Origin of the sequence: Streptomyces fulvoviolaceus (genome assembly GCF_000718165.1) — a bacterium.
GTDB classification, from domain to species: domain Bacteria; phylum Actinomycetota; class Actinomycetes; order Streptomycetales; family Streptomycetaceae; genus Streptomyces; species Streptomyces fulvoviolaceus.
In genome coordinates this window covers 55,064-112,100 of sequence record NZ_JOEY01000037.1, presented here as the reverse complement: position 1 = coordinate 112,100, position 57,037 = coordinate 55,064, and the positions used below count along the sequence as shown (strand labels likewise).

General features: G+C 70.8%; 49 protein-coding genes and 1 pseudogene (2 of these 50 cut by a window edge). 28 read left to right on the top strand and 22 right to left on the bottom strand.

What is annotated here, in order from left to right; all coding sequences use genetic code 11:
* The 4 genes from IG08_RS0134955 to IG08_RS0134940 all read left to right on the top strand — a co-directional run.
* Positions 1-594 carry the 3' end of a type I polyketide synthase gene (locus tag IG08_RS0134955; protein ID WP_030612092.1) on the top strand. Its footprint begins 3,387 nt before the window's first position, so only the last 594 of its 3,981 coding nucleotides appear in the window; its start codon lies off the left edge, out of view; its stop codon occupies positions 592-594.
* Between the two features lie 16 nt (positions 595-610).
* Positions 611-1,543 carry an alpha/beta hydrolase gene (locus IG08_RS0134950; RefSeq protein ID WP_030612089.1) on the top strand — a complete coding sequence of 311 codons (933 nt, stop codon included), beginning with the start codon at positions 611-613 and terminating at the stop codon, positions 1,541-1,543.
* A 122-nt stretch (positions 1,544-1,665) separates the two neighbouring features.
* On the top strand, positions 1,666-2,895 hold the full coding sequence (locus tag IG08_RS0134945; RefSeq protein ID WP_043455975.1) for a PucR family transcriptional regulator: 1,230 nt from the start codon (positions 1,666-1,668) through the stop codon (positions 2,893-2,895).
* A gap of 140 nt (positions 2,896-3,035) precedes the next feature.
* Positions 3,036-3,677: a cutinase family protein gene (locus IG08_RS0134940; protein WP_030612082.1), complete on the top strand. Its 642-nt coding sequence runs from the start codon at positions 3,036-3,038 to the stop codon at positions 3,675-3,677.
* 72 nt (positions 3,678-3,749) lie between these two features.
* Here the strand turns inward: IG08_RS0134940 and IG08_RS0134935 are convergent, their stop codons facing one another.
* From IG08_RS0134935 to IG08_RS0134915, 5 genes are all read right to left on the bottom strand, one after another.
* Positions 3,750-5,462: a hypothetical protein gene (locus IG08_RS0134935; protein WP_043455972.1), complete on the bottom strand. Its 1,713-nt coding sequence runs from the start codon at positions 5,460-5,462 to the stop codon at positions 3,750-3,752.
* A 100-nt stretch (positions 5,463-5,562) separates the two neighbouring features.
* Positions 5,563-6,198 carry a hypothetical protein gene (locus IG08_RS0134930; RefSeq protein ID WP_030612075.1) on the bottom strand — a complete coding sequence of 212 codons (636 nt, stop codon included), beginning with the start codon at positions 6,196-6,198 and terminating at the stop codon, positions 5,563-5,565.
* Positions 6,199-6,567: 369 nt separating this feature from the next.
* A complete protein-coding gene (locus tag IG08_RS62575; RefSeq protein ID WP_261723063.1) occupies positions 6,568-6,696 on the bottom strand; it encodes a hypothetical protein in 129 nt (42 codons plus the stop codon).
* Positions 6,697-6,958: 262 nt separating this feature from the next.
* On the bottom strand, positions 6,959-8,599 hold the full coding sequence (pgm, locus tag IG08_RS0134920) for a phosphoglucomutase (alpha-D-glucose-1,6-bisphosphate-dependent) (RefSeq protein ID WP_030612069.1): 1,641 nt from the start codon (positions 8,597-8,599) through the stop codon (positions 6,959-6,961).
* Positions 8,600-8,887: 288 nt separating this feature from the next.
* Positions 8,888-10,705, bottom strand: coding sequence for an FAD-binding dehydrogenase (locus IG08_RS0134915; RefSeq protein WP_030612065.1), 1,818 nt, complete (start codon positions 10,703-10,705; stop codon positions 8,888-8,890).
* A gap of 356 nt (positions 10,706-11,061) precedes the next feature.
* Here IG08_RS0134915 and IG08_RS0134910 point away from each other — a divergent pair, with 356 nt between their 5' ends.
* Positions 11,062-12,237 (top strand): alanine--tRNA ligase-related protein, encoded by a 1,176-nt coding sequence (locus IG08_RS0134910; RefSeq protein ID WP_030612062.1) that lies wholly within the window; start codon positions 11,062-11,064, stop codon positions 12,235-12,237.
* A gap of 47 nt (positions 12,238-12,284) precedes the next feature.
* On the opposite strand, the gene IG08_RS0134905 is transcribed toward IG08_RS0134910, so the two are convergent.
* Positions 12,285-14,654, bottom strand: a complete 2,370-nt coding sequence (locus IG08_RS0134905) for an ABC transporter permease (RefSeq protein WP_030612060.1) — start codon at positions 14,652-14,654, stop codon at positions 12,285-12,287.
* Complete coding sequence (locus tag IG08_RS0134900) at positions 14,651-15,343, bottom strand: ABC transporter ATP-binding protein (protein WP_030612057.1); 693 nt, start codon at positions 15,341-15,343, stop codon at positions 14,651-14,653. Before IG08_RS0134900 ends, IG08_RS0134905 begins: the two co-directional genes overlap by 4 nt.
* A 220-nt stretch (positions 15,344-15,563) precedes the next feature.
* On the opposite strand from IG08_RS0134900, the gene IG08_RS0134895 reads away from it, so the two are divergent.
* Both IG08_RS0134895 and IG08_RS0134890 read left to right on the top strand, forming a co-directional pair.
* Entirely contained in the window at positions 15,564-16,868 is a 1,305-nt protein-coding gene (locus IG08_RS0134895) for a sensor histidine kinase (protein WP_030612055.1), read from the top strand.
* A complete protein-coding gene (locus IG08_RS0134890; protein WP_030612053.1) occupies positions 16,865-17,554 on the top strand; it encodes a response regulator in 690 nt (229 codons plus the stop codon). The genes IG08_RS0134895 and IG08_RS0134890 overlap by 4 nt, the downstream gene beginning before the upstream one ends.
* A gap of 27 nt (positions 17,555-17,581) precedes the next feature.
* Here IG08_RS0134890 and IG08_RS0134885 read toward each other — a convergent pair whose 3' ends face one another.
* On the bottom strand, positions 17,582-18,034 hold the full coding sequence (locus IG08_RS0134885) for a flavodoxin family protein (RefSeq protein WP_030612049.1): 453 nt from the start codon (positions 18,032-18,034) through the stop codon (positions 17,582-17,584).
* An 82-nt stretch (positions 18,035-18,116) separates the two neighbouring features.
* Between IG08_RS0134885 and IG08_RS0134880 the strand changes: the two genes are divergently transcribed.
* The 6 genes from IG08_RS0134880 to IG08_RS0134855 all read left to right on the top strand — a co-directional run bounded on the left by IG08_RS0134880 (position 18,117) and on the right by IG08_RS0134855 (position 22,621).
* Positions 18,117-18,815, top strand: coding sequence for a class I SAM-dependent methyltransferase (locus tag IG08_RS0134880; RefSeq protein WP_078655865.1), 699 nt, complete (start codon positions 18,117-18,119; stop codon positions 18,813-18,815).
* 95 nt (positions 18,816-18,910) lie between these two features.
* Positions 18,911-20,089, top strand: coding sequence for an FAD-dependent oxidoreductase (locus IG08_RS0134875; RefSeq protein WP_030612043.1), 1,179 nt, complete (start codon positions 18,911-18,913; stop codon positions 20,087-20,089).
* A gap of 8 nt (positions 20,090-20,097) precedes the next feature.
* Positions 20,098-20,904 (top strand): hypothetical protein, encoded by an 807-nt coding sequence (locus IG08_RS0134870; protein ID WP_030612040.1) that lies wholly within the window; start codon positions 20,098-20,100, stop codon positions 20,902-20,904.
* The gene (locus IG08_RS0134865; protein WP_030612037.1) at positions 20,901-21,704 is read left to right on the top strand and encodes a maleylpyruvate isomerase family mycothiol-dependent enzyme; all 804 of its coding nucleotides are present in this window, start codon (positions 20,901-20,903) and stop codon (positions 21,702-21,704) included. The genes IG08_RS0134870 and IG08_RS0134865 overlap by 4 nt, the downstream gene beginning before the upstream one ends.
* A gap of 138 nt (positions 21,705-21,842) precedes the next feature.
* A complete protein-coding gene (locus IG08_RS0134860) occupies positions 21,843-22,217 on the top strand; it encodes an SH3 domain-containing protein (RefSeq protein WP_030612034.1) in 375 nt (124 codons plus the stop codon).
* Positions 22,218-22,246: 29 nt separating this feature from the next.
* Positions 22,247-22,621: a hypothetical protein gene (locus tag IG08_RS0134855; protein ID WP_030612031.1), complete on the top strand. Its 375-nt coding sequence runs from the start codon at positions 22,247-22,249 to the stop codon at positions 22,619-22,621.
* A 25-nt stretch (positions 22,622-22,646) separates the two neighbouring features.
* Here IG08_RS0134855 and IG08_RS0134850 read toward each other — a convergent pair whose 3' ends face one another.
* The gene (locus IG08_RS0134850; RefSeq protein ID WP_030612028.1) at positions 22,647-24,509 is read right to left on the bottom strand and encodes a leucine-rich repeat domain-containing protein; all 1,863 of its coding nucleotides are present in this window, start codon (positions 24,507-24,509) and stop codon (positions 22,647-22,649) included.
* Positions 24,510-24,560: 51 nt separating this feature from the next.
* Positions 24,561-26,540, bottom strand: a complete 1,980-nt coding sequence (locus tag IG08_RS0134845; protein ID WP_030612025.1) for an AfsR/SARP family transcriptional regulator — start codon at positions 26,538-26,540, stop codon at positions 24,561-24,563.
* Between the two features lie 156 nt (positions 26,541-26,696).
* Between IG08_RS0134845 and IG08_RS0134840 the strand changes: the two genes are divergently transcribed.
* Entirely contained in the window at positions 26,697-27,599 is a 903-nt protein-coding gene (locus tag IG08_RS0134840; protein WP_030612022.1) for an alpha/beta fold hydrolase, read from the top strand.
* 19 nt (positions 27,600-27,618) lie between these two features.
* Here the strand turns inward: IG08_RS0134840 and IG08_RS54710 are convergent, their stop codons facing one another.
* Together IG08_RS54710 and IG08_RS0134830 are read right to left on the bottom strand one after the other, a co-directional pair.
* A complete protein-coding gene (locus tag IG08_RS54710; RefSeq protein WP_030612017.1) occupies positions 27,619-28,098 on the bottom strand; it encodes a hypothetical protein in 480 nt (159 codons plus the stop codon).
* A 71-nt stretch (positions 28,099-28,169) separates the two neighbouring features.
* Positions 28,170-28,967, bottom strand: a complete 798-nt coding sequence (locus IG08_RS0134830; protein WP_030612014.1) for an alpha/beta fold hydrolase — start codon at positions 28,965-28,967, stop codon at positions 28,170-28,172.
* Between the two features lie 292 nt (positions 28,968-29,259).
* On the opposite strand from IG08_RS0134830, the gene IG08_RS0134825 reads away from it, so the two are divergent.
* Positions 29,260-30,486 carry a cytochrome P450 family protein gene (locus IG08_RS0134825; RefSeq protein ID WP_030612012.1) on the top strand — a complete coding sequence of 409 codons (1,227 nt, stop codon included), beginning with the start codon at positions 29,260-29,262 and terminating at the stop codon, positions 30,484-30,486.
* Positions 30,487-30,612: 126 nt separating this feature from the next.
* Here the strand turns inward: IG08_RS0134825 and IG08_RS0134820 are convergent, their stop codons facing one another.
* From IG08_RS0134820 to IG08_RS0134810, 3 genes are all read right to left on the bottom strand, one after another.
* The gene (locus tag IG08_RS0134820) at positions 30,613-32,121 is read right to left on the bottom strand and encodes a helix-turn-helix domain-containing protein (protein WP_030612009.1); all 1,509 of its coding nucleotides are present in this window, start codon (positions 32,119-32,121) and stop codon (positions 30,613-30,615) included.
* A gap of 92 nt (positions 32,122-32,213) precedes the next feature.
* Complete coding sequence (locus IG08_RS0134815) at positions 32,214-32,771, bottom strand: GNAT family N-acetyltransferase (protein ID WP_030612006.1); 558 nt, start codon at positions 32,769-32,771, stop codon at positions 32,214-32,216.
* 59 nt (positions 32,772-32,830) lie between these two features.
* Complete coding sequence (locus tag IG08_RS0134810; protein ID WP_030612003.1) at positions 32,831-33,775, bottom strand: MerR family transcriptional regulator; 945 nt, start codon at positions 33,773-33,775, stop codon at positions 32,831-32,833.
* A gap of 110 nt (positions 33,776-33,885) precedes the next feature.
* Here IG08_RS0134810 and IG08_RS0134805 point away from each other — a divergent pair, with 110 nt between their 5' ends.
* Positions 33,886-34,506 (top strand): L-threonylcarbamoyladenylate synthase, encoded by a 621-nt coding sequence (locus IG08_RS0134805; protein WP_030612000.1) that lies wholly within the window; start codon positions 33,886-33,888, stop codon positions 34,504-34,506.
* Between the two features lie 124 nt (positions 34,507-34,630).
* Entirely contained in the window at positions 34,631-35,386 is a 756-nt protein-coding gene (locus IG08_RS0134800) for a dienelactone hydrolase family protein (protein WP_030611997.1), read from the top strand.
* Positions 35,387-35,397: 11 nt separating this feature from the next.
* Here the strand turns inward: IG08_RS0134800 and IG08_RS0134795 are convergent, their stop codons facing one another.
* The 3 genes from IG08_RS0134795 to IG08_RS0134785 all read right to left on the bottom strand — a co-directional run bounded on the left by IG08_RS0134795 (position 35,398) and on the right by IG08_RS0134785 (position 40,175).
* On the bottom strand, positions 35,398-37,500 hold the full coding sequence (locus IG08_RS0134795; RefSeq protein WP_052424987.1) for a S9 family peptidase: 2,103 nt from the start codon (positions 37,498-37,500) through the stop codon (positions 35,398-35,400).
* A 62-nt stretch (positions 37,501-37,562) separates the two neighbouring features.
* Complete coding sequence (gene rox, locus IG08_RS0134790; protein ID WP_030611991.1) at positions 37,563-39,002, bottom strand: rifampin monooxygenase; 1,440 nt, start codon at positions 39,000-39,002, stop codon at positions 37,563-37,565.
* Between the two features lie 303 nt (positions 39,003-39,305).
* Positions 39,306-40,175, bottom strand: coding sequence for an endonuclease/exonuclease/phosphatase family protein (locus IG08_RS0134785; protein ID WP_052424986.1), 870 nt, complete (start codon positions 40,173-40,175; stop codon positions 39,306-39,308).
* Between the two features lie 1,000 nt (positions 40,176-41,175).
* Between IG08_RS0134785 and IG08_RS0134780 the strand changes: the two genes are divergently transcribed.
* Both IG08_RS0134780 and IG08_RS0134775 read left to right on the top strand, forming a co-directional pair.
* On the top strand, positions 41,176-41,784 hold the full coding sequence (locus IG08_RS0134780; RefSeq protein WP_030611986.1) for a DJ-1/PfpI family protein: 609 nt from the start codon (positions 41,176-41,178) through the stop codon (positions 41,782-41,784).
* Between the two features lie 99 nt (positions 41,785-41,883).
* Positions 41,884-42,296 (top strand): annotated as a pseudogene (locus tag IG08_RS0134775) (transposase); the annotation flags it as partial.
* A gap of 74 nt (positions 42,297-42,370) precedes the next feature.
* On the opposite strand, the gene IG08_RS0134770 reads toward IG08_RS0134775, so the two are convergent.
* Positions 42,371-43,117: a phosphotransferase family protein gene (locus IG08_RS0134770; protein WP_030611982.1), complete on the bottom strand. Its 747-nt coding sequence runs from the start codon at positions 43,115-43,117 to the stop codon at positions 42,371-42,373.
* A gap of 202 nt (positions 43,118-43,319) precedes the next feature.
* On the opposite strand from IG08_RS0134770, the gene IG08_RS0134765 reads away from it, so the two are divergent.
* Positions 43,320-43,832 carry a GNAT family N-acetyltransferase gene (locus tag IG08_RS0134765; RefSeq protein ID WP_234343040.1) on the top strand — a complete coding sequence of 171 codons (513 nt, stop codon included), beginning with the start codon at positions 43,320-43,322 and terminating at the stop codon, positions 43,830-43,832.
* A gap of 600 nt (positions 43,833-44,432) precedes the next feature.
* A complete protein-coding gene (locus IG08_RS0134755) occupies positions 44,433-45,440 on the top strand; it encodes an aminoglycoside phosphotransferase family protein (RefSeq protein ID WP_030611978.1) in 1,008 nt (335 codons plus the stop codon).
* Here the strand turns inward: IG08_RS0134755 and IG08_RS0134750 are convergent, their stop codons facing one another.
* Positions 45,441-46,223: an SDR family oxidoreductase gene (locus IG08_RS0134750; RefSeq protein WP_030611976.1), complete on the bottom strand. Its 783-nt coding sequence runs from the start codon at positions 46,221-46,223 to the stop codon at positions 45,441-45,443.
* A 322-nt stretch (positions 46,224-46,545) separates the two neighbouring features.
* Between IG08_RS0134750 and IG08_RS0134745 the strand changes: the two genes are divergently transcribed.
* The 3 genes from IG08_RS0134745 (at position 46,546) to IG08_RS0134735 (ending at position 50,213) form a co-directional block, all read left to right on the top strand.
* Positions 46,546-47,472 (top strand): MHYT domain-containing protein, encoded by a 927-nt coding sequence (locus IG08_RS0134745; protein WP_030611975.1) that lies wholly within the window; start codon positions 46,546-46,548, stop codon positions 47,470-47,472.
* 111 nt (positions 47,473-47,583) lie between these two features.
* Positions 47,584-49,086, top strand: a complete 1,503-nt coding sequence (locus IG08_RS0134740; protein ID WP_030611973.1) for a metallophosphoesterase family protein — start codon at positions 47,584-47,586, stop codon at positions 49,084-49,086.
* 98 nt (positions 49,087-49,184) lie between these two features.
* Positions 49,185-50,213: an LLM class flavin-dependent oxidoreductase gene (locus IG08_RS0134735; RefSeq protein ID WP_030611970.1), complete on the top strand. Its 1,029-nt coding sequence runs from the start codon at positions 49,185-49,187 to the stop codon at positions 50,211-50,213.
* Between the two features lie 6 nt (positions 50,214-50,219).
* Here IG08_RS0134735 and IG08_RS0134730 read toward each other — a convergent pair whose 3' ends face one another.
* Entirely contained in the window at positions 50,220-51,173 is a 954-nt protein-coding gene (locus IG08_RS0134730; RefSeq protein ID WP_030611968.1) for a TauD/TfdA dioxygenase family protein, read from the bottom strand.
* 80 nt (positions 51,174-51,253) lie between these two features.
* Entirely contained in the window at positions 51,254-52,801 is a 1,548-nt protein-coding gene (locus IG08_RS0134725; RefSeq protein WP_030611967.1) for a glycoside hydrolase family 32 protein, read from the bottom strand.
* Between the two features lie 160 nt (positions 52,802-52,961).
* On the opposite strand from IG08_RS0134725, the gene IG08_RS0134720 reads away from it, so the two are divergent.
* The 4 genes in view from IG08_RS0134720 to IG08_RS0134705 are tightly spaced (at most 14 nt apart) and all read left to right on the top strand, a layout consistent with a single transcriptional unit that may run on beyond the window.
* Positions 52,962-54,371 (top strand): extracellular solute-binding protein, encoded by a 1,410-nt coding sequence (locus IG08_RS0134720; RefSeq protein ID WP_030611964.1) that lies wholly within the window; start codon positions 52,962-52,964, stop codon positions 54,369-54,371.
* Entirely contained in the window at positions 54,368-55,321 is a 954-nt protein-coding gene (locus IG08_RS0134715) for a carbohydrate ABC transporter permease (protein ID WP_030611960.1), read from the top strand. The genes IG08_RS0134720 and IG08_RS0134715 overlap by 4 nt, the downstream gene beginning before the upstream one ends.
* A gap of 14 nt (positions 55,322-55,335) precedes the next feature.
* A complete protein-coding gene (locus tag IG08_RS0134710; protein ID WP_030611958.1) occupies positions 55,336-56,190 on the top strand; it encodes a carbohydrate ABC transporter permease in 855 nt (284 codons plus the stop codon).
* Positions 56,187-57,037: the 5' portion of a glycoside hydrolase family 32 protein gene (locus tag IG08_RS0134705; RefSeq protein WP_030611955.1), read on the top strand. The gene runs 535 nt beyond the window's last position; the window shows 851 of its 1,386 coding nt (coding positions 1-851); the start codon lies at positions 56,187-56,189; the stop codon falls past the right edge of the window. The genes IG08_RS0134710 and IG08_RS0134705 overlap by 4 nt, the downstream gene beginning before the upstream one ends.

Below are 57,037 nucleotides of genomic sequence, written 5' to 3'. Positions count from 1 at the left end.
CTGGCCGGTTGGTCCTTCGGCGGGTTCGTCGCCCAAGAGGCCGCACGGCAGCTCACCGCCGCGGGACGGGACGTGGAGCTGGTGGTGCTCATCGACTCCGTACGGCCCCTCCCCCAGCCCGATCACACACCGGCCGACCGGATCCGCGCCCACTTCACAGGCTTCGCCCGCCATGTCGCCGACGCCTACGGAGTCCGGCTGGAACTGCCGTACGACGAACTGGTCGCGATGGACGACGACGGCGAGCGCATCGACACCGTGCTGCGGATCCTGCGCTCGTCCGGCGCCGTGCCGTCGGCCGCACTGGAACACCAGCGCGCCTCCTACCTGGACCTGCGGACCGGCGAGGCCCACCGCCCCCGCCGCCACGGCGGGCGTGTGGTGCTGTACCGGGCCACCGAGCCCGCTCCGCACACCGTGCGCGACCCCGCGTACGAACGGGACGACGAGGCGCTCGGGTGGGACGAGGTATGCCCGCGCCTGACGGTCGTACCGGTCGCGGGGCACCATCTGTCGCTGCTCGACCCGCCGCACGTCGACGAGATCGCCGCCCATCTGCGGCGGGAGCTCGCCGAGGGCACCCACCGCACGTGATCCGAGGAGAGCCGCCATGCCCCACCGCACCACCGGAGTGTCCCGACGCACCGTCACCAAGGCCGCGGCGGCCGCCGGTCTGGCCGTCCTGTTCGGCGCCCGGCCTGCCACCGCCGCCACGCGACTCGGGCCGCGCACACTCGACGTGTCCTTGTCCTCCGCCGCCCTGGGCGGCAGTGCGCCGGTACGGCTGATCCTGCCGTCGGGCTTCGACACGCAGCCCGGCCGGACCTACCCCGTCCTGTATCTGCTGCACGGCGCCCACGACGACTACACGTCCTGGACCCGGGAGACGGACATCGAGGCCTTCACCGAGGGCCGGGACCTGATCGTGGCGATGCCGGACGCGGGCCCCACCGGCATTCCCACCGCCTGGCGCAGCGGCCCCGACTACGAGACCTTCCAGGTCGAGGAGGTCCCCGCGCTGCTCGCCCGCGACTACCGGGCGTCCGGTGTACGGGTCGTGGCAGGGGTGTCCACCGGTGGCTACGGGGCGATGGCGCACACGGCACGTCATCCGGGGGCGTTCGCCGCGGCGGCCTCCTACAGCGGAATCCTCGACACCACCGCACCCGGTGTGCCCACCTTGATGGACGCCATCGTGGCCCGCGAGAACCTGGCAGCCCACTCCCTCTGGGGCAGTCCGCTCCTGAATCTCCTCACCTGGCGCGACTTCAACCCGCGGGCCCGCGCCAAGGGGCTGCGCGGCACCGCCCTGTACGTCTCCAACGGCAGCGGGCTTGCCGGCGGCACCGGGGACTGGCTGCCCGAGGCGCTGGAGAGCGCCCTGTGGCCCTCCGCCCACGCCTTCACCGACACGCTGGCGCTGCTCGGCATCCCGGTCACGACCCACTTCTACGCAGGAGGAGGACACAGCTGGGCCTACTGGAAACAGGAGTTCACCGCGTCGTGGCCGATGCTCGCCGGTGCGCTGGGGGTGGCGGAGTGATGTCGGTGCCGTCGGGGCACGGAACGCAGCGCAGGGGACGTCCGTCCAACACAGGACTTGCCCCTCGCCCCACGGGCATCAGCCCGTGGGTGAACCGCTTCCGGGTGAAAGGAGGGCCTGCCGTGGCGTCCCCCACCCCGCACGGCGTGCCGGACGGTCTCGGTGCCGCCCTTGTGCCGCCCGACCTGGCCGAGTTGCTGCGTGCCCAACTGGAGGCCGTGGCCGACGAGGTGGAGGAGGAGGTGCGCGGACAGGTTCCGGAGTACGCCCGGCCGGCCGACGGGACGCACCGGGCCCACCTCAGAGCCGGGGTCGTGCAGGCGCTCACCCTGTTCGTGGACCACATCGCCGACCCGCGCGGCCGGTGGGACGCGATCGCCGCGACGTACTACGAGCTCGGGCGTGGCGAGGCGCAGGAGGGCCGCAGCCTGGACGCCTTGCAGTCCGCGTTGCGGGTCGGCGGGCTGCACGCCTGGCGGCTGATGGGCCGTACGGCGGAGGAACTCGGCCTCGACTCCGCGGTCGTGGCCGCGCTGGGCGAGCTCGCGTTCCGCACCGTGCACGAGGTCGCGGAGGCGGCCGCGGCCGGGTACGCGGAGGCTCAGCTGAGCAGCACGGACGAGCTGGAACGGCGCCGGCGGCGCCTGCTCGACCTGTTGCTGGGCGAGGGACCGGTCTCCGTGGAGGCGGTGCAGGACCTGGCGCACGGCGCCCGGTGGTCGGTCCCGAGGCACGTCGCGGTCGTCGCGCTCGCGGCCACCCCGGACCATCGGGAGGAGGACCGGCCCCTGGCGGCCGCGGGGGCGCTGGTGGACATGGAGTCCCGGCCGCCGCGCATGCTGGTGCCCGATCCCGACGGCTCCGGACGGTTCGCCAGCCGGGCGTTCGTCCTCGCGCTGCGCGGCCGGCCCGCCGCGATCGGCCCGACGGTCCCGCTCGCCGAGGCCGCCCGGTCCCTGGGCTGGGCCACCCGGGCCCTGGGCCTGATGGGGCGCGGGATCCTCCCCCGGCAGGGCGTGGTGCGCTGTGCCGACCACTTGTCGACCTTTCTGCTGCACAGCGACGAACCGATGCTCGCCCAGCTCCGGTCACGGGTCCTCCATCCCCTCGACGCGGCGTCCGAGGGGCAGCGCGGCCGTCTCGCCGAGACATTGCTGGCCTGGCTGCTCAGCGGCAGCAACGTGCCCGACGTGGCCGCCCGCCTCCACGTCCACCCGCAGACGGTCCGCTATCGCCTGCGCCAGCTGGAGAAGCTCTTCGGTGACGCCCTGCACGATCCCGACACCCGCCTCGACCTCATTCTGGCCCTGCGCTCCGAGGCCCTGCAGGACAATGACACATTCACCACGTGAGAAGTTCTCCTCACTCACGTCGACACAAAAGGGCGAGGAATTTCTGAATTCCCGTCCATAACCATCGAATCGGTCATGCGAATACGTTCGGGGTGCCCTTTCAGAAGGCGCTTCACGCGCCCCACCCGCAAAGGATCCCCATGCGTATTCGCTTGTTCCTCGCCGCGCTCTCGCTGGCCGGCGGGGCCGGACTGGTCACCCTCTCGGCTCCCACGGCATCGGGTGCCGCCTGCTCGGACATCGACGTCGTCGCAGCCCGCGGCACGTTCGAGCCGGGCACGCTCGGCCTGATCGTCGGTGACCCCGTGTATTCCGCCCTGCAGAAGAAACTGACGGGCCGGAATCTCTCCAGCTACGCGGTGAACTATCCCGCGGACCTTTCCCTCACCTCGGCCGCACAGGGCAACACGGACCTGGTGAACCACGTCAACAGCCAGGCATCCGCCTGCCCGAATCAGCGTTTCATCCTCGTCGGGTACTCGCAGGGGGCGAACGTCGTCGACAATTCCATCGGCATCAGCAGTGCCGGCGCGGTGGTCGGCAGTCCCATCGTGGCCACCATTCCCGCCGCGCTGGAACCGAGGGTCGCGGCGGTGCTCCTGTTCGGCAACCCGATCCGGGCGCTCGGCAAGAGCGTTACCGGCGTCTACCAGAGCCGCACGATCGACTTCTGCGCCGAGGGCGACCCCGTCTGCGAGAGCGGCGGGGACGACACCCTGGCGCACCTCGGCTACTCCGCCGACGCCGACGCGGCGGCCGCGTTCGCCGCCGGCAAGGTCTGATCTGCGCGACACGCACCAGCAGGGCCCGGGAGGCGAGATCCTCCCGGGCCCTTCACCGTGGGGGGGGGACGGCTACTGCGGGGACCGGGCGAACCTGGCGAGGCTGGTGGAGACGGGCTCAGGCCGGCCGTTGTTCTGCACCGGCGCCGCGGTCAGCACGTCGAGGTGCTGGTAGCCGTCGGCGACGACGGGGTGCAGGTCGGACGGGACACGGCCCGCCAGCAGCCCGTCGCCCGCGAGGACGGTGAGCGTCGGGTTGGCGGTGAGCCCCTCCGGGTGCACGATCAGCTGCTTCACCTGCGGGGAGGTGGCCAGTTGGAGGTCGGTGACCAGCTTGGTCGGGAAGTACTGCTCGGTGAAGTCCAGTGGCTGCTCGGCCAGGCTGCGGGCCAGCTCCTGGATGTCGGTGACCTCCTTGCCCGCGTCGGTGAAGGGGGTCCCGTCGGCCGACCGGTACCCGGGGTCGTCCGCGTCGCCGACGCGGTCGTAATTGCGCCATGTGTACAGCGGTCCGTGGGGCTGGTCCGGGATGGCCTTGTACTCGATGCCGAACAGGCCCGGCTGCTGCGAACTGCCGTTGCCGACGGGGAAGTTCTTGTCGGCGATCGGTCCGCCGTCGAAGAAGCCGACGCTGCTCTGCAGGAACGCCAGTGGTACGGAGTGGTCGTCCATGAGCGAGCCGAGTACGGCCTCGTTGGTGAGCCGGAAGTCCTTCACCGCGGGTGAGCCGGTGAGGAAGGTGGCGGTGTCCTCGGAGAAGAGGAAGCGGTTGGTGGCCTCGATGTTGGTGTTGGCGGGCAGATAGCTCGGCAGGTCGGCCTCGCCTCCCGGATCCTGTACGGCACCCACTCCGGCGATGGCCAGCAGGGTCATGGTCTCGGGATTGAGCAGGACCGGCGCGGACAGCGAGCGCGGCAGGACTCCGCTGTCGAGCCCGGCCTGCACGACGCCGTAACCGAGGCCCACGTCGGGCAGGTTGGTGTCGTCCGGGATGCTGCCGCTCAGGTCGGCGAGGGAGGTGGAGACGGTGGTGTCGAGGGCGAAGTAGCCGGCGCACTGGTTGTGTCCGGCGTCGGCGGTGGTGGCGGGGTTCCCGTCGAAGTCGGCGGTCGCGAAGTAGCCGGTGATGACGCCGCCGAGCGAGTGGCCGCCGCACAGCACCTTCTCCTTGCGCAGCGCCTGGTCGGGCAACTCAGCGGTGAGCAGGTCGTATTCGTCCCGTACGGTCTGCTCGATACCCAGCTTCGCCATCCACCCCAGTCGGTCGTTGCCGACGAAGCCCGCGAAGGTGCGGCCGTCGACCTGTTCGCCGCGGTAGTAGTAGTCGACGGCCGTGTGCTGGTCGCCGGAGGCGATTCCGGTGCGGTCCTCCAGGCAGTTGGAGCGCCGGTCCAGTGCCCAGAACTCGAGGTGCAGGCCCTGCTCCGCGGCGCGCGCCACGGTGTTGCGCGCGACGCTGTCGAAGGCTCCGGCACCCTCCAGGATGCCCGGCTGGGCGACCAGGATCCGGTCGGCGTCGGCCGACGCCGCGGGGCCTTCGGAGGACCGGTAGCGCAGGTACGACAGCCAGTCGCATGCCGCCGGCCGGGCCCCGAAGGAGGCCGGCAGCGGCGCCTTCACCCGCACCACCGACTCGGTCACTCCGGCGCTCGATGCCACGGGCGATTCGGTTCGCGCACTCTCTCCCTGGGCGTCCGAGGACGCCGCGGTGAACGCCCCCGTGGTCAGCAGCGCCGCCAGCGCGGCACTGCGCCACATGCTTCCTCTGCTGCGACTCGTGTTCATGGTCGGACGGTAGGACCGCGAGGACCGCCCGCCCGACCGATGCTCACAACAACGCAGCTCCCTGTGGTGCCTTTGTCATCAGGCACCAACTCCCGGGGTACTACAGCCCGTCGCGCACCATGGCGGCGACGATCTGTACGTGGCGGTCGGCCGCGGTACTGGAGAACTCGCTCTCGTAGTTCAGGCCGTAGGGCCAGAAGTGGCCGCCGCCGGTGGAGATTTTGGCGCTCGAACCGTCGTACTGCCTGACCAGCGCCGTGGCCTGCGCGCCGGTCCAGGTTCCGCTGCCGCCGAGCGAGGACCAGCCCGAGCTCGTACCCACGCCGATGGTGTGGGCGATCTCGTGCAGTGCGGTCCGCTCGGTCATGTAGCTGCGGTTGCCGAAGCGAATGGTTCCGTTGATGTTGCCGTCGGCGGTGGGCACGCTCGGGTCGTAGCGGACGGTGATGGTCTTGCCCAGGTCGCTGAGGTTGTTGTAGCGGGCGACCGCGGCGTTCATGGCCGCCGTGATGAGGTTGTACGCCGTCTGCTGGTCCTCGGTGGGGTTGCTCGCGCGTTCGAGGGTCCAGGTGATGCTGGCGGCCGCCTGTTCCTGGGACGCCGGTGCGGCCTGGGGGGCGACCTGGGGTGCGGCCTGGGCGATGCCGGGCGCGGTCAGCAGCGCGGCTGCCAGTGCGGCTACGACCGCTTGGTTGCGCCAAGGTGAGGTCGGCTTCGGTGCTCGCCGTGAGCTCATGGGGGTCCTCCTGTGGGGGGTGAGCCGTCGCGTGTGGGGACGACGGCGGAGGCACAGAAATCGGGAAAGCGCTTTCTCCCGAGTTTCACGGATGCTAAGCATATGTTTTGAGCATGTCAATGCGGCCGCCGAATCTCGTGGTCGCACCCGCGGCGAGCGCTGACTCGGCGGCGCAGAGCGCGGTCACCGTGCGGATCGACCCGTCCTACCAGCAGCAGGAGTGGCTGCGGTCGCGTTGCCGTATCCGGGCTGCGGCGTCCGCTCCCGGCGGATCTCGGGGCCGCCGCGCCCCGTGGTTCGGGTGTGGCAGCGGTTACGAGAGCCTGACGGGCAGTGCGGGGCCGGCGGATAGCGGATTGGGGCCGCCGTTCAGATGCCGAAGGGACCGCGTCGTCGGGTGTGGGTGTCGGGGGCGGTGACGTGGTAGCGGCCGCATTCGCGGCTCCAGTCGTAGTTGCCCCTGATCCACAGCTCCAGGCCGGTGAGGTAGCGGTCCACGGCCGGGGCGCCTTGGCGGCGCAGGGCGATGGTGAGCTGCTGGTTCCGGCAAGGACAGCCCCGTCCGGCAGCGGTGACCGTGGTTCCCGCAAGCAGCGGGCGCCCGCTCTCGCAGTTCAGCAAAGCAGCGGGCGCTCGCTCTCACAGTTCAGCAGCGGTTGGGCCAAGCCCAGAAGGTTTCGACGGGTCCGAGTCCCTTGCCGTGTCCGCCGCGATCGCGGCCCCGGCGGCGATCAGTGCCGTCGCCACCGCCTCGTCTAGATCAGGCGCCCAGCGCCGTCAGTACCACGGACCTGGCTTCCTCCTGGACCTGCCGCAGATGGTCCGGGCCGAGGAAGGACTCCCCGTAGATCTTGTAGACGTCCTCGGTGCCCGAAGGACGGGCCGCGAACCAGGCGTTGGCGGTGGCGACCTTGATCCCGCCGAGGGCGGCGCCGTTGCCGGGGGCCTCGGTGAGCACCGTGGTGACCGGCTCGCCGGCGAGGGTGTCGGCGGTGACCTGGCGCGGGGACAACTTGGCGAGCAGCGCCTTCTCTTCGCGGGAGGCCGGGGCGTCGACGCGTGCGTAGGCGGGGGCGCCGAAGCGGTCGGTGAGCTGCGCGTAGTGCTCCGAGGGCGTCTTGCCGGTGACGGCCGCGATCTCGGAGGCGAGCAGCGCCAGGGTGATGCCGTCCTTGTCGGTGGTCCACACCGAGCCGTCGCGGCGCAGGAAGGACGCGCCCGCCGACTCCTCGCCGCCGAAGCCGAGCGTTCCGTCGGACAGACCGTCCACGAACCACTTGAATCCGACCGGGACTTCGACCAGTTGCCGGCCGACGTCCGCCGCGACCCGGTCGATCATGCTGGACGACACCAGGGTCTTGCCGATGCCGGCGCCCGCGGGCCACTGCTCCCGGTGCGAGAACAGGTACGAGATCGCCACGGCCAGATAGTGGTTGGGGTTCAACAGGCCCCCGTCCGGCGTGACGATGCCGTGCCGGTCGGCGTCGGCGTCGTTGCCGGTGGCGATGTCGAACCGTTCGCGCTGCTCGATGAGCGAGGCCATGGCGTACGGCGAGGAGCAGTCCATGCGGATCTTGCCGTCCCAGTCCAGCGTCATGAAGCGCCAGGTGGGGTCGGTGAGCGGGTTCACCACCGTCAGGTCGAGCCGGTGCTGTTCGGCGATCCGGCCCCAGTAGGCGACCGATGCCCCGCCGAGTGGGTCGGCGCCGATGCGCACTCCGGCGGACCGGATCGCGTCCAGGTCCAGCACGTTCGGCAGGTCGGCCACATAGGTGCCGAGGAAGTCGTGGCGGCCGGTGCCGGGTGCGGCCAGGGCGCGGGTGTACGGGATGCGCCGTACGTCCTTCAGGCCGCCGGTGATGATCTCGTTGGCGCGGTCCTGGATCCAGGAGGTCGCCTCGGAACCGGCGGGGCCGCCGCTCGGCGGGTTGTACTTGAAGCCGCCGTCGGCGGGCGGGTTGTGCGAGGGGGTGACCACCACGCCGTCGGCGAGGCCGGATGTGCGGTTCCGGTTGTGGGCGAGGATGGCGTGCGAGACCGCCGGGGTGGGCGTGTAACCGTCGGCCTGGTCGATGAGGACGGTCACGTCGTTGGCGGCGAACACCTCCAGGGCCGTGATCCGCGCGGGCTCGGACAGGGCGTGGGTGTCGGCGCCGAGGAAGAGAGGGCCGTTGGTGCCCTGGGCGGCGCGGTACTCGCAGATGGCCTGGCTGGTGGCCGCGATGTGGTCCTCGTTGAACGCCGCCGCGAGGGACGAGCCGCGGTGTCCCGAGGTGCCGAACGCCACCCGTTGCCCGGGCTCGGCCGGATCGGGGTGCAGCGCGTAGTACGCCGTGACCAGGCGGGCCACATCGATGAGGTCCTCGGGCCCGGCGACCTGCCCCGCTCGCGCGTTCTGCATTTGCCCGCTCCTCCGCAAAAGTCGACCGTTGGGTACGGCCCTCATTCTCCCCTGCCCGGCCCGCCGGGACGCGCACCGGGGCGGCCGTTTGAGCCTCGCAGGTCTACGACCCCACTCGCCGCACACCCGGCATCGAACTCCCCGACGACCCGGTCCTCGCCGTCCGCAGCCACACCTGTGCCGTGTCCTACGAGCGCCGCGCGGAAGGACGGTGACCGCATGCGTCGAGAGCGGTCGGTCAGCACGTGCTCGCGCTGACCGACCGCCCGGGGAGGCGCCGACGCGGCGTCAGGTCGCCGTCGCCTCCGCCGCCGCACGTCCCGCCGTGCGGCCCGAGAAGAGGCAGCCGCCGAGGAAGGTGCCTTCCAGGGCGCGGTAGCCGTGCACTCCCCCGCCGCCGAAACCGGCGACCTCGCCGGCCGCGTAGAGTCCGGAGATCGGTGTGCCGGAGGCATCCAGGACGCGGCCGGAGAGGTCGGTCTGGAGGCCGCCGAGGGTCTTGCGGGTGAGGATGTTGAGGCGTACGGCGATCATCGGGCCGGCGCTCGAATCGGTGATCTTGTGGATCGACGCCGTACGACTCAGTGAGTCCCCGGGGTAGTTGAGGGCGTTGCGGATGCCCATGACCTGGGCGTCCTTGGTGTACGGGTTGTCGATCTCGCGGTCGCGGGCGTCGATCTGGCGCTTGAGGTCGGCGAGTTCGATGAGGTTGTCGCCGGTCAACTTGTTCATTTTGCCGACGAGTTCGGTGAGGGTGTCGGCGACGACGAAGTCGACCCCGTTGTTCTTGAACCGCTCGATCGGCTCCGGCGTCTGCCAGATGCGGGACAGCAGCTGCCAGATGTCCTTGTTGGTCAGGTCCGGGTTCTGCTCCGAGCCCGACAGCGCGAACTCCTTGGCCATGATCTTCTGGGTGGTGACGAACCAGGAGTAGTCATAGCCGGTGTCGGTGATGGACTTGAGGGTGTGGAGGGTGTCGTAGCCCGGGATGTCGGGGCTGGAGAAGCGCTTGCCCGTGGCGTCGAACCACATGGACGAGGGGCCGGGCAGGATGCGGATGCCGTGGTCCGGCCAGATCGGGTCGTAGTTGCGCAGGCCCTCGGTGTAGTGCCACATGCGGTCGGGGTTGACGATGCGGCCGCCGGCCTTCTCGGTGATCGCCAGCATCCGGCCGTCCACGTGCGCGGGCACGCCGGTGATCATGGACTTGGGGGCGGTGCCGAGGCGGGCGGGCCAATTCGCGCGTACGAGGTCGTGGTTGGCGCCGATGCCGCCTGAGGTGACGACCACGACCGGGGCGTGCAGCTCGAACTCGCCAACCACCGTGCGGGAACTGGGCTTTCCGCGGGCCACGTCGCTGGGCTCCAGGATCGCGCCGCGTACGCCGGTGACGGCGCCGCCGGTGGTGACGAGCCCGTCCACGCGGTGCCGGAACTTGAAGGAAACGTTGCCGGAGCTCACCGCGGCGCGCACCTTCTTCTCGAAGGGTTCCACCACCGCAGGGCCGGTACCCCAGGTGACGTGGAAGCGGGGCACCGAGTTGCCGTGTCCGTCCGCGAGGCCGCCGCCGCGCTCGGCCCATCCGACGATCGGGAACCACTGCACGCCCAGGCCGGCGAGCCAGGACCGCTTCTCGCCGCACGCGAAGTCGACGTACGCCTCGGCCCACTTGTAGGCCCAGTGGTCCTGGCCGGCGGGGTCGTCGATGCCTCGGTCGAAGCCGGCCGTGCCCAGCCAGTCCTGCCAGGCGAGTTCCTGGGAGTCCTTGATGCCCATCAGGCGCTGCTCGTCGGAGTCGACGAAGAAGAGTCCGCCGAAGGACCAGAACGCCTGTCCGCCGAGACCGGCCTCCGGCTCCTGGTCGAGGAGCAGGACCTTGCGTCCCGCGGCGGCGAGTTCGGCGGTGGCGACCAGTCCGGCGAGCCCGTGGCCGATGACGATCGCGTCCGCGTCCTGCGACTCGGCCGTCCCCGCGGCGAAGGCCGGTACGGCCTGGCTCAGGGCGGTCGCGGCGAGCACACCGCCCGCGACCGTGAGCGCGTGGCGGCGCGTGATCGCGTTGGTGGGCGCCGAGTTGCCACCGGGGAACTGGTCGGGCTTCTCCATGGGCTGCCTTCCGGGTGCGGGGACGGAGGATGCAGGAAACAGAGGATGCGGGAGGGGTGAAAGCGGTTGCAGGGCCACGTGTTACCGACGGTAGCCCAAGCGCCCCTTGGCCACCAGGGCTTGGTAAAAAACCCAGGTGACGTCGCGGGGTGACCTCGTCTACCGTCGATGCCATGGAGGTCATCACCCGCACCCACGCCGCAGCCGCGCGAGCGACCAGCTCGCCGGCTGCCGCTGCCTGACCTCCCCAACCTCTCCCCCGGCGGCCGGAAACGGATCGCCGGTGCACTGTCTCGACGCCTGTCGCTGCCTGTTCCCGCGGTCCCTTCCGGTCCCACGATCCGAAGGAACCCGTCATGAACACGGACCAGACCGTGCGCGTCTTCACCGACTTCTACCGCGAGCGCGGACACCGGCTCGTCACCGGAAGCACCTTGCTGCCACCGCCCTCGGACCCGGTGCTGTTCACGACCTCGGGCATGCACCCGCTCACGCCGTATCTGGAGGGCCGCCCTCATCCTCAGGGCCGGCGGCTGGTGAACGTCCAGCGCTGTCTGCGGACCACCGATCTCGAAGAGGTCGGTGACTCCAGCCACCTCACCGTGTTCGAGATGCTCGGCTCATGGTCGCTGGGCGACTACAGCCACTCCCAAAGCCTGCGCTGGGGCTACGAGTTGCTCCGTGACGGCTTCGGGATCCCTGACCAGCGGCTCCACGTCACGGTCTTCGGCGGGGACGAGCAGGTCGGCCCCGATCTCGAATCACTGCGCACCTGGGAGGAGTTGGGCGTACCCGTGGAACCCACCCGGGAGGAGAACTGGTGGTCCAACGGTCCCGTCGGACCGTGCGGCCCCGATTCGGAGATCTTCGTGTGGACCGGCGGCACCGGCACCCCGCCCCGCGGCACGCCCACAACCGATCCGCGCTGGGTGGAGATCTGGAACCACGTCGTCATGCGGTACCGCCGCCTGGACGACGGCAGCCTGCGCCCCCTGGACCGTCCCGGCATCGACACCGGCATGGGACTGGAGCGCCTCGTGACCGTGCTGCAGGGCCGGGACTCGGTCTACGACACCGACCTGTTCGAACCGTGGATGCGGTGCCTGCCGCCGCTGTGGGACCTGGACGAACCGTCACTGCGTCTGGTCTGCGACCACCTGCGCTCCGGCATCGTCGTCATCGGTGACGGAGTACGGCCGTCCAACACCGGTCGCGGATACGTACTGCGCCGGCTGGTCCGCCGCGTCCTGACCTCCCTGCGGCGCGACGAGCCCTCCCGCACGCTGTCCGACCTGCCCCTGGAGCTCGTGCAGCACACGCTGGACCACTTCCGGCTGTCCTGCGGAACGGACTCCGTCGTCGAGGTTCTCCTGGAAGAGGAGGAGCGGTTCGACAGGCTGCTGGAGCGGGGGCGTCGGCTGCTGTCCCGGACGGAGTACCGGGGGCCGCTGAGCGAGCGGGACTACGAGTACCTGCACGACACGTACGGTCTGCCCCGCGAACTGGTCGTCAGTCTGCACGGCTCCCGATGACCCACACCACGGCGGCTGCCCTGGCCGGGGCAGCCGCCGCATGGTCGTTACTCCGTGCGCAGCGCCGTGGCCGTGCGGGCCTTGGCCGCCCAACCCGCCGGGAGCATCGCACCCAGCAGGGCGATGACGACTCCGGCCAGGCCCAGCAGGAGCAGCTGCGGGGTGCCGTACACGTCGAGGACGGACGAGGGCAGATCGGTGCCTGCCGCGTGTCCCATCACCGGGAGTACGTAGGCGTGCAGCGCGTATCCGGCGGGGACGCCGACGAGGCCGCCGAGTACGCCGATGCCGGCCACCGAGGCGAGGACGAGGCTCACGGTCTGCCGCGGGGACATCCCGAGCGCCTTGCACACACCCAGGTCGTGGACGCGCTCCCGGGTGTCGAGGACGACGGAGTTGAGGACGCCGAGACCGGCCACGGAGACCAGCATGAGGGTGAGGAGGGCCGCCATCGCGTTCAGGATGAGGATGAAGTTGTCTTGTTCCGAAGGGGAGTTGGCGCTCGCGTCACCGCCCAGGGGCTGTATGGTCGCCGCGAGTTTCTGGGCGTACTCGGTGGCGGAGACGCCCGACTCCACGTCGACGAGGTACACCGAGGGTTCGGCTCCCGGGAAGTCGGCCATGTCGGCGTAGATCTCGAGTTCGTCGTCCGAGCCGGCGAAGGCCTCGCCGACGATCCGCAGGGTCGCCATGTGCTTCTCATAGGTCACCCGTACCGTGTCGCCGATCTCGGTGCCGGTCTTCTCCAGGAAGTTCGAGGGCACCACGACCTGTCCGGCGCCGGTGAGCCAGTGGCCGGAGATCATCTCGTAGGCGCCGGAGCGTGAGTCGCCCTGGTAGAGAGTGGCCTGGGCGATGCCGGAGACGCCGCCGACGGTGACCTCCGCCTGGGTCCTGCCGTAGTACGAGGCCGTGCCGGACTGCGCGGCGATCGCGGCGCGCACGCGTGCCGGGTCGGCCTTCTCGGGCTCGGCCGTACCTGGCGCGGGGCCGGGTCCGTTGCGTGAGACGTGCGGTCCGGCGCCCGTGAACACGCTGACCGCCGCCCGGTTCTCGGGATCCTGTGCCGCGCCCACCGCGTTCAGGGACGAGGTCAGGCCCACCGCGAAGGTCGCCGCGACGGTGCCGAAGGCGACCGCGAGCAGCAGTGCGGCCGTACGGACCGGGTGGGCGAAGGGCGAGGCGAGGCCGTAGGTCACCGCGCGTGGCAGTGGCAGCCGGCCCGCCGCGCGGTGCGCCCACTGGCCGCGGCCGGTGCGTGGCGCCCGGCCGACCGCGATGGCCTCGATGGTGCTCAGCCGCCCGGCCCGCAGCGCGGGGATCAGGGCCGCGATCCCCACGACGAGCAGGGCGGCGGCCGGTACGACGACGTCCACCCACCAGGCCACGGTCAGCGAGGCGGTGCCGTACGCCTGCTCGGTGTCCTCCAGGAGCGGTACGGCCAGCAGGTTTCCGAGGACGACGCCCAGGGCGATGCCGGCGCCCGCGGGGATGAGTGCCTGGGCGACGTAGGCGCGGACGACCTCGCGCGGGGTGAAGCCGATGGCCTTGAGGATGCCGATCCTGCGCAGGCTGGTGCCGACCGCGCCGCTGACCACGCTGCCGACGATGATCACCGACATCGCGATGCCGAGCACACCGAACGCGATGAGGAACGGGATGGTCGGCGCCGCGCCGGAGTCGGCGGCGCGCTTGGTGTCCAGGTAGGACGTGGTGCCCAGGAGCGCTCCGGTCGGCAGGGCGGCAATGAGCTTCTTGCGGTCGGCGGCGATCTGGCCGTTCGTGTCCGCGGAGTCGAAGCGGTAGAGCATCTGGCTGGTGACCGGGGTGTCCTTCGAGGCGAGCGCCCGCACCTGGGCGGGGGTCGCCCAGGCGTCGGCGGTCCTGCTGGCCGAGGTCGCCATGCCGACGACCGTGAGGGTCCGGGCGTCGGCGGCGTCCGAAGTCTTCAGCGTGGTCCCGAGCTTGAAGGCGGGGCCGGCGAACTGCGGGGTGAGCACGACCTCGCCCGGCTTCGTCGCCCAGCGGCCGGACGTCAGGTCGAGATCGTCGACGTCGGCGTGCGGGGTGGGGCGTCCGACCAGGGTCATGGCCGGTGGTTTCATGCCCTCCGCGTCCACCGGGCTGATCGTCGTGATGGGGTACGGCCCGGCGGTCGCGGTGACGCCCTCCAGTTGGCCGGTGGCCCGGAGTTGGGCCGTGGTCGCCTTCGCCGGGTCGTACTCGGCGGTGATGTGGGCCCCTTTCTGTTGGGCGAAGGCGTGGTCGAAGGGCGCGTTCGCGGCGACCATCAGCGAACCGGCCACCACGGCCGCCGCCACAGCCATCATCACGGCTACGGCGATCACCACGGTCTGCACCCGTCGTCGGCCCACGCCGGAGCGGACGACCCTGCCGAGCGCACCGGCCCTGCTCATCGGACCGCCTCCGCGGGCGAGTCGAGGGCGAGGTGGCCGTCGACCAGGTGGATCGTGCGGCTCGCGCACGCCTCGGCCAGTGCCAGGTCGTGGGTGACCAGCACGATGGTCTGCCCTCCCCGGTGCAGGTCGACCAGGAGTTCCCTGACGTCCTGGCCCGAGGCGCTGTCGAGCGCGCCGGTCGGCTCGTCGGCGAGCAGCAGCGCGGGCCGGTTGACCAACGCCCGGGCGACCGCGACCCGTTGGCGTTCGCCGCCGGAGAGCCGGCCCGGGTAGGCGCGGGCGTGCTTCTGGATGCCCAGCACTTCCATGAGCTCCCCGGCGCGGGCCGCCGCCTTGCGCCGCGCGGTGCCGGTCAGCTGGGCGGGCAGCTGGATGTTGTCGGCGACGGTGAGGTCGTCGAGAAGGTTGAAGAACTGGAAGACCATGCCGATCCGTTCGCGACGGAACCGTGCCAGCGCGTGCTCGCTCAGCCGGTCGATCCCCTGGCCGGCGACGGTCACGGTGCCTTCGGTCGGCTTGTCGAGGCCGGCGACGAGGTTCAGCAGTGTGGACTTGCCGCTGCCGGAGGGGCCGGTCACGGCGAGGGCCTCGCCCTGGGCGACAGAGAGGTCGATCGGTCCGAGCGCGGGCGCGTCGGCGCTGTCGTAGCGCTTGGCCACGCCTTTCAGTTCGATCACTTGGGTCATGGGAGGGGTCCGTCCTCGCGGTCGTCGGGGTCAGTTCCTGTGTGGGCCCGGTGAACGTACGGGCGGGGGCACTTCGGGCGCGTCGCCCGCGGCACCGACATGCGGCCCTTCGCACGGAGGACCCGTCCGCGGGGTCATCCCTGCGAAGTACGCCCGGAGGACGGGGCGTCGGCCGTTCAGGCGGACGCGCGGCCGGGTGGTGGGACCGCACAATGTGCGGATGGAGACGGAGGACCGGCGCGGATGGCGTCAGCAGCTGCGCTACGCGTTGCAGCCGGAGGCGAAGGGCGCCCCGCTGTCGCGGCGGTCGGTGCGGGTCGATGTGGTGCTGGCGGTCCTGCTGACGGCCGTCGCGCTGATCGTGGCGGCGCGTTACCCGGGCGACGGGCCGGTCCGGGTCAGCCCGAAGGTCGAGTACGTGAACGGAGTGCCGGTCCCGCCTCGGCCCCCCGAGCCGGGTATGTGGGTCGAGGAGGAGCCGTCCTCCCCCGCCTGGCCACTCGTCGTGCTGTCGGCGCTGCCGCTGGTGGCCCGGCGCCGGTATCCGCTGGCCGTCTTCGGGGTGGTACTCGTCGCGGCGCTGGCCATCGGCGACGACGCCTCCTGGATCAACGTGCTGACCATCGTCATCGGCGCCTACAGCGCCGTCATGTACAGCCGTCACCGGGTGGGGGCGATGGCCGGCCTGGTCGTCGGCGCCGTACTGGCCGGTCTCGCCTTCCGGGAGACGGACCCCGTGCTGCCGGGGTGGTCGAGCCCCGCGTTCGTGCTGCTGGTGGCCGGGGTGCTGGCCAGCGTCGTCCGCTTCGGGCAGCGAAGACTGGCGGCCAGCCGGGACCGCTTCGCCGAGTTGGAGCGGGCCCAGGAGGAGGCGATGCGCCGGGCCGTGGAGGAGGAACGGGCGCGGATCGCGGCCGAGTTGCACGACGTCGTGACCCACAATGTGAGCGTGATGGTCATCCAGGCGGGGGCGGCCCGCAAGGTGATGGACGCGGCGCCGGAGCGGTCGAAGGAGGCGCTGTTGGCGGTCGAGGCCGGGGGCCGGGCCGCGATGGCCGAACTGCGGCATGTGATGGGCCTGTTGGCCGCTCCGGACCTCGGCCTCCTCGACGCACCCGTCGACGGCCTGGAGCCGCAGCCGGGTCTGGCCCAGCTCGACTCCCTGGTCGAGCGGGTGCGCGCCGCCGGGACAGCGGTCGGCGTCACGGTGTCGCTGCCCCCGGACCCGCTGCCACCCGGGGTCGACCTCGCGGCGTACCGCGTCGTCCAGGAGGCCCTCACCAACACGATCAAACACGCGCCCGGCGCCGACGCCGCCGTCGTGATCGGCTACTCCGGTGACCTGCTGCAGATCGAGGTCACCGACACCGGCGCCGTCCGCGAAGCCCCGCCGACGGACGGCAACGGCCGCGGGCTGATCGGGCTGCGCGAACGGCTCGCGGTCTACGGCGGAGAACTGACGGCCGGTCCGACCCTGGCCGGCGGCTACCGGATCAGGGCCGAAGTCCCGCGGCGGCTGCCGTGAACCGGGACGCGCTGCGCGCCGTCATCGCCGACGACCAGGCCCTCGTACGGACCGGGTTCTCGATGATCCTCGCCGCGGACGGCATCGAGGTGACGGCCGAGGCCGCCGACGGGGCCGAGGCGGTCGCCGCGGTGCGGCGCACCCGGCCCGACGTCGTCCTCATGGACATCCGGATGCCGACGATGGACGGCATCGAGGCCACCAGACGGATCCTCGCCGACGACCGGGCGGACGGCACCCGCGTCATCATCCTCACCACGTACGACCTCGACCACTACGTCTACGCCGCGCTCACCGCCGGAGCCAGCGGCTTCCTGCTCAAGGACGTCACCCCCGAGCATCTGGTGGCCGCCGTACGGCTGGTGCAGTCCGGGGACGCCCTGCTCGCGCCCACGATCACCCGCCGGCTCATTGAGCGCTTCGCCCACCGCGAGGAGGCACGGACGGCCGCCCTGCCCCGCGATCTGTCCGGGCTGACCCCGCGCGAACTCGAAGTGCTCCGGCTGCTCGCGACGGGACTGAGCAACGCCGAACTCGCGGACCGTTTGTTCCTCAGCCCGACCACGGTCAAGACGCACATCGGCCGCATTCTGTCGAAGCTGGAGCTCCGCGACCGCGTCCAGGCGGTCGTTCTCGCCTACGAGACCGGGCTGATCACCCCGGGAGGGCCGACGGAGGCCGGCTGAGGCTGCGGTGGGACGTCAGGTGAGGCGTCAGTCCGTCAGCCCTGCCGCGACCGTCGCGCCCAGCTCCCAGCACGCCTCGATGTCGGCCTTGCCGGGCTCGCCGGTGACGGTCACCGGCTCGGCCGTACGGCGCCAGCCGAGGCCCGTGGTGATCGACTCGATGCCGCGCACGGCGCCCGTCACGTCGTTGCCGCCGTGCACGTAGAAGCCGAACGGGCGGCCGCGTGTCGCGTCGAGGCAGGGGTAGTAGACCTGGTCGAAGAAGTGCTTGAGGGCACCGGACATGTAGCCGAGGTTCGCCGGAGTGCCCAGCAGGAATCCGTCCGCGGCGAGCACGTCCGACGCCGTCGCGGACAAGGCCGCCCGCCGTACGACCCGGACGTCCTCGATCTCCGGCGCCGTCGCACCGGAGACGACGGCTTCGAACATCGCCTGGCAGTTGGGCGAGGGCGTGTGATGCACGATCAGCAAAGTGGCCACCTGCCGAACCCTGCCCTGCCTCGGCTTTCACCCGCAAGCGACGCCGCCGTCGGGCATACGCCGTTGTGGGCCGCGCACCGGGATGCGACGATGCCGGGCACCACACCACCACAGGGGGAGGCGCGTCGTGGCCGAGGGAGATCACGGGCAGCGGGCGGCAGCGGTGTTCGACGCGCTGGGGCTCACCTACGAGAAGGCGTTCGCCCGCTCCGAGGCGCACCGGGCGTCGCTGGACTGGCTCCTCGGACGGCTCGCGCCCGGCAGCCGGATCCTGGACGTCGGCAGCGGAACGGGCCGGCCCACGGCCTCGACGCTCACCGCGGCGGGCCATGAGGTGCTGGGGGTCGACGTCTCCCCCGTCATGGTGGAACTCGCCACCCGGCAGGTGCCCGACGCCACCTTCCGCTGTGCCGACATCCGTGAAGTACCACTGGAGGAAGGCTCGTTCGACACCGTCTGCGCGTACTTCTCCTTCCTGCAGATGTCCCGCGCGGACCAGTCGGGGCTGCTGCGGCGGCTGGCGCGGGCCCTGCGGCCGGGAGGGAGCCTGGTGTTCGCCACCGTGCCCCTCGACGTGGAGGACTTCGAGGCCGTCTTCATGGGGCAGCCCGTGCGGGCGACCAGCTTCGCGGCCGAGGATCTCGTGGCCGTCGCGAACGGGGCGGGTCTCGAGGTCGTGTCCGAACAGAGCGTGGTCTTCAGGCCGGACCATCCGGACGGCTTCGCCGAGCCCCACCTCTTCCTGTACTGCCGACGTGAGATCGCGTCCCTGCCCGGCTGAAACGCCTCGTACGGCACCGGAGTTCCGTTGGATACCCTGCCCGGGCCGATGGTCGGGTACTTGGGCGCGCGACTCCGTCGAAGTGAGGTCTTGCCATGAGAGCGATCGTCGTGGGAGCGGGCATCGGAGGACTGGCCGCAGCACTGAGCCTGCGCCGCGCCGGCCATGAGGTCACGCTCCTCGAGCAGACGCCACGGTTCACCGAGGTCGGTGCCGGGATCCAGCTCGCGCCCAACGCGACACGCGTGCTGCGCCGACTCGACCTGCTGGACGCGGTCGCCGCGCAGGCCGCCCGCCCCGACCATCTGAGCTTCCGCACCTGGTCCGACGGGAGCGAGATCTGCCGCTACGCCATGGGCCGCGAGGTCGAGGAGGAGTTCGGGGCGCCCTATCTGCTGCTCCACCGGGCCGATCTGCGTCAGGTCCTGACCGCTGCGGTACCGCCCGAGTCGGTGCGCCTCGACACCGTTGTCGTGGGCATCGACCAGGACGAGGAGACCGCGTCCGTGACGACGGCGAGCGGCGAACGCCTGAGTGCGGAGCTGGTCGTCGCCGCCGACGGGATTCGGTCCGCGGCCCGCCAGTGGCTCTTCGGTGCGGACGAGGCGGTCTTCTCGAGAACCGCGGCCTACCGGGCGCTGCTCCCGGCCGACGAGGTGGCCGACCTGGACCTGCCGGATGTGGCCCTCTGGCTCGGACCTGGCCGGCACTTCGTGCACTACTGGGTGCGGCGTCGGGAACTGCTCAACGTCGTGGGCGTGGTCGAGGCGGAGGCGGCACAGGAGTCCTGGACCGCTCTGGCGGAACCGGGAGAGCAACTGCGCGAGTTCGACGGGTGGGACTCCCGGGTGCTCAAGGTCCTCGAACGAGCAGGACAGATGCTCCGCTACGGCATGTACACCCGAGCCCCGCTCGCGCGGTGGAACGTCGGCCGGGTGACGCTGCTGGGCGACAGTGCCCATGCGATGGTGCCGTTCCTGGCCCAGGGTGCGGCGCAGGCGATCATGGACGCGGCCGTGCTCGGCGACGTCCTCGCCGGGGCGACGTCGGCCGGGGTACCGGACGCGCTCGACCGGTACGCGCGCCGACGGCTCTCGACCGCCACGAGCGTGCAGGCCGGTTCCACCCGGCAGGGCGAGGTGAACCACCTGCCGGACGGGCCCGAGGCCCGGGCGCGGAACGCCCGCATGGCGGCACACGCCGACAAGAACAGGTTCCCTCCTTTCGCGACCGCGTGGACGGTCGACGTCCTCGACGAGCAGACGGGATCGTGAAGGCGGTCATGGACACGGTGATCGTGCAGTTGCCCGACGATGCGAGCTCGCGTCTCGGCGCAAGTCACCGCAAGCCCCGGCTCCTTCACATGGGGCCTGGTGAGACCAGGGACTTCGGCCGGGGAACACCGGGCAGTGCGCTGCCCATCACGCTGCCCGATCCAGGCGTGTCACGGCACGCCGGACGCATCGAGGCGGCCGGGGACTTCTGGCGGCTGTCGAACTTCAGCGTGACCTCGACCTATGTCGTGGAGAACCTCGAAGGAGCGGGCGAACACGTCAAGGTCGCCCCGGGACGTCTGGGCGCACCCATTCCGTTCGAGTTCTCCAGGGTCGTGCTTCCCGCTCTGGACGGCACCGTGGGTTTCAAGGTCTTCGCGCCGCAGCACGCCTACGCGCAGGGCGGCGCGGGTCCCGACCACGGGGAGCGGACGGTCAGCCCCTTCTCGCTCGATGTGACGTCCAAGTACTTCCTGGTCCTGGTCGCCCTGTGCGAGCCGAGGCTCCGCACCTCCTCCGGCGTGGCCCTTCCCGGCGCCGGGGAGATCGTCGAGCGTCTGCGTCCTCTGGAGTCGTGCCGCGACCTGACCCGCTCCGCGGTGAACTACCACATCGACTACCTGACGACCACGAAGCTCCGGCTGCGCACCACAGACGAGGACGGGACGGAGGGCGCACGGGTGGGTGCCAAGCGCGAGGACCTGGTCACGATCGCCCTGCGGTTCGATCTCGTACGCGAGGAACACCTGGCCCTCCTGCCCTCGCGCACCGCGCGCCCGTCACGGTCGGCGGCCGGGTCTACGGTGTCCCGGTGAACGACGTGAGCCACGACGCCTACTGCACCGAAATCAGCTCCCGGGCCGACGAGTTGCGCGCAGCCGTGCGATCCGCCGCGGCGGGCCCGGCAGGCACCCCCGTCCCCACCTGCCCCGGCTGGACCCTCACCCAACTCGCCCGGCACGTCGGCGGCACCCATCGCTGGGCGGCGCGGATCGTCCGCACCCGGGCCACCGGGCCGGTCCCCCACGACCTGGTCGACGACGTCTTCTCGCCCGGCCCCGAGACCCCCGCCGCCCTGGACGCCTGGCTCGCCGAGGGCGCCGCGGAGCTGACCGGCGCCCTGCGCGAGGCCGGCCCCGACGCTCCGCTGTGGACGGTCGCACCGGGCGGCACCGCACGCTTCTGGGCCCGGCGGATGACCCACGAGACGACGCTGCACGCCGCCGACGCGGCCTTCGCCACCGGCGCCCCGTTCGCCGTACGCGAGGACCTGGCCCGGGACGCCCTGGACGAGTGGATGGGCTTCGGCTCGCTGCCCCGGGTCCTGGAGGCCGCCGGGCCGGACGCCCCACCGCTCACCGGCCCGGGCCGCACGCTGCACCTGCACGCCACCGACGCGGACCATGCCGAGTGGCTGGTGGACCTCACCGGCGAGCCGATCACCTGGAGCCACGCCCACGAGAAGGCCGCGGTGGCGGTGCGCGCCCCGCTCACCGACCTGGTCCTGCTCCTCTACGTCCGCCGCACCCCGGCCGACGCGTCCGTCGAGGTGTACGGGGACGGGGACCTGCTGGCCCTGTGGCTGGAACGCTCCGGCTTCTGGCTGCGCAAGTAGACCGCGGCACAACGTCGGAGGAACGGCCTCGCCCGCTCCCTGACATCTGTCAGGGACCCCGTGACACCGCCTCTCCCTAGAGTGCTGAGTGCCGGCCAGGTGCCGTGCAGACCACTTCAGTACAGGGGGAATCACGTCATGCCCACTCGTGCCTTCACCAGGGCCGCACTCGTCGGCGCCGGAGCGCTGGCTCTGCTCGGCCCGCTCACCGCCGCGACCGCCGTCGCCGCCTCCGACACCGACCGGGGCGCCGACCGCGTCCTGGCGGCGCCGTACGCGGTCGTGCCGTACGAGAACGTCAACGTCCGCCAGGGCCCGTCCAGTCAGACGGCCAGGGTCGGCGGCGTCGCGGCGAACCAGCCGCGCGGCGCCTACTGCTGGACCCGCGGCGAGACCATCACCGACAACGGCCACACCAACAACGTCTGGGTGAAGCTCGTCGAGGGCTACGTCAGCGCCGTCTACCTCAAGGGCAACGAGTACGGCGACCTGCCCGCGTCCGCGACCTGCTGAAGACCTACGACCTCATGGGGGACCCACACATGAACAGGCTGATACGCCGCTCCGCCACCGCACTTGCCGCGGCCGCGCTCGCCGCCGGTGCCCTCGCCACGACCGCCCAGGCAGCCCCGGCCGCCGCGAACAGCGGCGACCCGACCCTCACCGACGTCTACATCTGGGCGACCGACGTCAACCTGCGCGAACAGCCCACCAGGAATTCCAACGTCCTGGCGGTCCGCTCGAAGTACTGGCTGGACGCCGTGTGCCAGACACAGGGCGAGTCCGTCACCGACCCCGCCGTCGGCACGAACAACTGGTGGACCGCGGTCCAGGAGTTCGCCGGCAGCGACATCGCCTGGGTCAACAACCTGTACATCCGGGGCGGCGTGAAGATCGAGGGCGTACCGGACTGCTGACGTCCACGGGTGACGGAGCCTGTACTCACCAGCGGGTGAGGACGTTCACCCCGCGTGCCGCGAGCTCCGTCATCACTGGGTCGTGTTCCCCGTGGTAGGCGCGTTGGGCCAGCCGGACCGGCATCTTGAGCCTCTTCAGGGTGGGCAGATCGAGCAAGGAAGCGCAGTCCCGCAGCTTGAGGCAGGAGTCGAGATCGACATCCGTCAGCTCCGGCAACGCGGCGAGGGCGCCGATGTCCGTCAGCTCGTCCAACGCCAGCCTCAGGGTGTGCAGCGAGCCGAGACCCGAGAGCCGGGACACGTCGGTCCACTCCATGCTCCAGACCTCCAACGACCTGAGCCGGGTGGGTATGTCCTCGATCAGTGGACAGCCGAACACCTTCAACGTGTGCAGCGTGGCGCTGTCCTCCAGAGCGCTCAGCGAGCCGAGTGCGCGCGCCCGGCAGAGGTCGATGTCGGTCACGGCGGTGGTGGCCAGTGCGCTGACGTCGGTGAGGTTGTGGCAGTCCAGCACGCGCACTTGACGCAGGCCGGGCAGGCTCCCTGTGTGGTCGAGGTCGGTGAGGCTCTCGCAGACCTCCACGCGGAGCGTGTGCAGGGCGGGCAGGTCGCCGAGATCGCCGAGGGTGCTCAGGTGGGAGCAATCACGGACGGTCAATTCGGTCAGGTCGGGGTGCGTCGCGAGCCCTCGCAGGTCGGCCAGTCGGTGGCCACGGAGGACGGACAGAGAGCGCAGGCCGTGGACCCGGGCGAGCGGCGTCAGATCGCGCAGCCCGTCCAGGCCCTCCAGGCTGACACGCGCGAGGGACGGGAGTGATTCGAGGGCGGAGAAGTCCTCCAGCCGCGGACAGTTGACGACATGGAGCCTTTCCAGTCGCCGGAGCGATTCGATCCCCTTGAGCGAGGTGAGCTTCTCACTGCCCACGACGACGAAGGTGGTCAGGTCGGCGAGAGTGGCCAGGCCGGACACATCGCCCAGCTGTGAGCAGCCGAAGATCTTGAGTTTCGTCATACGGCTGTGGGTGCCGAGGCCACGGAGACTCGCCAGGCGCGGGCAGTCCGTGAGCTCGAGCTCGGTCAGGGCCGGCAGCGCGCCGATGCCCTCCAGGTCGGTGAGCCGGCCACAGCTTCTGAGGTCCATGGAGGTGAGGGCGGGCAGGTCACGCAGTCCCGCCAGATTGCGTACGCCGGTCCAGCCGAGGTCCAGGCGCCGAAGTCGCCTGAGTCCGGACAACTGCGCCACGTCCTTGAAGGAACGACAGCCGCGGAGCGTCAGGTTCTCCAAAGCCGGGAAGGCGGTGCCGAATCCGTCGACCGACCGCACCTTGGTCATGCTCAGGTCCAGATCACCCAGCCGCCCGAGGGTCAGCAGCGGCTTGACGTCGGTCACCGTTCGGCAGCGGTGCAGGTTGAGCCGGGTGAGCTCATGGAGGCCGGCCAGGGGCGAGAGGTCCTCGACGCCGTAGCCGCCGTTCAGGTCGAGGTCGGTGAGTGCGGTGAGGGCACCGATCTCGGTGACGTCCGTGACCTCTTTGCAGCGGTCGAGGTGGAGTCGGCGCAGCATCGTCAGGTGCCGCAGGCCCCGCAGCGAGGTCATGCCGCGCAGTCTCAGCTCGGTCCGGTTCTCGCGCCGGAAGGCGGGGGCGAGGAGTGCGGCACAGAAGCCGTCCGGGTCGGCCGCCTTGGGCCAGAGTCTTAAGAGGATTTCCGAGGTGAAGTCGGCGACCGGGCCCAAGCGGGCGGCCAGTTCCAGCGCCTCCCCGTCGTCGGCGATCAGGACGAGTTCCCGGATCGCGCGGCGCGCCTTCGCGGGGGTTGTCCTCGTCAACAGCTCGCGGTACGCGTCGAGTTGATGGGTGGCAGCGCCTTCGGCCTGGTGTTCGGTCATGGGGCGCAACAGTAGAGGGTGGCTCTGACACACCGGCCGGCGCAGGGACGGCTACGGGCGCGACAAGGCGTCGGCCAGTGCATCCAGGTGAACCGCGACGGGGCCGACGGTGAGCAGTCCGCTGCCGGCTCCGGCGAGTTCGTCCCTCGCCGGTTCGAGCGCGGTGTGGGCGCGCCGCATCAGCGCCCGGTCGCCCACCGCGACGGCCGCACGTGCGAGGAGGCACCACAGGGCCTCGTAGAGCAGATCGCGGGGCGGTGACGGAACGGACCGCAGCAGGCGTACGGCGTCCTGATCGCAGCCTTCGGAGAGCAGCAACAGGGGGCGCACCCAGGGTCCGTAAGGCCCCCAGTCGGCGTGCGCGTCGAACACGACGGGCGCACCGTGACTCACCTGCAGGGACAGCAGGGCCAGGGGCAGCAGTCCGTTCTCCAGGCCGGGCATTCCGGAGCCGTCCAGGGTCTTGGCGGCTTCCCTGTAGGCGGATTCGGCGCGGGGCAGCGGCTCCGTCGCGGCGGTCCGCAGCGCGCGGTACCACGTGGTGAAGACGGGGACGAGGGGCAGTTCGTGCCGCTCGGACAGTGCGTCGGCGGCCGCCGCGTAGCGGTCGGCTCCCGTGAAGTCGCCTTTCGCGCCGTGCGATTGCAGGCGGATGAGGCAGCCCAGGACTTCGTAGGTGAACAGGCCGTGGTGTGCGGCGACGGTCATGATCTCGGCGCCGATCGTGTCCCGGCGGTCGGCGAGTCCGGCTCGTTCGAAGGTCTGCATGAAGACGCCGTTGAGAGCGAAGAGGAGCAGCGTCGCGTCGTTGACACGTCGCGCGATCTGCTCCGCCTGGTGCGCTGCCTGGTGTGCGCGTGCGGATCCGCCGTCGGCGGGAGGAGTGCCGCGGGATTCCACCGCGATGGTGGCGAGGAGGCGGGCCCGGGACGCGTCGTGTGCGGTGGGCGGCAGGAGCCGCAGGGTGCGTTCCGCCGCTCCTACCAGCAGGTCGGCCTGGGCGAGGTCGTCGGAGCGGGTCCAGATGGCGGGGACGTCGTAGGCGCCGATGACGCGTGCCGTCAGCTCCGGGTCGCCGAGTTGCTCAGCTGCCGCCACGGCTGCGGCGCGGTGGCGGCGTGCCGCTTCCAGGCCGCCACCTCCGGTCACCGCGAGGTCGCGCATCAGCCCCGCCGTCGACTCCAGACGGGTCCGTGCGCGGGAGGGGACCGTGCTGTCGTACGCGGCGGTCGCCTGTGCCCAGACCTGTGCGGCGGTGTCTGCCGGGCCCGGGTCCAGGTGGTCCGCGTGGCGCAGGATGTCCTCCTCCGTGCGGCGCAGCCGCGGGCCCGGCTCCACGCCGAGTTGCTCGCGCAGGGTGCGCCGGGCCCGTCTGAGGACGGAGAGGGCGTCCGCCTGACGTCCGGAGCGGTACAGGGCCAGGGCGAGCAACTGCCAGGCGTCCTCCCGCCAGGGGTGTTCGGCGACGTGGGCGTCGAGGTCCGGTACCGCCTCCGCGGCGGCGCCGAGTGCGAGCTGTGCCTCGGCCCGGCGTTCGACCGTGCTCAGCCGGAGTTCGGTGAGTCGGGAGCGTTCCGCGCGTGCCCAGGGCTCCTCGGCGAAGTCGGCGTAGGCGGGGCCGCGCCACAGTTCCAGGGCGCCGGTCAGCGTGGCCACCGCCTGCGCGGGAGGTTCGTCCGCCGAGGAGGCGGCGGCGCGCTCGAAGCACCAGGCGTCGACGCGGTCGGGTGCGGCGCGCAGTGCGTAGCCGGGGCCTTCGGTGACCAGGAGGCGGGACGGCGTCCGCGGTGCCCGCGCCGGTTCCAGTGCCCGCCGCAGCCCGGCGACGAAGGTCCGTACGGTACCCACCGCGTCCGCCGGGGGCCGCGCGCCCCACAGGTCTTCCACCAGTCGCGCGACCGGCACGACCCTGCGGCGGGCGATGAGCAGACGGGCCAGCACCGCGCGGTGCCGGGGGCCCTTCAGGGCGAGAGGCTCCGCGGTCTCGTCCCACGCGGCCACGGGCCCCAGGACGCCGAATTCCACGTGCACGTCGGTCGTCCGCCCTTCCGTCCCCGGCCCGGTCCCGCCTCAACGTACACGCGTTCATCGGTTGCTCATTCGCGCCCCGGATCCTGGAGACATCGGGGTCACCGGGCCCGGACACCGATGCCGTCCCCGCGCCGAACGACCGAAGAGAGCCCAGCCGTGAAACCCACCATCGCCGGATTCGACTACCAGCGCGTGCCCGTCGCCGAAGGCGTGTCCCTCAACGTGGCCGTGGGAGGGACCGGCACGCCGGTCGTCCTCCTGCACGGCTTTCCGCAGACGCATCTGATGTGGCGGCATGTCGCGGCGCATCTCGCGGCGAACCACACCGTCATCTGCCCCGATCTGCGGGGCTACGGCGACAGCGACAAACCGCGGGAGAACGGTCCGCACACCTACTCCAAGCGGACCATGGCGAACGACATCGTCGCCCTCGCTCGGCGGCTGGGGCACCGCCGGTTCGCACTGGCCGGTCATGACCGAGGCGCCCTCGTGGCGTTCCGGGCCGGCCTCGACCACCCCGACGTGGTCACTCACCTGGCCTGCCTCGACATCCTGCCGACGCTCGACATGTGGGGCGCCCTGCACGGCACCTCGGCCGCGGTCGGTTTCCACCTCTACCTCATGGCGCAGCCGCCCGGTCTCGCCGAGGAGATGATCACGGCCAGTGCGGACGCGTTCTTCGGGTACTTCCTCGACATCTGGGCGAACCGTCCCGACGCCGTCCCGGCGGATGTCCGTACGACGTATCTGCGGGCGTGCCGCGCGGCGGTGCCGTCCATCGTCGCCGACTACCGTGCCTCCGCGGGTATCGACGTCGAGCACGACGAGGCCGACCGAGCCGCGGAGAACCGGCTGGTCATGCCCGTCACGGTGCTCCAGCAGGACTGGGGAGCGGCGCTCGGCTTCGACGCCGCGGCCCTGTGGGAGGCCTGGGCCGAGGACCTCCACCACGCGACCGTCTCCTGCGGCCACTTCATGGCGGAGGAGGAGCCGGCGGAGGTCACCAAGGCACTGCGCTCGCTGCTGACGCGGCCGGCCGTCGTACTTCGGCCGACGTGAGCGCGGAGCCGGCCGGTGGCTACGACAGTTGCCGAATGGTGCCGCCGAGCTTGGCCCGGGCCTGCTCCAGCAGCTTCGGCCGAGCGCTGACGACCCAACGCGGGCCCACCAGATACTTGCCCCCGTACACGCTGGCGGCCTCCAGCCAGTCCTCCTTCAGCTTCTCCTCGGGGAAGGTGGTGATGCGGTACGCGGCCGACTTCGTACGGCACACTCCCTCGCGCAGTTCGTCCGCCTCGATACGGATCTCGGCCTCGCAGCCGGCCAGACCGGCGATCACCTCGATCTTCGCCGGCGCCACGACTCCGGCGGCGGCCGCCGCGGATGTCTTCGACGCCTTGCCGGTCGCCGGCGTGTCCTCCCCGCCGCCGCTGCAGGCCGTGGCCAGGGAGAACACCACCAGGCTCCCGGCGAGGGCGACGCGCCGTGAGAGGCGGGTCGCGGTGGGCGGGGTGGGCGGGGTGGGGCCGGTCTGTCCTCGTTGCGACTGCTGGGGCACGCGCCTCTCCGTATCTCGGGTGGTCGAGTCTCCGACTACGACCTGAGGTACGGAAGATCAGCCGGGGCTGCTCAGCCGTGCTGGGGCTTGGGGTCCTGATGGGTCAGGAACCGGTCGAGCGCCGAGGTCAGCTCCACGGGCTTCTCCACCGGGAGTTCGTGGCCGGCGTCGATGATGCGGACGACCGCGTCCGGGTAGGCCCTGGCCATGCGCAGCATCTGCGCGACGGGCAGCTGGATGTCGTGGTAGCCGTGCACCAACAGGGTGGGCGTGCGGATCTCGCCGACACGGTCCAGGACGTCGAAGGCCCGCATGGCGCCGTAGACGGTCATGACGACCTCGCGCGGGGTGTCCGCGGAGGCCTTGATGTACGCGCGGACCTGCTCGCGCGGGTAGCCCGGGGCGAAGGCGCGCTGGATGTTGGCAGCGACGAACAGCTTGAAGGGGACCAGGGTGGAGGCCCCCATCAGCAGGCCCCTCCCCCGGCTGTAGGTCATCCTGCCGATGGAGTTGACCAGCACCATGCGCTCGACCCGTTCCGGGTGGGCGAGGGCGATGGTCTGCGCGATCATGCCGCCCATGGAGTGGCCGACGGGGACGAACCGGTCGACCTTCAAGTGGTCGAGGAGAGCGAGGACGTCCTCCGCCAGAGCCTCGATCGTGCGCGCTCCCGCCCCGCTGCTCTCCCCGTGCCCGCGCAGGTCGAGCCGGATCACCCGCCGCGTCTCGGTGAAGTGGGCCGTCTGGTGGTCCCAGCGGTGCCGGTTCGCCGTCCAGCCGTGGATGAGGACCAGGGGCACGGCGTCGCTGTCGCGCGGGCCCTCGTCGTCGTACGTCAGGGCTGCACCGTCGACTTCGAGCTGCGGCATGGGTGCTCGCCTCCTGCACACGGTCGGGTTACTGCCGAGTACGGTAGCCGCCTGCGGCACCGCCGTCACCGTCACCGTCACCGTCACCGTCACCGTCACCGTCACCGTCACCGTCACCGTCACCGTCACCGTCACCGTCACCGTCACCGACCGGGAACGGTGGCCGGGTTCTGAGGGCAACTCCCAGCAACCGGTCAACTCACCACTCTCACACGGCGATTGCCCGAGAGGGAGCAGGGCCGATGTGTACTGTGCTGCGAGTGCGACGTCCCCGACCAGCCAGGAGTCCGTCGTGACCGTGACCGACCGCATCGCACTCGACCCGTTCGGCGCCGACATCGCCGGCGAGAGCGCCCGGCTGCGCGCCCTCGGTCCGATCGTGCCCGTGGAGCTGCCCGGCGGCATCCCCGCCTGGGCGCCGACGCGCTACGACACGCTCCGGGACCTCATCCTCGATCCGCGGGTCAGCAAGGATCCCCGACGGCACTGGAAGCTGTGGCCCGAGATCGGTGAACACCCCTCCTGGGGCTGGGTCCTGGGCTGGGTCGGCGTGGTCAACATGCTCTCCACGTACGGCACCGACCACGCGCGCCTGCGCAAGCTGGTGGCGCCGAGTTTCACGCACCGGCGCACCGAGGCGATGCGGCCGCGCGTCGAGGCGATCACCGCGGAGCTGCTCGACGCCCTGGAGGCGGCCGGCACGGAGGTGGTCGACCTGCGGCAGGGACTCGCGCATCCGCTGCCGCTGCGGATCATCTGCGAACTCTTCGGTGTACCCGAGGAGTTGAGGGCCGACACGGCGAGGATGATCGCGGCCATCATGGACACCTCCGACCCGAGCCCGGAGCACGCCGCGTCCGTGCAGCGGCAGATCGGGACGGTGCTGCCCGCGCTCATCGCCCACCGCAGCGAGCACCCCGGCGACGATCTGACGACCGAACTGATCCGCGTCCGGGACGAGGACGGTGACCGGCTCGGCGACGAGGAGCTGCTCTACACGCTGCTGCTCGTCATCGGCGCCGGCTTCGAGACGACGGTGAACCTGATCGGCAACGCGGTGGTCGCGCTGCTGACCCACCCTGAGCAGCTGGCGGCGGTGCGGTCGGGGGAGATCGGGTGGGACGCCATTGTGGACGAGACGCTGCGGACGCAACCGTCGATCGCCTCGCTGCCACTTCGGTTCGCGGTCGACGACCTCACCGTCGGCGACGTCACCGTCCCGGCCGGGGACGCCATCATCACGACGTACGCGGCGGCCGGGCTGGATCCCGAGCACTACGGGCCGGACGCGGACGCCTTCGACGCCGCACGCGGTGCCGACGACCATCTGGCGTTCGGCATCGGCGTGCACCGGTGCATCGGCGCGCCGCTGGCCCGTGCCGAGGCGCTCACCGCGCTGCCCGCGCTCTTCGACCGTTTCCCCGGTCTGCGTCTCGCCGTCGGCGAGGGCGAGTTGCGGCAGGTGCCGTCGTTCATCGCGTTCGGCTGGCAGGAGGTGCCGGTCCGGCTGGTCCGGTGAAAGTGAGGAACCGCGGGGGCGCGACCGGTCCCCCGTTCCGGTCGTGTCCCCCGCGGGATGTTGAACTTACGTCACATTCGGAGCCCTTGGGAATCGCGTCCATGCCCACTGCGGGGCGCGCGGGACTCACCCGTGCACAGGTGAGTCCGGATGGCCCGGATTCTCCCGGAGCAGGACGGGTTGTTCGAGATCTTCCGTCACCAGGTGGGCCAGCACGACCTCGTAGAGGCCGCTGCCCGTGGCGAGGAGCTGGCGTTCGAGGACGGGTTCCGCGCTGCGGACGTGCTCGCGCACGGTCTGCGCGTGCATGCCCAGTGCCTGTGCGGCCCGTTCCGCGTTGCCCCCGGCGGCGATCCAGGTGCGCACGGTACGACGCAGATCGCGGGTGTCGCTGTCCAGGCGGCCCAGCAGGTCGTGCGCCCAGGTGCGCAGCGCGAGCCCGGCCAGCAGGTCGCCCAGCCGGGCCCGGGCCTCCTGTGCGGTGCCGTGGCCGTCCGCGAGGCTGACCTGTGTGCTCAGGGCCAGGTGGACGGCCGCGCGGACGGTGAGGTCGGAGAAGTCCGTACGCAGCAGGGACTCGACACGCTCCATGCGGGCACGGACGGTGTTGCGGCTGACGCCGAGGATCTTCGCCGCGTTCACGGCGGTGAACTCCAGGCCGAGCCGGGTCGTGGCGAGCAGTTCGGCGCGGGTGTGGTGGGCCAGGGTGTCGAGCGGGGCCAGCAGCTGGGCCGTCCAGCCGCGCAGGGCCGCCGGGTCCATCAGGCGTTCGGGGTGGGTGCGTTCGGCGTAGACCGCCGCCTTGTCCGGCCGGAAGTGCGCGACGGCGAGGGCGCTGACGGCCTGCCCGTACGCGATGGCGGTCCGGGCGAGGCTCTGCCGGGCGCTGCCGCCCAGGAAGGTCCCCGGGGTGCGGCCGATCAGCGACCGCAGGGCCTCGCCCGCGGCGTCCTTGGGGGTCACGACGATCACGTGCTCGTCCACGGCCGGGCAGCGCACGACCAGGGCCTGCTCGCCGGTCGCGTCCAGGCAGTCCTCGGCGAGCCGGTCCCGTTCCTCGGCGGAGCCTTCGACCAGGTAGACGCAGGCGGTGTCCGTGTCGAGCAGGCCCGGCCACAGGCCCGCGGCGACTCGGCGGGCGGCCACGGTGTCCTCCACCATCAGCAGCTGGAGGATGGCCAGTCGCAGATCGGACGTGGCCTGCTCCAGCCGGTGGCCGGCCGCGGTCGCCTCGCTTGCGCGCAGCAGGAGTTCGACGACCTGGGCGGTGTGCGTCAGGACGTCGGCGGTGCGCCGGTCGAAGGGGATCGCGCGCGACACCGCGAGCACGCCGGCCGACGAGGGGTTCGGGTGCTCGACCCTGACGAGGCGCAGGTGGTTGCCCTCACCGCCCCACGCGGCGGAGGCGAGGCGGCCCGCGAGGATGTCCGCGACCAGAGCCTCGTCGAGCGGCATGCGGGTACCGGCGAGCAGATTTCCGGCGTCGTCCTGGAGTGAGGCCGCGCCCTGCACGGCGTCCGCGAGCCAGGCGACGACCTTGCGGACGTCACGGCCGGTCGGCCGCAGATGGTCGAGGAGTTCCTGCGCCCAGGTCGAAGCATCGGCACCCTCGACGCCCGTACCCTGACCCGCCACGTCGCCCTTCTCCTCGCCCTCGCATCGTCCACGGCATGCCGCTCGGGGACGTTACCTCACGCACGCGTGCCTGGCGTTCGGGCGGGACGCGGTCAGGTCTGGGGCAGGCGTACGTGGAGGTGGCCTTCGCGTGGGTGGGAGGGCGGGACCGCGGGCAGGAGCGCGGCGAAGGCGTATCCGCATTTCTGGGCCACTCGGCAGGAGGCGGTGTTGTCCGCCTGGTGCAGCAGTTCGAGGCGTGCCGGCCCATCGTCGGCAAAGGTGGTGAAGGCCCAGTCCGTCAACGCCTGCAGCGCCCGGGGAGCCACGCCCCGGCCGCGCGCGTGGGCCGCGATCCAGTAGGCGACCTCGGCGGTCGGGCCGTGCGGGACCGGGCGTTTCAGGACCACATGGCCCACGAGCTCCTGATCACCGGCTTCGACGACCGCGAACGCGTAGCGGTCACCCGCCTCCCACCCCCGCTGCTGCTCCCGCACCCACCGCACGGCGCCCGCCTCGTCGTCCACCGCCGACCTGATCCACTGCCGCAGGACCTCGTCCTGATGGATGGCGACCACATCCGGGGCATCCGACAGGCGCCACGGACGCAGGACGAGGCCAGGCGCCAACGTCGTTGCGTGCACGTGCAGTTGTACGGCGGTCCTGGCCATGGCCGGAGCGTACGTGATCGGCGTGCTCTGCCCGGGTGTGGGCTCCTGCGGGCCTCCGGTCACCGAGCCGCCCGCACGCGCAGGGCCGTCGCGGACCATGCGACGGCCGGGGTCAGGCGTGCCGGGGCCGGCCAGCCGTTGATCAGGGCGAGGAGTTCGAGGTAGCGGTCCCTGCGCGGGTCACCGGCGGTGTCCAGGCGGTGCAACAGAAGGCGGCGCAGTGCGGTGTCGTCGGGGCGGTTCAGAGCGCGGGCGCAATGGGCGACGAGTGCCGTGACGACAGCGTCGGCCCGGGGTGACTCCGGCGGGATTCCGGACGCCACGGCCGCTTCCGCGTGGTCGCGAGCGAGGCCCACCACGGCCGGGCGCGGTGGTGTGGAGCCGCCGGGGCCCTGGTCGGCCCGGTGGTCCTCGGCCATGCGCCGCAAGCCGGTCCGGAAGTCCGGGTCCAGGGTGAGTTCGGCCAGCTCGACCCAGGCCTCCAGCTGTTCCTCCGTGGGGTGGTCGGGGAGTTCCGGCGTCATGGAACGCCGTGTCGCCGCGTAGGCGAGGTTCCCGTCGGCGCCCCCGAAGACGCTGTCGAGGAAGTCGTCGATCAGTTGTCGGCGTGCTGCTGCGGGGAGTCGGGCCAGCTCGTGCATGCGTTGTGTCTCCTCGGGGGTGGGCCTGCGCCTGGCCACGGTCGTCAGCACCGCGCGCCTCAGTCGCAGGATGCCGATCTGCACGTCCAGCGCTGCGGCGTGCTGCGCGGCCACGTCGTCGAGGGCCAGTTCCCGGTCCAGGATCTGCCGGATCTGGTCGAGGCCGAGTCCCAGCTCGCGCAGTGTCCGTACGAAGGCCAGTCGGGCGACGGCTTCGGGGCCGTAGCGGCGGTGGCCGACGGGAGTGCGGTCGGCGGGCGCCACGATGCCGCGATCGGAGTAGAAACGGATGGTCTTGACGGTCAGCCCGGTGCGCCGGGCGAGTTCGCCGATCGAGTGGAGGGTGCTGTCGCCGTCGTCCATGTCCTCACCTTCGTGTCTCCCCCTGCGGGAGACGCAAGTCCGTGTCTCCCCTGGCGTCGCCGACAACCGGCCTGCGCGGCCGCCGTACGTCCACGGCATAAGCTCGGCGAATGGCCAAGTACTTCGACGTGCACCCCGACAATCCTCAGCCACGCACCATCTCCCAGATCGCCGACAGCATCCGCTCGGACGCGCTCATCGCGTACCCGACGGACTCCTGCTACGCGCTGGGTTGCCGGCTGGGCAGCCGTGACGGCATCGACCGGATCCGGACCATCCGCAAGCTGGACGACCGGCACCACTTCACCCTGATCTGCCAGGACTTCGCGCAGCTCGGTCAGTTCGTGCGGGTCGACAACGACGTGTTCCGCGCGATCAAGGCGTCCACGCCCGGCAGCTACACCTTCATCCTCCCGGCGACGAAGGAGGTGCCCCGCATGCTGCAGCATCCGAAGAAGAAGACGGTCGGCGTGCGCATCCCCGACCACGTCGTCACCCAGGCGCTGCTCGCCGAGCTCGGGGAGCCACTGCTGTCCAGCACCCTGCTGCTGCCCGACGAGGACGAGCCGATGACCCAGGGCTGGGAGATCAAGGACCGGCTGGACCATGTGCTGGACGCGGTGGTCGACTCCGGGGACTGCGGCACCGAGCCGACGACCGTGATCGACTTCTCCAACGGCGAGGCCGAGATCGTGCGGCGCGGGGCGGGTGACACGACCCGGTTCGAGTGAGGCCGCGCTCCCCGCCGAGGGGGGCCGACGTGGCCCGGTGGATGGCAGGTGAAAGCATATCGACGGTCCCGGCTCTGCCGGGCCGACGAACCGCTCGCCGTCGACTGCGCAGAGAGGCAGCCGCATGACCTCCGTACAGGGAACAGCCGTGGACATCCCCACCGAGGACGGCATCTCCGACGCCTACCTGGCCCGTCCCGGCGACGGCCTTCCCCGCCCGGGTGTCCTGCTCTACCAGGACGCCTACGGGCTGCGCCCCCACCTGAAGTCGATGGCCGACCGGCTCGCCGGGGCGGGCTACACGGTCCTGGTGCCCAACGTGTTCTACCGTCACGGGCGCGCACCGGTCTTCGAGTTGCCCGACTTCATCGACACCGCCGCCCGGCCGCAGTTGTGGGACGCGATCGGCCCGGTCCTGCAGTCGCTGACGCCCGAACTGGCGACGCGGGACGCCCCTGCCTATCTGCGCGCCCTGTCCGACCGCCCCGAGACGGCCGACGGCCCGGTCGCCGTCACCGGCTACTGCATGGGCGCGCGGCTCGCCCTGTTCACCGCCGGCGCCTACCCCGACCGGGTGGCCGCGGCGGCCGGTTTCCACGGCGGGCGGCTGGCGACCGACGCGCCGGACAGCCCGCATCTGGCGGCCGAACACATCACCGCCGAGCTGTACTTCGGCCATGCCGACGAGGATCCGTCGCTGCCCACCGAGCAGATCGACCGCTTCGACGCCGCGCTGACCGCGGCCGGCGTCCGCCACCGATGCGAGGTCTACGGCGGAGCACACCACGGTTTCACACAGGCCGACACCTCCGAGTACGACCGCGTGGCGGACGAGCGGCACTGGGCCGCGCTGCTCGACCTGCTCAAGCGCACGTTCTGACGCGGCGGGGGCTACGCCTTGGGTCGGACGGAGTGCTCCTCCAGATGCGGTACTGGGCTCAAGTGGCGCTGCAGGAACCGGACTTGATGGGACAACAGCTTCTCCGTGACCGTCGAGCCGATCGGCTGGTGGCCCCCGCCCGGCAGGAGAAGGAGTTCGTGCGGCCGCCCCGCGACCCGGAGCGCGTCCGACAGACGCAGGGTGTTGGCCGATGGCACGTTGGGGTCGGCCAGGCCGTGGATCAGCAGCAGGGGGCGGGCCAGCCGGGGCGCGTCGAGGAGCACGTTGCAGGCGTCGTACCTGTGCGGGAACACATCGGGGTGACCGAGGAACCGCTCGCGCCAGTGGGCGTTGTACAGCCGCTGGTCGGTGACGCCCGCCCCGGCCACTGCGGCGTGGAAGACGTCCGGGCGGCGCAGTACGGCCAGGGCCGCGAGCGCGCCGCTGAAGGACCAGCCGCGAATGGCGACCCGGCCGAGATCGAGGTCCGGGACCAGACGGGCGGCCTCGTGCAGCGCGGTGACCTGGTCGTCGAGCACGGGCGCGAACAGGTCGCCGTGGACCTCGCGTTCCCAGTCGGGTCCGCGGCCGGGCGTGCCTCGGCCGTCGGCGACCAGTACCGCGAATCCGTGCTCGGCGAACCACTGGGACAGCAGGACCCTCCAGTCCAGCTCCGCCGTCACGCGCTGGGCGCTCGCGCCGCCGTACGGATCGAGCAGGACCGGCAGTGGTCCGCTGCCCGGGCGGTGCCAGGACGGGAGGTGGAGGCGCGCGTGCAGTCCCCGGGGCCCGAGGACGAGCCGTCGCGCATGGTTGTCGAGCACCGGGTGCTCGGCGTGCGAGAGGACGGGAACGGCCGGTCCCCCTGCCCGCAGCACCTCGGCCCGGCCGCCGGGCCGGTCCGCCCCGCGGGTGACCCGGACCAGGGTGCCGCCTCGGGATGCCCCCGAGTGGATGCCCGGTCCGGAGCTGAGCCGCCGGAGGCCGACTGCGGCGCCGTAGCTCCACAGGTGGGTTTCGGTGGGGTCGTCGGAGGCGGTGAACAGCACCTCGTCGGCGTCGATGCCGAGTACGGCGCGTAGTTGGAGCCCGGCCGGCGTCACGGGAACTCCGTCCACGGTCAGGTGCCGTGTGCCGCGCAGGTCGCGGTGGGCCAGCACAGCGCCTGAGCCCGTGCGGGCGGGCAGTCCGGGGACGAGTTGCACCCAGCACGCGTCGTGCTGCTCATCGAGGACCGCCGTCCGGCCGTCGTCCGGTGCGATGCCGAGGAAGCGGACGGTGCGCTGGTCCCGGGACTGTACGACGGCCCAGGGACCCTGGGCATCCCAGCCCGCGCCGACGAGGTACTCGAAGGCCGTCCGGTCCCAACTCACCTGCCCGGACGGCCCGTCGAGTCCGGCGATCCACAGCGTGACGTCCGCGTTGGGCGTGCCGGCCGCCGCGAAGCGCGGCGGAGTGTGCGGTGCGTCGCCCAGGCCGGCCGAGTCGGTGGCGGGCCAGGGCCGGACCGCCGTGGAGTCCGTTCGGGCGACCAGCAGCCGGGTGCCGTCCGGGGACCACCAGTGGCCGCGCGACCCGTCGAGCGAGGTGGCGGCCGTGTGTACGGCGGCCCCGAACTCGACGTAAGGGCCGTCCGGTTCGGCGACCGCGCGGTCCCCGGTGCCGTCCGTCTCCGTCACCCGCAGGGCGCCGTGCGACACGTAGGCGATGCGGCGGCCGGTCGGGTCCGGGCGCGGATCCGACACCGGGCCGATCGCGGGCAGGCGCCGGGGCTCCCCCTTGCCCACCTCCAGTTTCCACAGCCCGCCGGCCAGCGCGAAGGCGACCAGGCCGACGTTGCGGTCGGTGGCGTACGACTCGATACCGACCGTACGTGTCTGTCGGCCCCGCAGGTGGGACTGCCGGCCCGCGAGCAGGCGCACCGGGTCGGCCAGCAGGCGCTCCGCCCCGGTGCCGAGATCCAGCGCCCACACACAGGCGGCAGGATCGTCGCCCGTACGGCCGCGCAGGAACAGGACGGTCCTCCCGTCGGGCGAGACCGCGAAGCGCTCGGGGACACCGCGGGTGAAGCGTCGGGTGCGGACGAGCTGTTCGGGGAGGGAGGTGGGCGCCATGGTGGGCTCTCTTCCACCTGACGCGACATTGAAACGTGTGTTCGAATATGTCGGTCCGGTTCTCAGTCGACGGCAGCACCGAACCACTTGGGCAGCAGGCCGAGCAGACCCTCCTGGTCTTCGCCGACCCACACCACGTGACCGTCAGGCCGCAGCAGCACCGCGGGCACGTCCAACTCCTCGCTCGCGTCGACGACATGGTCGACCCGATCGGCCCACCCCGCCACCGAAAGCCGGCCCGTCCGGTCGAGCAGCAGCCCGCGGCCTCCGTGCATGAGCTCGTAGAGACGCCCCTGCTTCAGCTGTACGTCCCGCAGCCGCCGGCCGAGCAGTTCGTGGCCCTCGCCGAAGTCGTAGCGGACGTCGACCTGGGTGATGAGTCCGGTCACGTACCGGTTCACCTCCTCGAAGTCCATCAGCCGCGAGAACAGCTCCCGCAGCGCGGTCGGCCCCGGCTCGGCCCCCAACAGGGTCATCTGCGCACGGGTGTTGTCCAGGACGCGGGCACCCACCGGGTGCCGTTCGTCGTGGTAGCTGTCCAGCAGCCCCTTCGGCGCCCAGCCGTCAACCGCGGCAGCCAGCTTCCAGCCGAGGTTGAACGCGTCCTGCACCCCGAGGTTGAGCCCCTGCCCACCGGTCGGCGGGTGGATGTGCGCGGCGTCTCCGGCGAGCAGCACCCGCCCGACCCGGTAGCGCTCGGCCTGCCGGGTGGCGTCGCCGAACCGGGACAGCCAACGCGGCGAGTGCACACCGAAGTCGGTGCCCGCGACAGCCCGCAACTGCTGCTTGAACTCCTCGAGGGTCGGCGTGGCCGCACGATCCTCGGCGACCCCCGCGGCCGGCACGCCGACTCGGTACGACCCGTCCGCCTGGGGGATGACACCGAACCGCAGCTGGGTCTTACGGACCTCCTCGACGACCGCGGCGACCGTCGCCGGGTCCTCGGTCAGCTCCATGTCGCCCAGCAGCGTCTCGACCGTGGAGGGCTCCCCCGGGAAATCGACGCCGAGCTGCTTGCGCACCAGACTGCGGCCGCCGTCGCAGCCCACGAGATAGCGCGAGCGCAACCGCTCGCCGTCCGCCAGCTCGACACTCACCCCGGCCCCGGCCCCGTCGTCGGACTGGCTCACCCCGACCACTTCGCGGCCGCGCCGGAGCTCGGCACCGAGTTCGAGGGCCCGTTCGTTGAGCAACCGCTCGGTGACCGGCTGCGGGTGACCGAGGCCGTACGGATGAGCCGTGTCCATCCCTTCCGGCCACGGCTTCATGACGCCGCCGAAGAGTCCACCGACCTGGAACTTCTTGCTGACCGCCTGGAACCGGTCCAGCAGGCCGCGCTGGTCCATCACCTCGACGCTGCGCGCGTGCAGGCCCTGTCCGCGGGTCTGCCTGGTCGGCTCGGCCAACTTCTCCAGCACGACCACGTGCACATCATGCAGCCGCAACTCGCAGGCCAGCATCAAGCCGGTCGGTCCGCCGCCGGCAATGATCACGTCGATCATGCCCCCCCCATTCAACGAGATGGGTCTTCGGCCGGCCACTCCACGCCGAGCCCCCGAAAGCACACCGCGGGTCCCGCCGTCGGTTCAGCATCCCGTGTGACCCATACATCAACAAATGCTTATGTAATTTGCGAATCTGCCATTTCCGCAGTTTCTGGCCTCGGCCGACCATTCTGCGGCACGACCCGGGCCTTGCCGCAAGCCCCCCAGCGCGCTATATGTTGGGAGTGGCAAGGAGTGACTGACCTCCTTGCCTTTTCCTTTTGTCGTCCGCTCTCGGCCTGACTCAAGCGTGCTGCGCGATCAGGAAGCGAGTCTGATGCCGACGGCGATCGGGAGGTGGTCGCTGCCGGTGGCGGGCAGGGTGCGGACGTCGGTCACGGTCGCCGAGCGGGTCATGACGTGGTCGATCCGGGAAACGGGAAAGGCCGCGGGCCAGCTGAAGGCGAAGTCCCGCGTCGGCGGGTTCATTTGCGAGGTGACCGGGGCCAAGCCGCGATCGTCCACCGTGCCGTTGAGGTCGCCCAGCAGGATCACCTCGTCCAGTTCCTCGGCGGCGATGGCCTCGCCCAGCAGTCTGGCGCTCTCGTCCCGATAGCCGGAGTCGAAGCCGCTCAGCCGGAGGCGGACCGAGGGCAGGTGGGCGACATGGACAGCGACCTCGCCCCACGGCGTATGCGCACTGGACCGCAAGCCACGGTTCCAGCCCTCGCCGATCCCCCGGGGCTTGATGTCCAACGGCCGCACGTCTGCCAGTGGGTACTTCGACCAGAGACCGACGGTGCCTTCCACTGCGTGGTAGGGGTAGGTGGGTGCCAGGGTCCTCTCGTAGAGCGGCAGTGCGGAGGACGTCAGCTCTTCCAGGGCGATGAGCTCCGGCCCGGCGTCGATCAGAGCCTCCGCGGTGCCGGCGGGGTCGGTGTTCTCGTCACTGACGTTGTGCTGGATCACCGTTATGTCGTGTGGCCCGCCGTCCTCGGGGAGGAGCAGCCCGCCGAAGAGGTTCGCCCAGACGGCCACGGGAAGCAGGAGGGCCACCAGCGCGGTGGCCGAGCGGCGCAGCAGAGCCACGACAAGCAGCATCGGGACGGCCAGGCCGAGCCAGGGCAGGAATGCCTCCAGCAAACTGCCCAGGCGTCCGACGGTGTTGGGCACGGCGGCGTGGAAGGCCATCAGACCTGATGTCAGCACGGCAAGCGATGCGAGAACACGCCCGCGCGCCCAGGACGACCGTCCCTTGTCATCCGTGCCCCACCCGCCGATGTGACGCGACCACCACCGCGGTGCCCCAGCCCTCGATCCCGGAGCCACGCCACCCGTAACCGGCTTCACCGTGTCCCACCCCTCGCCTCGGACCCGTCCTCGGCCTGAAGCCATGACCACGGCCTGCTCGCTATCACGCACGGCCCGGTGATCAGGTTCCGGCTCGGGAGCATTCTGCTGTCCCACGGCTGAGCACGCTGCCTGGCGAGGCCGTGTTCGGGGTGGCCGCTCAGGAGTTGGGCGATCAACAACAGGGCTCTGTCGCACTCGGGTTGGGGGTGGCGGCAAGGCACCGTTCGGCCAGGAGAAGGCTGTGCGCGGCCGGTTGCCGGTCCGCGCAGTGCCGCCGGGCCGCCGCCGGCGCCGTTCGACAGCGGGGCCGCCCACGTGCGGCTGGTTGACTGCGCTGTGGAGGTCACCGGTGGTCGCGACGCGGTGGCCCAGGTACTCGTTCATGATGGTGTCGCGGAACCCTCCCGACCAGCCAGAGCCTGGGGCCTTGTTGGAGCGGCACCCAGCCAGCGATGCTGGGGCGATGCCAGGTCAGCGAAAGAGGAAGCACCAGCAGCAGGACGCGAGTCGGCGGACTGCTGACCGCACCGCTCCTGGGACGGGCCGCTGGGAAGTGATCTTCGAAACTCAGGATGAGTCGGAGTGGCGTTCGCACCTGCACCGTCTGCGTTCGACGGAGAGCCGGATCGACTGGCCGATGACCCGGGTGGACACGCTCTGTGGGCGGCTGGTGCAGCCAACTACCTACCGACTGAGCCTGTTCGTGCCACACCCTCGTCAATTCGGAGCACGGAACCCAGAGTGACGGCAGGCATGCCACCGGCCACCGATTGGCCGTGGCCGCGGAACGGCGTGCCAGGGAGACTGGAGATCCGATGCCGTGCTTGAAGGAGTTGTGATGCAGGTAGCCGTGGTCACCTTCGACGGGTTCAACGAGCTCGACAGTTTCATCGCTTCCGCGCTGATCAACCGGTGCCGTAAGGACGGCTTGGAGGCCTTCATCACGACGCCGACGTCGGTGGTCACGTCGATGAACGGCGTCGAGGTGACAGGGCAGCGCCCGATGGAGTTCGTGACCGAAGCCGACGTCGTGCTGATCGGTAGCGGGGTGACGACGCGAGACGTCGTCGCCGACGACCGGCTGCTCTCCAGGCTGCGGCTCGCCCCTTCGCGACAGCTGATCGGCGCCCAGTGTTCCGGCGCGCTGGTGCTCGCCCGGCTCGGGTTGCTGGCCGGCATGCCGGCCTGCACGGACATGAAGAGCCGGCCCTTTGTCGAAGCCTGCGACGTCACCGTGCTGGACACGCCGTTCCACGCCGAGGGGAACATCGCCACGGCGGGCGGCTGCCTGGCGTCCCAGTATCTCGCCACATGGGTGATCACCCGCACGCTCGGGGAGGACGCCGCGCGCGACGTCATCGACTACGTGGCTCCGGTCGGCGAAAACCAGGAGACCGTCGAGCGCGCCATGCGTGCCGTCCACGCGGGCGAGGCTGCACTGCGCTGACGCCCCGCGCTCGGCCTTCGGGGCGACCTGCAGTCACGGCGACGGCTCCTGGGCGCATTGGGGACGTGGCATCGACGGCTCGTCATCCCGAGGCCGCAGATCGTCGAGGCGCAACGCATCCCGCTCGCGGCAATCACCACCGGCGGCACCGCAACGGCGTCACCCAGCTGATCCCGCTGATCCAGGCCGTCCCGCCGATCCGGGGCAAGCGCGGCCAGCTACTGCGCCGCCTCAGGTATCTGTTCGCCGACCGCGGCTATGACCACGAGGTCTACCGGGACAAGGTCCGCCGGTTCCAGATCACCCCGCACCTCGCCCGGTGCGGCACCGGGCACGGCTCCGGCTTGGGCGTGTACCGCTGGGTCGTGGAAGGAGCGATCGCGCTGCCGCACTGGTTCCGCCGCCTGCGCACCCGCTGGGAGATCCGCGACGACATCCACCACGCGTTCGTCACCCTCGGCTGCGCCGTCATCTGCCGGCGACGACTGCGCACCGCACTGTGTCGGGAGTAAGGCGGGCGATCGCCGCAGGGGATGGCCTGTTCGATGCGTCAGAACGCATACGTAGCAGTCGAGCCCGCGCAGCCTCACATCCGGGATCTCAGCACGTCGACCTCGCAGCCCGGCGCGAACGGGTCGAAGCCGTGCTCGCTCAGCCAGCGAACGATCAGCAGGCTTCGCAACGACCACCACGCGTGGATCACGTCGAGGTCGATGTCGGTGCCGTAGCCGGCGACGACGTCGTCGAGGTGCTCCTCGTGTCCGAGCGTGAAGGTGGCGAGGTCGTACAGGGCATCACCCTGGCCCGCCTCGGACCAGTCGATGATGCCGGTGACCTCGTCGCCGTCGACGAAGACGTGCGCGATCTGCAGGTCGCCGTGCGTGAACGCCGGAGTCCACGGCCGGAGCGCGGCCTCGGCGACCTGGCGGTTGCGGGTGACCAGGTCGGCGGGCAGGACACCGTTCGTCACGAGCAGCTCGCACTCGTCGTCGAGTTCCGCCGTCAGCGTGACGATGCTCCGGCCGGCCTGGCCGGGCCGGGGCGGCAGGGGCGCGTCGTGCAGCTTACGGATGGCGGCACCCGCCGCGGCCCACGCCGCCGACGACCCGGTCGACGGCCCGCCGAGGCGCCCGAGCGTCGTCCCCGGGAGTGCGGCGATCGCGAGCACGGGCGGCTTGCGCCACAGGACCTCCGGGGTCGGGACCGGCGCGAGGGACATCGCCTCGACCTCGACGTCGATACGCGCCTGATCGGCGTCCACCTTCAGGAACACGTCGCCGACGCGCAGGGTCGCGCGCTCGGAATGGGCGACAACGACTTTGACCTCATCCATGGGCGACCAGTATCCCGGGGATGATCGCCGACGTCGCCGGGTTTATCGCGTGCGATTACGCGGCTGACCGCGTCCCGCTACCCGTCGGCCTCGTGCGCGACACCGACCTCGGACCAGGTCAAGTCCACCACATTTGTCAGGAGTCCTTAGTGCCCAGAGGCGACCGGCCGGATGCGCGCGCCTCGATGCGAGGATGATCTCCATGTCGCCCTCGGTCATACGGCTCGCCCGGTACACGCAGACGGAGCTCGACGAGATCACCGGAGGTGCCGTCGACCCCTTCGAGGTCGCGGCGACCGGCTTGAAGTCGCTGGCCAAGGAGGTGCACTTCGGGGTCAGGGAGCAGGGCCGTCTCGTGGCCCACGCCGGGCTGGTGGAGGTGACTGTCTCGGTCGGCGGTGAGCTCATACGGGTCATGGGCCTCGGGGGCGTGATCGTGGCGCCCGACCTGCGAGGGCACGGGCTGGCGCGGCTGGTCGTGACTGCTGCCGTGGAGCATGCGCGTGGTACCGGGGCGGAGTTCGGGCTTCTGTTCTGCTGGCCTGACCGGATGCCGCTGTACCGGAAGCTCGGGTGGCGGGCGCTGGACGGCAGCATGCAGGTCGAGCAACCCGACGGCCCGGTCGGCACGCCGCTGCGCCCGATGTGGATACCGCTGGTCGAAGGCTCGGTATGGCCGCCCGGACCTGCACGCCTTCTGTCGCTTCCCATGTGAGGGGAGTTGCCGTGAATCCCGGTCCGGAAGGAAGCCGTACGGGGAAGAGATCGTGCTCCTATCGGATCCGAGAGTGGCGGCAGTCGCCGTACACGAGTGCGGGGACCCGCTGGTGGACTGCCGGGGCACGCTCCTCGTCGACGAACGGTGCTCCGACGCGACGGGCGACTGGGCGCATCTCCGGTCGGACGTCGTCGAACGTCTCGTGCGCGCACAGGAGTTGCTTCCCGACGACTGGCAGTGGCTCCTCGTGGAGGGACATCGCCCTCCGGCGCTGCAAGGCCGAAGTCGACATGGGCTGCCCGGAGGCGGCCACACCGGAGGAGAGCAACGGAGCCTGCTACACCCGTGCACCCGGGCTCACGGAGCGGGCTCGACGGAATCGTGCGGTGACGGGCGACGCCTTGAGAGCGGTCGGCAGGGTCAACTACCCGACCGAGTGGTCGCATTGGCCCTACGGCGACCGGTACTGGGCATTCATCAGCGGCGCCGACCACGCGGTCCACGCGTCGCGACAACTCGGGTGAGACAGGAGGGGCGGGGCACTGCCACCGGGGAAAAGTGATGGAACCCCGACAGACGCCGTGCTGGGATGGCGCGATGCAACATGACGTGTCGATGGTCGTGGACCGAGGGCAGTACCAGGATGCGGTGACGCCCTGGGAACAGGAGACCTGGCGGGAGGCGGCCCTCGGGTGGGCGGAGCGTGAGCTCGCCGCTCACGGTCTGCGCGAGACAGGGGAACGGAGTGTCCGGCTACGGCCGTGGTCCGTCCTCGTACGTATGGGCGTCGAAGGTCACGGTGCCGTCTGGTTCAAGGCCAATCCGCCCGGGAGCGCCTTCGAGGCGGCGCTCACTTCCGCGCTCGCCCGCTGGGTTCCGGAGCACGTATTGGAACCTCTCGCCGTCGACGTCGACCATGGCTGGTCGTTGCTCCCCGACGGCGGCGCCCTCTTCAGAGATGTGCTCGACCGCGGCCCCGCCGACGCGCGAGCCTGGGAAGAGGTACTGCGCCAGTACGCGACCATGCAGCGCACGCTCGTCCCGCATGCCGATGAGATCGAACTGCTCGGCGTCCCCGGCGCACGCACCGCCGCGCTTCCCGATGTCTTCGGCCGGCTCGTCGCGGACAACACCGCGCTGCGGCCGGAGGACCTCGCGCGGCTGGGGGAACTGCGGCCGCGTCTGGTGGACTGGTGCGGGGAGTTGGCCGACATGGGCATCGCGGACACGCTCGACCATGCCGATCTGCACGACGGTCAGCTTTTCCACCCCGAGGCGGGTCGGTTCACCTTCTTCGACTGGGGCGACGCCGCCGTCTCCCATCCCTTCTGCAGTTTCCTCGTACCTGCTCGGAGAGCCCGCGAACGGTACGGGCCCGAGGTGCTGCCGCGGCTGCGGGACGCCTACCTCGAACCGTGGACGGGGCACGGACGGACGACCGCGGAACTGCGCCGCGCGCTGAGCCTCGCGGCCCGACTGGGGGCCATCGGGCCCGCCCGCGCCTGGAGCCGCCTCTTTCCCGGGGCATACGGCGCCGCCGATGCCAGAGGTGCCGCGGCAAGCGCCGAGTGGCTGCTCAGGCTTTGCGCCGAGCCGCTGGTCTGACTACGAGAAACCACCGTTGCTCATCAGCAGCTGCCCGTTGACCCACCCGCCCTCGCGGGAGCACAGGAAGTCCACGAGGTGTGCCGTGTCCTGCGGGGTGCCCAGGCGGCCGAGTGGGGTGGCCCGGACGCAGTGCGCGCGCCCCTCATCGGTCATCCAACCGGTGTCCACCGGACCGGGGTTGATCGCGTTGGCGGTCACACCGAGGTGGGCGAGTTCGTGGGCGGCGGCCAGCGTGATGCGGTCCATGGCTCCCTTGCTCGCGCCGTACGGCAGGTTCCCGACGGTGTGATCGCTGGTGAGGCTGATGATCCGGCCGGTGCCCCGTTCCGCCGTGAAGCGCCGTCCGAACTCGCGGATCAGCAGCCAGGTGGCGCGTGTGTTGACGGCGAAGTGCCGGTCGAAACTCTCGACGGTGGTGTCGAGCAGGCCGGAGTCGACCGACTCGCAGTGGCACATCACCAACGCGCCGACGGGGCCCAGCCGTTGCTCGGCCTGGTCGAAGACACGGGCCGGGGTGTCCGGGTCGGCGAGGTCCGCCTCGATCGCGGCGGTGGCCGCCCCCTGCTCGGCCAGAGTCTCGCTGATCGCCTCGGTCGCGCCGGGCTCCTTGCCCCAGGCCATGCGTTCGTCGTACGGGTTCCAGAAGGTGAAGGCGATGTCCCAGCCCGCCGCAGCCAGTCGACGGGCGATGCCGGCACCGATGCCGACGGTGCGGCCCACACCGGTGATCAGCGCGAGCGGGCGGTCGGCGGACTGAGTCTGTTCGGCGCTTGATGTCACGGGGTGGGATCGTTCACCGCAGCGACGGGGACGGCAACTGCTTTTCCGGTTCCCACCCTACGGGCACGGGCCGAACTACGCGTCGGCGCACCCGAGTTGTAGGAGATTGACGGTTCTCCGACAGGCCACCGAGATCCGGCGGATTGTGCCACGCCCACGAGTCGCGACCGCCCCTCTGGCTTGAACTCGCGCTCTTGTGACCTGAGTTCACCCGTGGTAGTCAAGAGTTAACCGGTTACTACCGGTAATACCTTGCTTTACTCGATCCTTACCCGTAACTCTTCCCTCACGTACTAGCCGTGACTCTGGGGGGAGTTGGCTTATGGAAGGCACGGTAGACGGTTTCCGTTACGGTGCAGTAACCCCGGTGGCCGCCTATTTAATGGCGTGCCTGGGAGGGGCTCTGGGGCTTCGCTGCATCGTGCGCACCTTGCTCAGCACACAGTCCTGGAAGCCCGGTTGGCTGGCGCTCGGCGCCGCAGCGATCGGCTCGGGCATCTGGACGATGCACTTCATCGCCATGATCGGTTTCCAGGTCGTGGAGACCCGGATCCGCTACGACGTGGGCCTCACGGTGCTCAGCCTCGCCGTGGCGATCATCGTCGTCGGCATCGGCGTCTTCATCGTCGGCTATCGCGGTGCCACCACACCGGCGCTCACCACCGCCGGCGTCATCACCGGCCTCGGGGTGGCCGCGATGCACTACCTGGGCATGGCGGCGATGCACCTCAACGGCACGATCAACTACGACGTAGCCGTCGTCGCGCTCTCCGTGGTGATCGCGATCGTCGCCGCAACCGCCGCGCTGTGGGCGGCCGTCACGATCCGTGGCTTCCTGACGAGTCTCGGGGCCAGCCTGGTCATGGGCGTCGCCGTGTCCGGAATGCACTACACCGGGATGGCCGCGGTCAGCGTCCATGTGCACAGCAGGATCGGCGGATCGTGGGCCGGCGACTCGCCCACCTCGCTGCTGCTGCCCATGCTCCTGGGGCCGGTCATCTTCCTCGTGCTGGCCGGTGTGGTGGTGATGTTCGACCCCCTGCTCGTCCTGGGCGAGGGCGACTGGAACCGCCGGCCCGTCCCACCACCGCGACGGACCCCTGGGATCGACGGCCTCGAGCGACCCGCGCCCCAGTCCGGATCCTTCTTCGACAGCCCGGCCGACACGGGACAACGTGACACACCGGTCGTCCACGCACGCCTCCCGCAGGACCCCCACTGGGCGACGCCACGCGGCCACCGGAGATGAGGAGTGCCGACAGCCACCGGGTGAGGCTGTCGGCATCCCCCACATGACGCCGGTGCGCCACCGCGGTACCCCAGATCCCGGCCGGTTCTAGATCGTTGTTACGGTGCACCGGTGTCTGACTCCTCACGCGATACCGCCGAAGGCGCCGGCTGGGGCACTGCCCGACTCGGCGAGTACAAGCGGCTGATGCCGCACAAGGTCGAGAAGATCTCGTGGCTCAACCCCAAGACGCTGTGGGCCGCCCGCAACGGCGTGGTGGCCTCCTGGTTCGGGGACCCCACGGGCCGTACCCGCAGCAGATGGGTGGCACAGCGTGAGGCCGTCGGCGCGCCCGCGGACAAGGTGATCCGGCGTGACGATCCGGACCGGTTCTCCTTCATGGTCATCGGCGACACCGGGGAAGGAGACGATCCCCAATATGCCGTCGTGCCAGGCTTTCTGAAGATCAGTCAGGGCACGAACTTCGCCGTGGTCGCCAGCGATGTCATCTACCCGGTGGGCAGCGCGGACGACTACGACACGAAGTTCTTCCGCCCGTACCAGGACTACCGGGCGCCGATATACGCGATACCCGGCAACCACGACTGGTACGAGGACCTCGGCGCCTTCATGCGCGTCTTCTGCGACGACGCCCCGCCGCTCGAACCCGAGCCCACGCCCCGCCCGCTCACCAAGGCCTGGCTGCGGTCCCTGCTGTGGCACCGGCCGCATGCCAAGGACGGCCAACGCCTCGACGCGGCACGGAAGTTGCGCTCCGAGGAAGCCCAACAGGCCGTCCAGCCGGGCCCGTACTGGGCCGTCGACGCCGGACCGGTGCGGATCATCGGCATCGACACGGGTCTGCTGGGAACCATCGACGCCGAGCAGGGTGCCTGGCTGCGCGAAGTCTCGCAGGGCTCCCGCCCGAAGATCCTCGTCACGGGATCACCCCTGTACGTGGACGGCGAACACCACCCCTGCGCGATCGAGGGCGGCGGCACCGTCGACGACATCGTCCGCGACCCGGAGCACCACTACGTCGCGGCGATAGGCGGCGACATCCACAACTACCAGCGCTATCCGGTGCAGGTGGACGGCCGCACGATCCAGTACGTCGTCTCGGGCGGCGGCGGGGCGTTCATGCACGCCACCCACACCATCCCGCACGTCTCGGTGGCGGACGTGGCCGAGAAGGACTTCCGCTGCTACCCGCTGCGCGGCGACTCCCTGGCCTTCTACAGCAGGCTCTACGGCCGCCGGCTGCACCTGCGCCGCTTCTTCACCCTCACCGAGGCCGAGGCGACGGCCGTGATCGCCGAGCGTCTCGGCATCCCGCCGACCCGCACCCCGGGCGCACCCGTGCGCGTCACCTGGCGCACCCGCCTGGTCGCCACCCTGCTGGGCGCCGTGGGCCGCCCCGACCGCACCTCACGCTTCCGTCTCCCCGTCCGCAAGATCTACACGCAGCTGTTCTCGCCCAGCTCGGCGACGTACAGCCCGCCCTTCTTCAAGTGCTTCCTGCGCCTGGACGTCACCCCGGAGGCGGTGCACCTGCGCTGCTACGCCGCCACCGGCAACCTCGCCCAGGAGATCGACCCGCCGGTCGAGGACGAGGTGACCATTCCGCTGAGCTGATGTGACCCGATCTTGACCGGAGGCGTGGGAACACTTCCCGCGAGGACCTGGTTGCCACTGGGTACTACTTGATTCATCAAGCAACCGCGGAGGACCCCGTGCCGTCGATCTCACGCCCCCTGCGCAAGCTGGGCTTCCTGACCATCGGCCTGTTCGACGAGGCCGACCCGCGCCGCGGGCACGAGTCCACGCTGGAGATCATCGAGCTGGGCGAGCGGCTGGGCTTCGACAGCGCGTGGCTGCGCCACCGCCATCTCCAGTACGGCATCTCGTCCCCGGTCGCCGTCCTGGCGGCTGCCTCGCAGCGCACGAGCCGTATCGAACTCGGCACCGCGGTCATCCCGCTCGGCTGGGAGAACCCGCTGCGGCTGGCCGAGGACCTGGCGACGGTCGACCTGCTGTCCGGCGGCCGCGTCAACCCGGGGGTCAGCGTGGGCCCGCCGATGCACTACGAGCAGGTCAGGGACGCGCTGTACCCGGACACCGCCGACGCCGAGGACTTCAGCTACGAACGGGTGCGGCGGCTGCTGGACTTCGTGCGCGGCAAGTCGGCCACCGACTTCAGCGGGGTCGAGGGCTTCGAGGTGTTCTCCGACCGGGTGCAGCCGCACTCCCCCGGTCTGGGCCGCCGCCTCTGGTACGGCGGCGGCAGTCTCGGCTCGGCCCGCTGGGCGGGTGAGCACGGCATGAACTTCCTGGTCAGCAGCGTCGTCAAGGCGGAGGGTGCCGAGGAGCCGCACGACTTCGCGGAGATCCAGCTGTCCCACATCCGCGCTTTCCGCGCCGCCCATCCCGACGGCGAGGACGCCCGCGTCTCGCAGGGCCTGGTCGTCATCCCCACCGACTCCGCCTCGCCCGAGCAGCGCGCGAAGTACGAGGAGTACGCCGCGAAGCGCACCCCTCGTACCGCGTCACCGCAGGGGCCGGCGCGGCTGATGTTCGCGCCGGACATCGTCGGCACCTCGGCGGAGATCGCCGAACGGCTGCACGCGCACGCCGCGTTCCGCGAGGTCGACGAGGTCGCCTTCGCGCTGCCGTTCACCTTCGAGCACGAGGACTACGTACAGATCCTCACCGACATGGCGACGAAGCTCGGTCCGGCGCTGGGCTGGCGGCCCGGCGCCTGACCGCGGTCACCAGCGGCCGACTTCGGTTCCGACGATCGGTTCGGACGGCTTGCCGTCCGCCCCGACCGGCACGTCCCCGGCGAGCATCACCCGGTGCATGGTCCGCGGGAAGCCGAGGTGGGCGTTGTCACTGGGGGCCAGGTGGATGGTGGCCCTGTTGTCCCAGAAGGCCACGCTGCCCGGCTCCCAGCGGAACCGGACCGTGTACTCGGGCCGGACCGCCTGTTCCAGAAGCATGTCCAGAATCGCCCTGCTCTCGGCCCGGGAGACATCGGCGATCTGCTCGACGTAGTACCCGTTGACGTACAGGATCCGCTCCCCCGTCTCCGGGTGGACCCGCACCAACGGGTGCAGCGAGGCGACCTGATGGTCCAGCAGATGCCGGACATACGAGTCCTCGCCCGGGCGCGGCTGATAGCCGACGCCGAGCCGGTGCTCGACCCTGAGGCCGTCCACGAACTCCCGTACCGGGGCGGAGAGTCCGGCGTACGCGGCGGCCAGGTTCGACCAGGTCGTGTCGCCGCCGTAGGCCGGGACGGTCTCGGCGCGCAGGATCGTCGCGGCGGGCGGATCGATACGGGCGCCGTGGTCGCAGTGCCAGCCGCGCAACAGGGTGTGCCGTCGGCGCTGCAGCCATTCGTCGTGCTCCATACCGAACTTGCCGCCCAGCTCCAGCCGGTCGGCGGTCGTCTCGACCTCGGGGAAGTCCGTCGGCGAGGCACTCCCCCGCTTGCGCAGAACGACCGGTTCGCCGAACCGGCGCGCGAACGCCACATGCCCGGCGTGATCCAGCCGCTGCCCACGGAAGAACACCACCTTCCAGCGCAGCACGGCCGCCCGGACCGCGGCCACTTGGGCGTCATCCAGGTCTCCGGCCAGGTCGACACCCGTGATCTCGGCTCCGATGTGACCCGCGACGGGGTTCACCTCGATCCCCGATGTGGCCCAGTCCGTCGTCATGCGCGCTCCGATGGTCGGTCGGTCGTCTCCGTCAACGATCTTGACAGCGTTCGCCGTGCCTGGCGACAGGGCCTCAGGACTCAGGCCGTGAACTCCCGTATCACCGTATTGCGGAACACCGCGGTGCCGTCGATGGTGAACAGGGCCAGCCCGGTGTCGGCCAGATACGGGAAGGCCTCCACCGAGTGCACGTACCGACCGTCGTCGACGAACATCTCCACGGATGTGCGGTCCACAAGGATCCGCAGCCGGACCGTGCGTGCGGACGGGTCGAAGGGGCTCCTGCTCTCCTGCCAGTTGCCGGAGGAGTCGGGGTTCACCGTGTTCCGGCGGTTGACGAAGGCGTAGTCGTTGTAGATCCCGGCGTCGATGTGGCGTCCGCCGTCGGCGGAGAGTCTCAACTGGAGCCCGGCACCGGTGAGTTGGTCCCAGGTGATCTCGGTGGTCAGCTCGTAGGCCGTGCCGCTGTAGTCGAGCAGACGGGTGCCGTCGACCTCCAGGTCGCCGAGGTTCACCGTGCGCGAGACGTGATCGTCCAGGGCGGCGACCGGGCGGGAGGCAAGGTAGTAGGTGCCGGAGGCGGCACGCTGCAGCGTGACTTCACGGACGATCGAGTCGGTGCCGTTGAAGCCGTCGCAGTCGATCGTGGGCGTGGTGTTGGCGTAGTCCCAGTGGTTCAGCCAGCCGATCGCGTATCGGGCGGCCGGGTCGACGGTGCCGTTCGCGTCCCGCTTCTCGAAGGTGACGGCCGCGTACCAGTCCCAGCCATGGTCGAGCCACTGCGGGTCCGACGCGTCGGGGGTGAAGGTGGTCCCGTCGAAGGCGCCCGTCCAGTAGGCGTACGTGCTCGGCAGCCCGGAGCCCTTGCCGTTGGCGCTCGCGCCCAGCACCCACTTCCACGCGCCGTCCGCCGCCCGGATGCGGAACAGGTCCGGGCACTCCAGGACCCCGATGCCACCCTTGATGAAGCCGCTCACGTACGTCCATGACTTCAGGTCGGTGGAGTGGTAGAAGCCCACTTTGTCGTTCTCGGCGAGCGTCATCACCCACCGGCCGCGTTCCTCGTCGCGGATCACCTTGGGGTCGCGGAAGTCCTGGACGCCGGGGTTGGGCAGGACGGGGTCGGTGCCATGGTTGGTGAACGTACGGCCGTTGTCGGTCGAGTAGTACAGGTACTGCGCCTGAGCGCCCCCGTCGGGCGCCATGGTGGCGATGACGATCACCGTGCCCGCGCCGAAGCCCGCAGTGTTGTCGTCGTCGACCACCGCCGAGCCGGACCAGACATCGCCGTTGGGCGTGGTGTCCTTCGGCACGGCGATCCCGCGGTCGGTGAAGGAGACCAGGTCGGCGCTGGTGGCGAGACGCCAAGCGGTGCCCGCGGTGGTGCCGCCCGTGAGGTAGTCGGCGTTGTACAGGTAGTAGTAGTGGTACTCGCCGTCGATCCAGATCGGCCGCTGTGGATCGTTCTTCCACTGGTCGGGGACCGTGAAGTGGTACTCGGCGCGATAACTGGCGCAGGTGGTGGCGGCTTTGGGCTTCGCGGCGGCCGTGGGTGCGGCGGGCAACAACGCGGCCGAGGCTCCCGCGGCCGATCCGGCGAGCAGCGCCCGCCTGCTCATCATGCGCATGACACATCGTTCCCTTCGTCGGGATGGCGGCTCATGTGATGCAGGACTGTGCGACCTAACTCGTTAAAGGTCAAGGGGTTCACGCGTATTGACAGGCCCGTGGCCCGCTTCGCATCATCTGGGGCATCAACCCTGAACTAACACGAGTTAGGGCCGCCCGATGACCGACTCGCACGTCACTCGCCGCACACTGCTGCGGTACGGCGCCTACGGCGCGGGAGCCGCCGCGCTGGCCGGTACCGCCGCGAGCTGGGACCGGCTCACCGGAGCCGACATCCCCGGCCGGGACGACGGCTCCCTCGTCGTCGCCACCCTCGGCCCCGCCTACGGACCGGAGGCCATACGCACACTCACCGAGGGCTTCAAGCAGGTCCACCCCGACATCAAGCTCCGCATCAACGCCGTGCAGGCCGTCGACTGGTCGGACTTCTTCGCGAAGATCCTCACCCAGATCGCGGCGGGCACCGCTCCCGACCTCGTGTACGTCGCCACCGAGGGCGTCCAGCTGTTCGCGCAGCGCCTCGGGGTCCCGCTGGACGACTGGGTGAAGCGGGACGCCGCGGAGCTGCGCGAGTACTTCGCCGACGTCCATCCGTCGCTGGTGGAGTCGATGATGTACGAGGGGAGCCTCTATCAGCTGCCGGTCGAGTTCAACGCGGCCGACATGTACCTCAACAACCAGGTGCTGAAGCGGGCGGGCGCGGACTTCCCGGCGGCCGACTGGAGCCGCGACGACTTCACCGACCTGCTGCGGGACATGAAGAAGTCCAGCGGCTCCCAGTTCACGCCGTACTTCTGGACCAACCGGCTGTGGGGCGGCGTGGTGCCCTGGCTGTTCGCCAACGACACCAACCTGCTCGCCGAGTCCAAGGCGCCGGGCGGAGCCTGGCTGTGGGACTCCTTCTACCCGGCCGCCGAGCGGCAGGGCCGCGGGGGCGGTTTCCGCTGGACGACCCCGCAGGCCACCGACGCGCGCGTGGAGGAGGCGTACGACTATCTCGCCTCCCTCATCCAGGAGGACCTGTGCACCCGCCCCGAGGGCGGCAACGGCCAGAACCTCATCGGCGTGTTCTCCACCGGCCGGGTCGGCGTCACGCCCGCGGGCGGCTTCTGGGCGGGCGGCCTGCACCTGGCCGGTATGCAGGCGAACGGCTTCGACGTGCAGTACTTCCCGCGCTGGCGCACCCAGCGCATGCAGTACGGCGCCGCCGGCTACGCGCTGCTGCGCACCTCGAAGCGGCAGGAGGAGGCCTGGGAGTTCATCAAGTACGCAGCCCGCCGCGACACCCTGATGCGGCTGTTCGAGACCAACCAGACCACCCCGGCGCGCCGCTCGATGCTGACCGCCGACCGCTACCGGGAGACCGGCCCGGGCCGCTGGCAGGTCTTCTACGACAGCCTCGACAAGTTCCCCGACACCGGGCCGATCCCCGCGCCACCGCAGGTCGCCGAGGTCGAGCAGGTGCTGCTCAAGCACACCGGTACCGCCCTGGCCTCGCGGCGCTCGGTGGCCCCCGCGTTGCGCCGGATGCAGAGCGACCTGGAGAAGGCCATGGAGCGTGACGTATGACGAACACCCAGATACCGGCCGTACGGTCGCAGCAGCCGGCCGCGCCTCCGGCCGTCGCGCCCCGGTCCTCCGCCCGCGACCGTGGCACCCGGCTGCTGGCCACGCTGTTCCTGGCGCCCACGATCGTCGGCATCGTCGTCTTCACGGTCGTGCCGATCGTCGGCTCGGTGGTGCTGAGCCTCTTCCACTGGAACGTGATCGACGATCCGAGCTTCGCCGGGGCCGCCAACTACCGTGAGGTCTTCACCGATTCGACGGTGCTGGTGTCCTTCGGCAACACGCTGGTGTTCATGGTGTTCGCGGTCGCGCTGCAGCTGCTGATCGCCCTGGTGCTGGCCCTTGCGGTGAACGGGCGGATGCCGGTGTGGCTGCGGTCGGTGTTCCGCTCGGCGTTCTTCTTCCCGCTGGTGCTGTCCGCCGCGTCGATCTCGGTGGTGATGAAGTACCTGTTCAACCAGGACTTCGGGGTCGTCAACTGGGCGCTCGGGCTGGTCGGGGTCGCGCCGGTGCCGTGGCTGACGTCCGAGAACGCGGCGATGGCCACGGTGATCCTGGTCTACGTGTGGCAGCAGTTCGGGTTCTCCTTCCTGCTGTTCGTCGGTGGCCTGAACAACATCCCCAAGGAGATCCACGAGGCCGCTGCCCTCGACGGCGCGACCGGGCTGCGCAAGCACATCGGCATCACGCTGCCCCTGCTGTCGCCCACACTGCTGGTCGCGTCGGTGGTCGGCATCATCAACGCGCTCCAGGTCTTCGAGCAGCCGTACGTCCTCACCAACGGCGGGCCCGGTGACGCCACCCGGACCGTGGTGATGGTCATCTACGAGAGCGCGTTCGAGCAGCTCCGCTTCGGTGAGGCCTCGGCGGTGGGTGTGCTGCTGTTCGTGCTGATCATGGCGGTGACCGCCGTCCAGTTCCGGCTCAGCCGGCGTTTCGTCCACTACCAGTGAGCCGGGTGACTTCCATGACCCAAGCAACCCTGTCCCTGAGCCGCACCCGGCACTCCCTCGCGCCGTGGGCGCGGATCGCCGCGCTGGCCGTGTGCGCGCTGCTGACCCTGGGCCCGGTCATCTGGACCGTCTCCACCTCGCTGCGCACCCCCGCCGAGGCCTTCGACCTGCCACCGCGGCTCATCCCGACGGATCCGTCCACGGAGGCCTACCGCGGGGTCTTCGACCAGATCGACGTATGGCTGCTCGCCCTCAACTCGACGCTGGTGACCGCGCTGGTCGCCGTCGGCCAGATGATCACGGCGGGACTGGCCGGATACGCCTTCGCCCGCCTCGAATTCCGGTTCAAGAAGCTGCTGTTCGGCCTGGTCCTGGCGACCATGATGGTGCCCTTGCAGGTCACCATCGTGCCGGTGTTCCTGGTGCTGAAGCAGCTGAGCCTCACCGACACCCTGCTCGGCCTGATCATCCCGGCGTTCCCGACCGCCTTCGGCACCTTCCTGATGCGCCAGTACTTCCTGGGGATGCCGAAGGACCTGGGCGAGGCGGCGATGATCGACGGCGCCGGACCATGGCGGATCTTCCGGTCCGTCTACGCCCCGCTGGCCGCACCCGGCCTCGCGATCGTCGGCGTACTGGCCTTCAACTACCACTGGAACGAGTTCTTCCGCCCGCTGATCCTCGAGACGTCCGGCCAGAACTACACGCTGCCGTTGGGCCTGGTCTCGCTGCAGGGCAACCTCGGCACCGGCTCCATCTCGGTGGTCCTCGCCGGTGTCGTCCTCTCCATGATCCCCGCCGTCGCCGTGTTCGTCGTCGGCCAGCGCCCTCTCCGCGAGGGCATCACGTCCGCAGGAGTCAACCGTTGAGCCATGACCCCGACGCGCCGCGTTTCAGGGTCCGTCCGCCCGGCGGCTGGATCAACGACCCGAACGGGCCGTTCCGTTGGCGGGACCGCTACCACCTCTTCTACCAGCACAACCCTGACGCGCCGGTGCACGCGAACGTCCACTGGGGTCACGTCTCCACTCCCGACCTCGTGCACTGGGAGCACCACCCGATCGCCCTCGCCCCCACGCCCGGCGGCCCGGACGAGGCGGGCTGCTGGTCCGGCTGCGTGGTCGACGACGACGGCGTGCCGACCGCCGTGTACACCGGCGTCGACCGCCGTCACACCGGCCTCGGCACCGTCTGCCTGGCTCGGGCCGTGGTCCCGGACGACGAGACCCTCACCGACTGGAAGCCGCTGCCGACGCCGGTGGTGGCCGGGCCACCCGCCGGCCTGGACGTGGTGATGTTCCGCGACCCGTTCGTGTTCCGCTCTGGCGGCCGGCGGTGGGCACTGGTCGGCGCGGGACACGCGGACGGGACGCCGTCGGTCCTGCTGTACGACTGCGAGGACCTGACCGACTGGAGGTTCGCCGGGGTTCTCCTGGACGGCAACGACCCCGTCGCGGCGGATGTGTTCGGCGACAAGGCGGTCGGCTGGGAGTGCCCGCAGCTGTACACGACGGCGAGCGGCGCGTGGGTGCTCGTCCTGTCGCTGTGGGACGGCGACCCGTACGCCACCGGATACCTGACAGGTCGTCTGCAGCCTCACGGTGACGGCGAGTTGGGCTTCGAGGCGCGCACCGGCGGACGGCTCGACCACGGAAGGGACTTCTACGCGCCCGCCGTGCTCCAGGAGCCGGACCGCACCCTCATGTGGGGCTGGTC

Excerpts from the sequence above, each read along its gene's own strand:
- IG08_RS0134930 (WP_030612075.1), bottom strand. The coding sequence starts at position 6,198 with ATGAGCTCACGGCGAGCACCGAAGCCGACCTCACCTTGGCGCAACCAA.
- IG08_RS0134950 (WP_030612089.1), top strand. The coding sequence starts at position 611 with ATGCCCCACCGCACCACCGGAGTGTCCCGACGCACCGTCACCAAGGCC.
- IG08_RS0134940 (WP_030612082.1), top strand. The coding sequence starts at position 3,036 with ATGCGTATTCGCTTGTTCCTCGCCGCGCTCTCGCTGGCCGGCGGGGCC.
- pgm (WP_030612069.1), bottom strand. The coding sequence starts at position 8,599 with ATGCAGAACGCGCGAGCGGGGCAGGTCGCCGGGCCCGAGGACCTCATC.
- IG08_RS0134900 (WP_030612057.1), bottom strand. The coding sequence starts at position 15,343 with ATGACCCAAGTGATCGAACTGAAAGGCGTGGCCAAGCGCTACGACAGC.
- IG08_RS0134720 (WP_030611964.1), top strand. The coding sequence starts at position 52,962 with ATGACCGACTCGCACGTCACTCGCCGCACACTGCTGCGGTACGGCGCC.
- IG08_RS0134800 (WP_030611997.1), top strand. The coding sequence starts at position 34,631 with ATGACCTCCGTACAGGGAACAGCCGTGGACATCCCCACCGAGGACGGC.
- IG08_RS0134860 (WP_030612034.1), top strand. The coding sequence starts at position 21,843 with ATGCCCACTCGTGCCTTCACCAGGGCCGCACTCGTCGGCGCCGGAGCG.
- IG08_RS0134755 (WP_030611978.1), top strand. The coding sequence starts at position 44,433 with ATGCAACATGACGTGTCGATGGTCGTGGACCGAGGGCAGTACCAGGAT.
- IG08_RS0134785 (WP_052424986.1), bottom strand. The coding sequence starts at position 40,175 with ATGGCCTTCCACGCCGCCGTGCCCAACACCGTCGGACGCCTGGGCAGT.
- IG08_RS0134730 (WP_030611968.1), bottom strand. The coding sequence starts at position 51,173 with ATGACGACGGACTGGGCCACATCGGGGATCGAGGTGAACCCCGTCGCG.
- IG08_RS0134805 (WP_030612000.1), top strand. The coding sequence starts at position 33,886 with ATGGCCAAGTACTTCGACGTGCACCCCGACAATCCTCAGCCACGCACC.
- rox (WP_030611991.1), bottom strand. The coding sequence starts at position 39,002 with ATGATCGACGTGATCATTGCCGGCGGCGGACCGACCGGCTTGATGCTG.
- IG08_RS0134770 (WP_030611982.1), bottom strand. The coding sequence starts at position 43,117 with ATGGATGAGGTCAAAGTCGTTGTCGCCCATTCCGAGCGCGCGACCCTG.
- IG08_RS0134795 (WP_052424987.1), bottom strand. The coding sequence starts at position 37,500 with ATGGCGCCCACCTCCCTCCCCGAACAGCTCGTCCGCACCCGACGCTTC.
- IG08_RS0134875 (WP_030612043.1), top strand. The coding sequence starts at position 18,911 with ATGAGAGCGATCGTCGTGGGAGCGGGCATCGGAGGACTGGCCGCAGCA.
- IG08_RS0134905 (WP_030612060.1), bottom strand. The coding sequence starts at position 14,654 with ATGAGCAGGGCCGGTGCGCTCGGCAGGGTCGTCCGCTCCGGCGTGGGC.
- IG08_RS0134910 (WP_030612062.1), top strand. The coding sequence starts at position 11,062 with ATGAACACGGACCAGACCGTGCGCGTCTTCACCGACTTCTACCGCGAG.
- IG08_RS0134880 (WP_078655865.1), top strand. The coding sequence starts at position 18,117 with ATGCGACGATGCCGGGCACCACACCACCACAGGGGGAGGCGCGTCGTG.
- IG08_RS0134850 (WP_030612028.1), bottom strand. The coding sequence starts at position 24,509 with ATGACCGAACACCAGGCCGAAGGCGCTGCCACCCATCAACTCGACGCG.
- IG08_RS0134715 (WP_030611960.1), top strand. The coding sequence starts at position 54,368 with ATGACGAACACCCAGATACCGGCCGTACGGTCGCAGCAGCCGGCCGCG.
- IG08_RS0134855 (WP_030612031.1), top strand. The coding sequence starts at position 22,247 with ATGAACAGGCTGATACGCCGCTCCGCCACCGCACTTGCCGCGGCCGCG.
- IG08_RS0134710 (WP_030611958.1), top strand. The coding sequence starts at position 55,336 with ATGACCCAAGCAACCCTGTCCCTGAGCCGCACCCGGCACTCCCTCGCG.
- IG08_RS0134895 (WP_030612055.1), top strand. The coding sequence starts at position 15,564 with ATGGAGACGGAGGACCGGCGCGGATGGCGTCAGCAGCTGCGCTACGCG.
- IG08_RS0134815 (WP_030612006.1), bottom strand. The coding sequence starts at position 32,771 with ATGGCCAGGACCGCCGTACAACTGCACGTGCACGCAACGACGTTGGCG.
- IG08_RS0134810 (WP_030612003.1), bottom strand. The coding sequence starts at position 33,775 with ATGGACGACGGCGACAGCACCCTCCACTCGATCGGCGAACTCGCCCGG.
- IG08_RS0134915 (WP_030612065.1), bottom strand. The coding sequence starts at position 10,705 with ATGGAGAAGCCCGACCAGTTCCCCGGTGGCAACTCGGCGCCCACCAAC.
- IG08_RS0134780 (WP_030611986.1), top strand. The coding sequence starts at position 41,176 with ATGCAGGTAGCCGTGGTCACCTTCGACGGGTTCAACGAGCTCGACAGT.
- IG08_RS0134765 (WP_234343040.1), top strand. The coding sequence starts at position 43,320 with ATGTCGCCCTCGGTCATACGGCTCGCCCGGTACACGCAGACGGAGCTC.
- IG08_RS0134725 (WP_030611967.1), bottom strand. The coding sequence starts at position 52,801 with ATGCGCATGATGAGCAGGCGGGCGCTGCTCGCCGGATCGGCCGCGGGA.
- IG08_RS0134745 (WP_030611975.1), top strand. The coding sequence starts at position 46,546 with ATGGAAGGCACGGTAGACGGTTTCCGTTACGGTGCAGTAACCCCGGTG.
- IG08_RS0134935 (WP_043455972.1), bottom strand. The coding sequence starts at position 5,462 with ATGAACACGAGTCGCAGCAGAGGAAGCATGTGGCGCAGTGCCGCGCTG.
- IG08_RS0134830 (WP_030612014.1), bottom strand. The coding sequence starts at position 28,967 with ATGCCGCAGCTCGAAGTCGACGGTGCAGCCCTGACGTACGACGACGAG.
- IG08_RS0134870 (WP_030612040.1), top strand. The coding sequence starts at position 20,098 with ATGGACACGGTGATCGTGCAGTTGCCCGACGATGCGAGCTCGCGTCTC.